The sequence below is a fragment of the Xanthomonas sp. genome (genome assembly GCF_017163755.1).
Taxonomy (GTDB): domain Bacteria; phylum Pseudomonadota; class Gammaproteobacteria; order Xanthomonadales; family Xanthomonadaceae; genus Xanthomonas_A.
The window spans coordinates 1-51,115 of the sequence record NZ_JAFIWC010000035.1; the positions used below are offsets into that span (position 1 = coordinate 1).

Genomic DNA, 51,115 nt, shown 5'->3' on the forward strand with positions numbered 1-51,115 from the left:
CTCGGGACTCGGGACTCGGGACTCGGGACTCGGGACTCGGGACTCGGGACTCGGGACTCGGGACGGCAGGATGCTGCGCCGGTGTAAATCGCTGTCAAGCGATTTGATGAAAAATGTGCCGATTTTTTTGAGAAAAAAGCAGCTTTTTAGACAGCCTCAGCCAAGCCGCTTTTCTGTAGGAGGGGCTTTAGCCCGACGCCTTACCGGTAACGCGTCGGGGCTAAAGCCCCTCCTACAAATAAAGCGTAAAGCTGCGAACTTGCGAAAATCCCGAGTCCCGAGTCCCGAGTCCCGGCCTCAGTACCGTTTCACCCCCGCCACCGTGCAGCGCTCGATCTGCGCGTGCGCGGACGCCGCGTTCTCCTTCTCGCCGCGGGCCAGGCGCGATTGCTCGATCGTGGCCCAGTGCCGGCGGCACAGCGGGCCGGTCTGCGAGCCCAGGTCGATGGCCCGCTTGGCGAAGGCCTCGGCCTGTGCGTCGTCCTTCAACAGCAAGGCCAGCTCGGCGCGCTCCTGCAGCAGCGCCGGGTCTTCCGGCACCAGTTGCAGCGCCTGGTCCAGCGCGGCCACCGCGCCGCCCAGGTCGCCGGCGGCGCGCTTGCGCTTGGCGCTCTCGCGCAGGTCCTCGACCTGCGGATCGCGCAGCGGCTGCACGCTCAGTTCGGTGTCGTCGGCGCCGCCGCTGGCCTCGATCAGCGCCAGCCGCTGTGCCGGCGTGGTGGTGTCCACCGGCGCGGCCGGCGGGGGCGGCGGCGCACTGACGCAGGCGGACAGCAGCAGGCTGAGGACGATGGCGGTGGGGGCGTATCGGGTCATGGCAGGCATCCGTGGATCATTGCGCCGGGGGCGTGGAGGCGGCGTCGGCGGGGGCCGCTTCCTTCTTGTCCAGGCCGAACCAGCTGCGCCAGCCGCCGCTCTCGCCGCTGCCCTCCGACTCCTCGGGCAGCGCCGGCGGCGGCGCGCACGGCGCGTAGGCGGGCGCGAAGCCGGCGACGAACGGGAACTGGCGCGCGCCGGGGCAGCTGGCATCGGTGCTGTTGGTGCCGGCCGGATCCACCCACTGCCAGTCGATGCCCTTGCCCTGCACCCTCAGCGGCGAACTCGGCAGGCGCGAGAAGATCCCCGACCACACCCGCATCGCGCCGGTGGCGCCGTACAGGCCGGTCTGCTTGTTCTGGTCGTTGCCGATCCAGACCACCGCCAGGTGGTCGCCGGTATAGCCGGCGTACCAGCTGTCCAGGCCATCGTTGCTGGTGCCGGTCTTGCCGGCCGGGGACAGCCTGCCCAGGCCGTCGCCCATCAGCTGCCGCGCGGTGCCGTTGCTGACCACCTGCTGCAACGCGATCCCGACCAGGTTGGCGGCGATCGAGTCGCCCTGCTGCGCCGGCGCCGGCGATTTGTCGTAGCGCTTGAGCAGCTTGCCCTGCGGATCGAGCACGCCGCGCACCGCGTGCAGCGGCTGGATCTCGCCGCCGGAAGCCAGGAACTGGTACAGCTGTGTCATCGCGTAAGGGCTCTGGTCGGTCGCGCCCAGGATCAGCGAGGGATTGACCTCGGCCTCGAGCCCGGCCAGCACCTTGACCAGCTGCGCCACCCGCTCCGGCCCGACCTGCATGCCGACCCGCACCGTGGCCTGGTTGTAGGAATGCGCCAGCGCATCGACCAGGCGCACCGTGCCGTGGCTGCGGTTGTCCGAATTGCCAGGGGTCCAGCGCTTGCCGCGGCTGAGCTGCACCGTCACCGGCGAATCGTCGACCCAGCTGGCCAGCGAATAGCGGTCCGGCTGCGCCAGCGCCAGCAGGTACACGAACGGCTTGAGCAGCGAGCCGACCTGGCGTTGCGCCTCGATCGCGCGGTTGAAGCCGGGTTGCGACACGTCGCGGCTGCCGACCACCGCCAGCACGTCGCCGTTGTGGGTATCGGTCAGCACCAGTCCGGCCTGCAGCGGCGGTCGCTTCTTGTTGGTTTCCAGCGACTTGATGGTGCGTGTCACCGCGCCCTCGGCATAGGCCTGCGCCGACGGCGACATGCCGGTCAGCACGCTCAGCCCGGCACCCTGCAGCGCGCTTTCCGGATAGTCGCGCGCCAGCTGGCGGCGCACCAGGTCCACGTAGGCCGGGAAGCGGTTGGCGGCGACCAGGCCGGGATTCTTGGATACGCCCAGCGGCGCGGCCAGCGCGGTCCGGTACGCGGCCTCGTCGATCAGCTCGCTCTGGCGCAGCTTGCCGAGCACGAAGTTGCGCCGGTCCAGCGCACGTTCCGGATAGCGCCGCGGGTCGTAGTACGACGGGCCCTTGACCAGGCCGATCAGCAGCGCGACCTGCTCGGGCGCCAGCGAATCCAGGTCGCGGCCGAACCAGAACTCCGCGCCGGAGGCCACGCCGTGGATCGCCTGGCCACCGCGCTGGCCCAGGTACACCTGGTTGAGATACGCCTCCAGGATGGTGCGCTTGTCGTAGCGCGCCTCCATGATCAATGCGTACAGGATCTCGTTGAACTTGCGGGTGAGGGTCTGCTCCTTGCCGATGCCGAGCAGGCCGCTGCGCGCCAGCTGCTGGGTCAGCGTGCTGGCGCCCTGCCGGCTCTTGCCGCCGGAACGCAGCATCACCCAGGCCGCGCGCACCATGCCGCTGAGGTCGATGCCGTGGTGGTAGTTGAAGTCGCGGTCCTCCACCGCCTGCAGGCCGGTGACCAGCAGCTCGGGCACTTCGTCGACCCGGACCAGCCGCCGCTCTTCCTGCTTCTGGCCGTACAGGGTGGCGATGCGCGCCGGATCCAGCCGCGCCGCGTTCAACGCCTTGCGCGTCTGCGCGTCGCGCAGCGACGCCACGCGGCCGCCGGACAGGCTCACTTCCACCCGCCTGGGCGCGACCCGCCCGTCGACATCGACGTAGCCGCGGCTGGCGATCACGAAGCGTCCGCCGTCCTGCTGGTAGGTGCCCGGGCGCATGCCGCCGGTGTCCTCGCGGTAGCTGGCCGCATCCAGTTCGGTCTTGAGCGTCTGCGCGTCCATCGCAGTGTCCCGCGCCAGCGCCAGCGGCCGCGCGTAGACCCGGGTGGGGATCTGCCAGCGCAGCTCGCCGAAGCGCTGCGTCACCTGCTTGTTCAGATAGACCGTGTACGGGATCAGGAAGCCCAGGCCCAGCGCAACCGCCGCCAGGCCCCAGGTGAGCAGACGACGACGCCAGGGCGAGACATCGCCGTCGAGGTCGTCATGGTCCTGATCGTCGGTGTCGTGGTGATCGTAGCGTCGTGGCACGGGGATGCGAGAATGTAAATTCCGGCGAGTCTAGCGCAGCCCAGCAGGCAGCGCGGCGCGCCGGCCCCCTCGCTTAAGCTGGAGTTGCAACGGATGTCGATGTCCTGGGCCGACGCGCGCTACGCCCTGAACCGCCTGGCCGGCCTGGTCCGGCGCGGGCTGGCGAGCCTGCGCACGCGCGGCTGGCGCAGCACCTGGCAGCGCCTGCGCGTGCACACCCGGACCCTGCCGCCGCCGCGGCGCGCGCTGTACCAGGTCGCGCCGGCGCCGTTCGCGCCGTTCGCGGTGCCGTGCAGCCAAGCGCCGCTGGCGAGCATCGTCATCCCGGTCTACAACCACAGCGCGCATACCCTGGCCTGCCTGCGCGCACTGGCCGCGCATCCGCCCGCCGCCGCGTGCGAGATCCTGGTGATCGACGACGGCAGCAGCGACGAGACGTCCGAGTGGATGCCGCGGATCGGCGGCCTGCGCTACCACCTGCGTCCGCGCAACGGCGGCTTCATCGCCAGCTGCAACGACGGCGCGGCGCTGGCGCGCGGCCGGTACCTGGTGTTCCTCAACAACGACACCGTGCCGCAGCCGGGCTGGCTCGACGCGCTGCTGGACACCTTCGCCCAGCTGCCGCAGGCCGGCCTGGTCGCCGCGCAGCTGCTGTACCCGGACGGGCGCCTGCAGGAAGCCGGCGGCGTGGTCTTCGCCGACGGCGGCGCATGGAGCTACGGCCGCTTCGAATCGCCCGACGACCCGCGCTATGCCTATCTGCGCGACATCGACTACGGCTCCGGCGCGGCGCTGGCGATCGCGCGCGAGCGCTTCCTGGCGCTGGGCGGTTTCGATACCCGTTACGCACCGGCGTACTACGAGGACACCGACCTGGCCTTCGCCGTGCGCGCCGGCGGCCTGCGCACGCTGGTGCAACCGTCGAGCCAGGTGGTGCACGACGAAGGCACCAGCAACGGCACCGATACCGGCAGCGGGATCAAGGCCTACCAGGTGCGCAACCGCGGCGTGTTCGCGCAAAAGTGGGCCCAGGTGCTGCCGCGGCAGCTCGTTCCCGGCACCGTGCCGGATCCGGCGCGGCTGCATCGGCACCAGCGCCAGGTGCTGATCATCGACGAAGCGCTGCCGCAGCCGGACCGCGATTCGGCGTCGCTGCGCCAGCTCAACCTGATCCGCCTGCTGCTGGACGAAGGCGCGCACGTCGTGTTCGTGCCCAGCGGCCGCGAGCACGCCAGCCGCCACAGCGAGGCCCTGCAGCGCCTCGGCGTGGAGGTGTGGTACGCGCCATACCTGAAAAGCCTGGCGCAGTGGTTGCGCGAGCACGGCGCGCGCTTCCATGCGGTGCTGCTGGTGCGTCACCACGTGGCCAGCGAATGCCTGCCGCTGCTTGCCGAGTTCGCCCCGCAGGCGCGGCGCCTGTTCGACACGGTGGACCTGCACTACCTGCGCGAGCGCCGCGGCGCCGAGCTGGCCGGCGATGCGCGCCTGCTGCGCGAGGCCGAGCGCACCCGCGCGCGCGAGCATGCGGTGATGGCGCAGGTCGACGTCACCGTGCTGGTCAGCGCGGCCGAACGCGAACAGCTGCAGCGCGAGGCGCCGCAGATCCGCACCGCGCTGGTCTCCAACCTGCACGAGCTGGCCGGTCCCGGGCTGCCGTGGGCGCAGCGCCGCGACCTGGTCTTCGTCGGCGGCTTCCGCCATCCGCCCAATGTCGACGCGATGCGCTGGTTCCTGCAGGACGTGTTCCCGATGCTGAGCCAGCGCCTGCCCGGCATCCGCCTGCACTGCATCGGCGCGCACGCGCCCGAGGACCTGCTGCGGCTCGGCGCGGCGCTGCCGGGCGTGGAGCTGCACGGGCACGTGCCCGACATCGCGCCGTACATGGACGGCGCGCGCCTGGCCATCGCGCCGTTGCGCTTCGGCGCCGGGGTCAAGGGCAAGGTGAACCTGAGCATGGCCCACGGGCAGCCGGTGGTGGCCACCTCGTGCGCGGTGGAAGGCATGCATCTGCGCGATGGCCACGACGTGCTGGTCGCCGACGACGCGGCCCAGTTCGCCGCCGCCGTAGTACGCGCCTACCAGGACGAAGCGCTGTGGAACACGCTGGCGCACAACGGCCTGCGCAACATCGCCACGCACTTTTCGCTGGATGCGGCGCGCGCCATGGTGCGCGAGGTATTCCTGAAATGATCGGCGGGCGATCTACTGCGTAAGCGGAAGGCACCGGCCGCCGCTAGGGCAGCTCGTTGCGACCGATTCGCCAGACCGGCCTGAGCGCCACCCGGCCCTTGGGCATGGCCCGACCGCTTCCCGCTTCTCGTTTTCCGATTCCCGTTTCACCATTCCCACCTTCGCGACCCGCCCAGCCCGGCTCAGCGCTCCGGCGGCAGGCTGCGCAGGCGCTCGGCGAACGCGGCCAGTTCCGGCGTGGCCGGGTCGATCGCGCGCGCGCGGCGCAGCGCCTGGCGGGCGAAGCCGGCATCGCCGGCGCTGAGCCGCTCGTCGCCGACCGCCACCCAGCGCTGCGCCAGCCGGCGCCGTGCGGTCGCCACGCCGTCCGCGCCCGGCGCCAGCGCACGCCACGCGTCGTAGCAGGCGCCCGCGGCCAGCACCCGGTTGCCGCGCAACTCGTCCTCGAAACAATCGCCCAGCGCGGCCAGCACGCGCCGTTCGGCAGCGCGCACGCGCGCATCGCGCGGCGCCAGCGCCTGCGCGGCGAGCAGCTGGTCGTAGGCGCTGGCACCGGGCGGCGTCAGCCACTGCCCGCGCGCCTCGGCCTGCGCGATCGCGTCCAGCAGCCGGCGCAGGCGCCGTCCGCGCTCGGCCGGCGACATCGGCGACTGCAGCGACGCCTGCGCCTGGCGCGCGCGCGCCAGCGCCTGTTCGGCATCGGCCAGGGTGCGCGGCTCGGCGCCCAGCGCGCGCGCCCTGTGCAGCGCGCGTTCGGCGTCGGCGAAACCGAAGTCGGCGGCGTAGCGCGCAGCCTGCATCGCGTAGGCAGCCGCCGTGCGCGCCTGGCCGGACTGCGCGGCGGCATCGCCCGGCACCGCCGCCAGCACCTGCGCGAAACCGCGCGCGGCCGCGTCCAGGCGTTGCCGGCGCAAGGCCTGTTCGGCGCGCTGCTGCACTGCTTCCAGGGCGCGGTTCAAATCCGCCTGCGCCGCAGGCAGTTCGACATGGCCGGGATCGTAGCCGCGGACGCTGGCGACCAGCGTCGCCGCGCTCGCGATCTCGCCTTGCGCCAGCGCCGCGCGCGCGCGCTGCAGCACTTCCGACAGGGCGTCCTCGCGGCCCTCCAGCGCCTCGGTGCGCTCCGGCGCGAAACCCAGCACCTGCCGGTACAGCGGCAGCGCGGCATCGTCCGCGCCGTCCAGGCGGCCTTCGCGGCGGGCCTGCGCCGCGTCGCGCAGCAACTGGTCGATGCCGGCATGGGCGGCCTGGCGCCGGCGCAACTCGTTCTCCAGCGCTTCGGCATCGGCGCGCGGCACCTGCAGTTCGCGCGCCAACGCCAGCGCCGCGCGTGCCTGCGGGTAGCGTCCGGCGGCCAGCGCCGCGCGCGCCTGGCCGAGCGCGGCGCGGCCGGTCGCGGCCAGGCCGCTGCGCGCCTGGCTGCGGTCGCTGTCCAGCGCCAGCGCCGCCTCGAAGCGTTGCCGGGCGCCGCTGCCGTCGGCGGCGCTGAGCCGTCCGCTGCGCAGCGCCGCGTAGCCCTGGTCGAGCAACTGCTGGATGCGCGTGTCCGGCCACAGCTTGTCGGCCAGCGGCTGGCGGAACACCACCAGGGTCATCGCCGCCGCCAGCAGCAGCGCCAGCACCCGGCGCCAGACACGCCGGTCGCGCCACAGCGGTACGCGCCGTGGCGCGCGCCGGGGTCTGTCGCGGGTCGGATCGGGCGGCTGGCTCACCCGCGCAGCTTAACGTGCGTCCATGGCACGGCGCCGACGCCGCCACTCCCGGCGCATGCGCAACGCACGCACGCCGCCACGGCTCAGCCCAGCCGCCGCGCCTCGTCGACGCCGGGCAGCGCATCGAGCTTGCCGAGCAGCGTGGACAGCTGGCCGTAGTCGCTGACCTTCAGCCGCAGCCGCAGCTGTGCGCGGCCGCTGTCGCGCACGTTGTCGCTGTTGATCTCCAGCACGTGCGCATCCTCCTGCGCGATCAGGTTGCTGATGTCCTTCAGCAGCCAGCGCCGGTCGACCGCGCGCACCAGCACGTCCACTTCGTAGCCGCCGCCGGCTTGGCCCCACTCCACCGGCAGCACGCGTTGCGGATTGCTCGCGGCCAGGCGCGCGAACGCCGGGCAATCGAGCCGGTGCACGGTGACGCCGCGGGTCCGGGTCAGGTAGCCGGCGATCGGCTCGCCGGCGACCGGCTGGCAGCAGCGCGCGAGCTGCACCAGCAGGTTGCCGACGCCCTGCACGGTGAACTTGGACTTGGCCAGGCCGCTGCGCCGTGCCGTCGGCCGCGGCACCGCCGGCGCGGCGGGCTGGGCCAGCGCGCGCTCGGCCTCGTGCAGCGCGCGCCCGACCTGGCTGGGGCCCACGTCGCCCAGCGCCACCTGGATGTACAGCTCGTCGATGCCGTCGGCATGGAACTTCTTCGCCGCCGGCAGCAGGTCGGCGTGCTGCAGGCCCAGGCGCTTGAGTTCGCGGTCGAGCAGGTCCTTGCCGGCCTGCACGTTGCGCGCGCGGTCGAGCTTGTGGAACCAGGCCCGCACCTTGTCGCGCGAGCGGCCGCTGGCCAGGTAGCCGTTGGCCGGCAGCAGCCAGTCGCGGCGCGGCTCGGCCTCCTTGCCGGTGAGGATCTCGACGCGGTCGCCGCTGCGCAGCTTGTGGGTCAGCGGCACGATGCGGCCGTTGATCTTGGCCCCGCGGCAACGGTGCCCGACCATGGTGTGGACGTGGTAGGCGAAGTCCAGCGGGGTGGCGCCCTGCGGCAGGTCGAGCACCTCGCCGCGCGGGGTCAGCGCATAGACCCGGTCCTCGGCCAGCTCCGCATCCAGCGCACCGGCCAGCTCGCCCTGGGCGCCGTCCTGCGAGTGCTCGAGCAGCTGCCGCATCCAGGTGATCTTGCGGTCGAACGCCTTCTCCGCGCCCTTGCTGCCTTCCTTGTAGCGCCAGTGCGCGGCCACGCCGAGCTCGGCCTGGGCGTGCATGTCGTGGGTGCGGATCTGCACTTCGATCGTGCGCCCTTCCGGGCCGACCACCGCGGTATGCAGCGAACGGTAGTCGTTGGCCTTGGGCCGCGCGATGTAGTCGTCGAACTCGCTGGGCACCGGCGCCCACAGCGCGTGCACCACGCCCAGCGCGGCGTAGCAGGCGGCCACGTCGTCGACCATCACCCGCACCGCGCGCAGGTCGTACAGCTGGTCGAACGCCAGCCGCTTCTTCTGCATCTTGCGCCAGATGCTGTAGATGTGTTTCGGCCGGCCGCTGATCTCCGCGCGCAGGCCCTGCTCGGCCAGCGCCTTGGACAAGGCCTTCTTCACCGCCTCGAGGTAGCGCTCGCGCGCCACCCGGCTCTCGTCGACCTCGCGCGCGATGCGCCGGTAGGTGTCCGGTTCCAGGTGGCGGAACGCCAGGTCCTCCAGCTCCCACTTCAGCTGCCAGATGCCCAGGCGGTTGGCCAGCGGCGCGTGGATGTCGCGGGTCAGCTGCGCCAGGGCGCGGCGCTGCTCCTCGGGCAGCTTGTCGGCCACGCGCATCTTGGCCAGCTGCCGGGCCAGCAGGACCGGCACCACGCGCAGGTCCTGCACGATCGACAGCAGCAGCCGGCGCAGGCCCTCGCTGTTGCGCCCGGCCTCGCGCCCGGCGTGCAGCGCCCAGACCTGATCGGCCGCGTCCTGGCCGTCGAGCAGGCCGCTCACCGCCTGCGCGCGCGCCGCCGGCGCGATCGGCAGCTGCGCCAGCTGCGCGCGCAGGCCCGGCAGGTCGAACAGCAGCGCGGCGACCAGCGCGGCCTCGTCGGCCGACAGCAGCGCCAGCGCGTCCAGGGTGTCGGCCAGCACCGGCCACGGCTCGCGGCTGTGGCGGTCGGTCTGCGGCGCCTGCCAGGCCTGCAGCAGCGCTTCGCGCAGCGCAGGCGGCAGCATCGCCGCAGACGGACGCTGCAGCAGCGTCTCCAGGGCGGTGAGCGGGGAGTGGTCCAAGGCTTAAGACATCTGCGAAATCGATGCGCCTACACTAACGCGCTTGCGCGCCCGCCCACAATTGCGGCGGCCGCCGCACGCACCCGGGGCTCAGTGTGACCGCCTTCCACGTTGTGGCCGCTTCACCCAAATTTCACAACCTGGGCCAGGCACGCGCCTATTCTCGAGACGACGCTTGCCTCGCCGCAGTCGACGAACGCAGGTGTCGTCCCGTTGGCCACTCAATCAAGAGGTAGTGCGATGAAGACGTGGAAGAAGCCGATGATCCGGGAAATCTGCGTAGGCGCGGAAATCAACTGTTACGCCTCCGGCGAGCTCTGATGGTGCGATAGCCCCCTTCCTCAGCGGACCGATGCGCGACCGGCAGGCGCCATAGACGGAGACCGGATGCACATCATCGTATTGGGATCGGCGGCCGGCGGAGGGCACCCGCAGTGGAATTGCCATACCCCCGCGAGCCTGCGGGCCTGGCAGCAACAACCGGGTGCCCGACGTCGTACCCAGGCCAGCATTGCGGTCAGCGCCGACCGCCAGCGCTGGCTGTTGGTCAACGCCTCGCCGGACTTCCGCCAGCAACTGCTGGCCACGCCGGCACTGTGGCCGCAACAGGGCCTGCGCCATTCGCCGATCGAGGCGGTGCTGCTGACCAGCGGCGAGATCGACCATATCGCCGGCCTGCTTTCCATGCGCGAGAGCCAGCGCTTCGCGCTGCACGCCAGCGGCCGCGTGCTCGACCTGCTGGCGCAGAACCCGGTGTTCGACGCGCTCAATCCCGAGTTCGTGCAGCGCCATGCCTTCGCCCTGGACACGCCGCTGGCGCTGCTCGGGCTGCAGGTCACGCCGTTCCCGGTGCCCGGCAAGGTGCCGCTGTTCATGGAAAGCCGCCAGCACGGCGACCTTGCCGGATCCAGCGAAGAGACGCTGGGGCTGACCATCGACGACGGCCGCCACCGCTTCCACTACGTGCCCGGCTGCGCGGCGATGACCGACGCGCTGCGCGCGCGCCTGCGTGGCGCCGAGCTGGTGTTCTTCGACGGCACCCTGTGGCAGGACGACGAACTGGTCCGGCTCGGCGTCAGCGCCAAGACCGGACAGCGCATGGGCCACCTGAGCATCGACGGCGAGGGCGGCACGCTGCGCGCGTTCGCCGACCTGGACGTGGCGCGCAAGGTGTTCATCCACATCAACACCACCAACCCGATCCTGCACGCCGGCTCGCCCGAACATGCCGCGGTGGCCGCGCAGGGCTGGGACGTCGGCTACGACGGCATGGAGATCACGCTGTGACCGCACTGCTCACGCCCGACCAGCTGGAAGCGGAACTGCGCGCGATCGGCGCGCGCCTGTACCACGACCAGCATCCGTTCCATGCGCTGCTGCACGGCGGCCGGCTCGACCGCGGCCAGGTGCAGGCGTGGGCGCTGAACCGCTACGAGTACCAGCGCTGCATCCCGCTGAAGGACGCGGCGATCCTGGCGCGGATGGACGACCCGGCGCTGCGCCGGATCTGGCGCCAGCGCATCGTCGACCACGACGGCAGCGCCGAGGGCGAAGGCGGCATCGCGCGCTGGCTGCACCTGACCGACGCGCTGGGCCTGGACCGCGAACTGGTGCAGTCCGGGCGCGCGCTGCTGCCCGGCACCCGCTTCGCGGTGCAGGCCTACCTGCACTTCGTGCGCGAGAAGAGCCTGCTGGAGGCGATCGCCTCGTCGCTGACCGAACTGTTCGCGCCAGGCATCATCGGCCGCCGCGTGGCCGGCATGCTGCAGCACTACGACTTCGTCTCGCGCGAGGCGCTGGCCTATTTCGAACACCGCCTGCACGAGGCGCCGCGCGATTCGGACTTCGCGCTGGACTACGTCCGGCGCCACGCCGACACCGTGGAAACGCAGGAACAGGTGAAGGCCGCGCTGCGCTTCAAGTGCGGCGTGCTGTGGTCGCAGCTGGACGCGCTGCATTTCGCCTACGTCGAACCCGGCGTCGCCTGGCCGGAAGCCTTCGTCCCGGCGCCAGCGCCGGCGCAGGCCGTGGCATGAGCGCGCTCGCGCCGGACAGCTGCCCGCGGCTGGCGCCGGGCGTGCGCCTGCAGCACGACCGCACCCGGGAGCAATGGGTGCTGCTGGCGCCCGAACGCGTGGTGGAACTGGACGAGATCGCGCATGCGATCGTCTCGCGCTGCGACGGACAGCGGCCGCTGACGGCGATCGCCCACGAGCTGGCCGGCGAATTCGATGCCGATCCGGACGAAGTGCAGCGCGACGTTCTCGAACTGGCCGCACAGCTGTTCGACAAGCGGCTGCTGCGCGCATGAACGCGGTGACCGCCATGGACGCCACGCGCGCGATCGCCCCGCCGCCGCTGTCGATCCTGCTCGAGCTGACCCATCGCTGCCCGCTGGCATGCCCGTACTGCTCCAACCCGATCGCGCTGGCCGGGCTGCGCGAGGAGATGGACACCGCCGGCTGGCGCAGCGCGCTGGATCAGGCCGCGGCGATGGGCGTGCTGCAGGCGCACTTCTCCGGCGGCGAACCGATGCTGCGCAAGGACCTGCCCGAGCTGGTCGCGCACGCGCGCGGGCTGGGGCTGTACAGCAACCTGATCACCTCCGGCGTGGCCGGCGGCGCGCCGATGCTGGCGCAACTCGCCGACGCCGGGCTGGAGCACGTGCAGCTGAGCGTGCAGGACGCCGACGCGGCCGGCGCCGACCGCATCGCCGGCTACCGCGACAGCCTGGCCAAGAAGCGCGCGTTCGCCGCCGCGGTCACCGCGCTCGGCCTGCCGCTGACGATCAACGCGGTGATCCACCGCCACAACGCCGAAGGCGTGCCGGCGATGATCGAGCTGGCGCTGGAACTGGGCGCCGAGCGCCTGGAAGTGGCGCACACCCAGTACTACGGCTGGGGCCTGCGCAACCGCGCCGCGCTGATGCCCAGCCGCGAGCAGATCGACGCCACCGTGGTCGCGGTCGCCGACGCGCGCGCGCGCCTGCAGCAGCGGCTGAGCATCGACTTCGTCACCCCCGACTACTACGCGCACCGGCCCAAGGCGTGCATGGGCGGCTGGGGCCAGCGCTTCGTCAACATCTCCCCGCGCGGCGACGTGCTGCCCTGCCACGCCGCCGAAACCCTGCCGGACATGGTGTTCGAGAACCTGCGCGAGCGTCCGCTGGCGGCGATCTGGCAGGACGGCGACGCCTTCACCCGCTTCCGCGGCACGGCGTGGATGCCGGAGGTCTGCCAGGGCTGTCCCAAGCGCGAGATCGACTGGGGCGGCTGCCGCTGCCAGGCGCTGGCGCTGAGCGGCGATGCCGCCACCCTGGATCCGGTCTGCGAACGCGCCGACGCCCATGCGTCGGTGCAGGCGCTGGCGCGCGGCGAGGCGGCCGCGCCCGCGCCGGAGTTCGTCTACCGGCGCCCGCTGCGCGAAACCGCCCCCCGCGAAGGCGGCTGAAGCGGACGCGTCCGCCGCGGCGCCGGCGGCGCGGCCTTCGCCTTGCCGGCCATGCGCCGCACGCGTGGCGAGCGACTACACTACGCCGCATCCCAACGCCGGACTTCCAACATGCTCCTTGCGCGCCTCACTCCTGTGGTCCTGTGCGCGGCCTTCGCCATGGCCGCCGTCCCCGCCGCCGCCCAGCGCGCCGTGTCCGGCGACCTGCAGACGCAGATGTCCGCGCAGGAGTTCAAGGCCGCCGGGCTGGACAAGCTGTCGCCGCAGGAACTGTCGGCGCTGAACGACTGGCTGCAGGGCAAGGTGGCCAAGGACACCGCCACGGCCCTGGAAAAGGCGAAAGAGGAAGGCCGCCAGGAAGTGATCGTCAAGAACCGCGGCTTCTTCGATTTCGGCAGCAAGGAACCGATCGAGAGCACGCTGGTCGGTCAATTCAGCGGGTTCGGCAAGGGCCGGCGCTTCGTGCTGGCCAACGGCCAGGAATGGGAGCAGATCGAACCGGCCAGCCTGGCCGGCGTGCGCCTGGACGCGCCCAAGATCAAGATCCGGCCGGGCCTGATGGGCGTGTGGTACCTGCAGGTCGCCAACTACAACACCCAGGCCAAGGTGCGCCGGGTCAAGTAGTTCCGGCATTGGCGATGAGCGGGACTCGGGACTCGGGACTCGGGACGGCAGGATGATGTCCCGGGGAAATAGCTGTAAAGCGATGTGATGAAAAAATTGCCATTATTTTTTCAAGAAAAGCGGCGCTTTTCCCGCAGCTGCGGCACGACTGCTTTCTGTAGGAGGGGCTTCAGCCCCGACGCCTTACCGGTAAAGCGTCGGGGCTGAAGCCCCTCCCACAGAAAAGCAAAGATGCGGCGAACTTGCGAAAATCCCGAGTCCCGAGTCCCGAGTCCCCGAGTCCCCGAGTCCCGACCGGGTCCCGGGTCCCGGGTCCCCAAACAATCACCGCAACCCAGCCACCCGCTGCGCCAGCTTCTTCGCCGAGATCCCGGCCTTGGCGCCGAGTTCCTGCGCGAACAAGGACACGCGCAATTCCTCCAGGTCCCAGCGCAGCGCCTGCCATTGCGGATCGCCGCTGCGTCCGGCCGCGGCGGCGGCGGCCAATGCGTCGACGAACGGCTTGAGCTCCAGCATCCGCGCCTGGTCGCGCGCCGGATCGCGCTTGGCGCGTTCGGCGCGCAGGATCATCGCTCGCAGGTAGCGCGGGAACTGCGCCAGCGCCGTGGCCGGCGTCTCGCGCAGGAAGCCCGGATGCACCAGCGCGGCCAGCTGCGCGCGCAGGTCGTCGAGGTTGCCGCTGGCCCAGCCCATCAGCGGCGATTCCAGCTGCGGCTTCAGTTCCGCCGCCGCGCCCATGATCGCCTCGGCCAGCTTCAGCCGCTCCATCGCCTCGCCGAACAGCTGCTTGCCGGCCGCATCGCGGCGCTGGGCGAAGCTGCCCGGGTCGCGGATCGCGTCCAGGCCGTGTTCGAGCAGCGCGTTCATCGCCGCATCCACCAGGTCGCCGCGCAGGCGTTCCTGCGACTCGATCGCCGCGTACAGCAGCCCGGTCTTCGGCGAGACCGGCAACTGCTTGCGCGCCTGCTTGGCCTTGTCCGCCAGCGCGATCTCCAGCAGCCGGCGCACGCCGCGCGGATGCGCCGCTTCGGCCTGCGCGCGGTCGGCGAAGATGCGCAGCGCCGCGGTTTCGCCCTCGTCGACCAGCGCCGGATAGGCCGGCACCCCGGCCTCGCCGGGCACCTGCAGCGGGATCGGCGCGGACGGGAACTCGCGCAGGCCCTCGGCGGCCATCTCGCGCCCGGCGCGCGCGGCGAACGCCTGCCCGGCGCGCTCGCCGAAGCGCGCGCGCAGCGCGTCCAGGTCGCGCGATTCGGCCAGCACCTTGCCGGCGTCGTCGCGCAGGCGCAGGTTCATGCGCAGGTGCGGCTCCAGCGCCGCTTCGTCGAAGTCCAGCGCCGCCACCGCCGCGCCGGTGGCGCGCTGCAGGAAGCGCGCCAGTTCGCCGCGGATGTCGTCGGCGCCGGGCTGCGGGAACGCCTCGTAGAACGCGCGCGCGAAATCCGGCGCCGGCACGTAGTTGCGCCGCTGCGCCTTGGGCAGGCTGCGGATCAGCGCCGCCGCCTTGTCGGCGACGAAGCCCGGCGCCAGCCACGACAGCCGCGCCGGGTCCAGCGCGTTGAGCAGGTGCACCGGCACCTCCAGGGTCACGCCGTCGTCGGCCGCGCCGGGCTCGAACTTGTAGTGCAGCGCCAGCCGCGCATCGCCCAGCGCGAAGTACTTCGGATAGCGGTCGGCCTCGCTGCCCTCGCCCGGCAGCAGGTCGGTCAGCGTCCAGTGCAGCGTGCGCCGCTGCGCGGGCGGCAGCGTCTTCCACCACGCGTCCAGGCCGCTGGCCGAATGGATCTCGCCCGGAATCCGGTCCAGGTACCAGCGCGCCTGCCAGTCCTCGTCGGCAACGATGCCGGCGCGGCGCAGCTTGGCTTCTTCCTCGTGCGCCTGCGCCAGCACCTTCTGGTTGTCGGCGACGAAGCTGGCGCGGGTGTTGATCTCCCCCGGCACCAGCCCCTGGCGCACGAACAGCTCGTGCGCGCCGGGCGGATCGATGCGCCCGTAGTGCACCGGCTTCTTCGGCGCCAGCACCAGCCCGAACAGGCTGATCTGCTCGGACGCCAGCACCTGCCCCTGCGCGCGCGACCAGTGCGGATCGAAGTGCTTGCGCGCCAACAGGTGCGGCAACTCGGCGATGACCCAGTCCGGTTCGATCGCGGCATTGATCATGCCCCACACCTTCTGCGTGTCCAGCAGCGTGGCCGGCAGCACCCACGGCGGCGGCTTCTTGGCCAGCGCCGAGCCCGGGAACAGCAGGAAGCGGCGCTGCCGCGGCGCCAGGAAATCGCCCTTGTCGCTGCGATGGCCGACCTGGGTCGGCAGGCCGGCGAGCAGCGCGCGGTGCAACGCCTGGTAGGCGGCGCTGCGTTCGCGCTCGCTCGCGCGCGGCGCGTCGGCATCGGTGGCCGGGGGCGCGGGCCTGGGTTCGGCCGGCGCGGGCGCGGCCGCCGCCTCGCTGCGGCCTTCGCGCGCCAGCCGCGCAGCGCGGTGCAGCTGGCCGCGGGTGGCGCGCGCGCTGGTCTCGGCATCGCGGGCCGGGGGCGGCGACGCGGCGCCGGCCAGCAACGGCGTCAGCGACGCCGCCGCCGGTTCCTCGGTCCAGCCCAGTTCCTCGCACAGCAGGTGCAACTGGCGGTGCAGTTCGCGCCACTCGCGCATGCGCAGGAAGCCGAGGAAATGCCGCCCGCACCAGTCGCGCAGCCTGGACTGGGTCAGCTCCTCGTGCGCCTGCCGGTAGCCGTCCCACAGGCGCAGGATGCCGACGAACTCCGAGCGCGCATCGGCGAACTTGGCGTGCGCGTTGTCGGCCGCCTCGCGCGCTTCCGGCGGGCGTTCGCGCGGGTCCTGGATGCCCAGGAACGCGGCGATCACCAGCATCGGCCGCAGGCAGCCGTGCTGCTGCGCGGCCACCAGCATCCGCGCCAGCTTCACGTCCACCGGCAGCCGCGCCATCTTGCGGCCGATCTCGGTGAGCGTGCGCATGCCGTGGCGGTCGGCGTCGCTGACCGCGCCCAATTCCACCAGCTGCTGCCAGCCGTCGGCGACCGCGCGCTCGTCCGGCGGCTCCAGGAACGGGAAGTCCTCGATCCGGCCCAGGCCCAGCTGCAGCATGCGCAGGATCACCCCGGCCAAGCTGGAGCGGCGGATCTCCGGATCGGTGAATTCCGGCCGCGCCTGGAAATCGGCCTCGGCGTACAGCCGGTAGCAGATGCCCTCGGCGATGCGCCCGCAGCGGCCCTTGCGCTGGTTGGCGCTGGCCTGCGAGATCGGCTCGATGTGCAGCCGGTCCAGCTTCTGGCGCGGGCTGTAGCGCTTGATCCGCGCATAGCCCGGGTCGATCACGTAGCGGATCCGCGGCACCGTCAGCGAGGTCTCGGCCACGTTGGTGGCCAGCACCAGCCGCCGCCGCGGGCCGGGCTTGAACACCCGGTCCTGGTCGCTGGTGGACAGTCGCGCGTACAGCGGCAGCACCTCGGTCTCGCGGTACTTGCGCCGTTCCAGCGCCTGGTGCGCGTCGCGGATCTCGCGCTCGCCGGGCAGGAACAGCAGCACGTCGCCGCGCGGGTCAAGCCGGGTGATCTCGTCCACCGCGGCCACGATCGCGTCGTTGACGGTGCGCTCGCCGGCGCGGTCCTCGCCCTCGCCATCCGCACCGCCGCCCTCGCCTTCCAGCGGCCGGTAACGCACTTCCACCGGAAAGGTGCGGCCCTCCACGCTGATTACCGGCGCGCCGTCAAAATGCTCGGCGAAACGCGCGGTGTCGATCGTCGCCGAGGTCACGATCACCTTCAGCTCCGGGCGCTTGCGCAGCAGCTGCTTGAGGTAGCCGAGCAGGAAATCGATGTTGAGGCTGCGCTCGTGCGCCTCGTCGACGATGATCGTGTCGTAGCTGGAGAGCCAGCGGTCGCTGGCGATCTCGGCCAGCAGGATGCCGTCGGTCATGAACTTGATCCGGGTGTCGTCGCCGACCCGGTCGTTGAAGCGCACCTGGAACCCCACCGCGCCGCCGACCGGCGTGCGCAGTTCCTCGGCCACGCGCGTGGCCACCGCGCGCGCGGCGATCCGCCGCGGCTGGGTGCAGCCGATCATGCCGGCCACGCCGCGTCCGGCCGCCAGGCACAGCTTGGGCAACTGGGTGGTCTTGCCCGAACCGGTCTCGCCGGCGATCACCACCACCTGGTGGGCGCGGATCAGCGCGACGATCTGCTCGGCTTCACGCGCGATCGGCAGCTGTTCGTCCAAGGTGATCGGCGGCTGCGACGCGGCGCGCGCCTGGAACCGCGACAGCGACGCGCCCAGCGCCTGCTCGAAGGCGGCCTCCAGTGCGGCATTGCCGGGCGCGGCCTGCCAGCGCGACCATAGGCCGAACAGGCGGCCGCGGTCGCGGGTCATCGCGCCGTCGATCGCGCCGCGGCGCTCGCGCAGCCGGGTGGCCAGTTGCTTTTCGATAGTGCTCATCAATCAGGTGCCGTTGAACTTTGAATTACATCGCATGCTTTAGTCTGTCTATTGTGACGCCATATCGTTCATAACCCTCAGGAGCACGCCCCATGGCCAAGAACAAGACCCCCGTCAAGACCAAGACCCCGACCCAGCCGCTCGCGGCGCTTGCGCCGTCGGCCCCGAACATCGATATCGGGATCAGCGGCGGCGACCGCAAGAAGATCGCCGACGGCCTGTCGCAGTTCATGGCCGACGCGTTCACCCTGTACCTGAAGACCCACAACTTCCACTGGAACGTGACCGGGTCGATGTTCAACTCGCTGCACCTGATGTTCGAGACCCAGTACACCGAGCAGTGGGGCGCGCTGGACGACGTCGCCGAGCGCATCCGCGCGCTGGGCTTCAACGCGCCGGGCTCGTACAAGGAGTTCGCCGCGCTGACCTCGATCCCCGAAGAGCCGGGCCTGACCGACAGCGCCGACTGGCGCGAGATGGTGCGCCAGCTGGTGGTCGGCAACGAGGCCGTGTGCCGCACCGCGCGCAAGGTGCTCAAGGTCGCCGACGACGCCGGCGACGACCCTTCGGTGGACATGCTGACCCAGCGCCTGCAGACCCACGAGAAGTATGCGTGGATGTTGCGGTCGCTGCTGCAGTAAGCCCTGGGGCTTCGCCCCTGGCGGGCTTACCCAAGGTTTCGCCGATGGCGAAACCTTGGGCCCCTGCTCACTCGCCTCCCACAACCCCGCGCCTGTCGGCGCGCCCCCTTGACTCAAGGGGGCTTGCACGCTGAAAGCTCCACGCAAGAGGCCTGCTGCCTCGCCTACATCCTGCATACTGACGTCCCAGGGTGGCCCCCCACCTACATGGACGTTCGATGACCGCCCCGTCTCCGTATCCCTCGCTGCGTCGCCCGCTGCTGGCCATCGTGCTGGGGTGCGCCGTCGGCGCCATGGCTGGCCTGGCCGCCGGCTTTCACGGGTGGTGGCTGCTGGGCGACTCGGGCGTTCCCAGCAATGGCGGGCATGGCCTGGTCGCGCTGCTGCTCGCCGTGCTGACCGCGATCAACTACAGCGTCGGCTTTCTGGTGCCCGCGCTGAACTGGTTCGCCGGAGTGTGGACCGCCTGCGTCGCCCTGGCCCTGGCGGTGGACAGCTGCCAGCCGCAGCAGCGCAGCGTGCCGAAGCTGACCGCGCTGGCCTTGCTGCTGCTGGCGAGCGGCCTGGGCATGCTGGCGGTGGCATGGTGGGCGCACGGACACGACCCAGACCACCCGGCGCAGCTGGTAGCGCTGATCGCGCCGGCGCTGGCGTGTTCGGCAGCGCTGCTCGTCGCGCTGCCGGCGCTGCTGCTCGGCCACTTCGTCGGCAGGCGCCGCGCGCGTCGGGCAATGCCTACGCCTGCCGCATCGCTTGCCTGACGCCGCGGCGCTCGGCGGCGGCGCTCGGCCGCACTTGACCTACGCGGTATCCTAGGCCGATGCAATCACCCGCTCATACCGTGCTCGGCCGCGTGTTCGGCTACGACCGATTCCGCGGCCCGCAGCAGGACATCGTCGAACACGTCGCCGCCGGCCAGGACGCTCTGGTGCTGATGCCCACCGGCGGCGGCAAGTCGCTGTGCTACCAGATTCCCTCGCTGCTGCGTGACGGCACCGGCATCGTCATCTCGCCGCTGATCGCGCTGATGCAGGACCAGGTCGAGGCGCTGCGCCAGCTCGGCGTGCGCGCCGAATACCTCAATTCCACGCTGGACGGCGAAACCGCCCAGCGTGTGGAGCGCGAGCTGCTGGCCGGCGAGCTGGATCTGCTCTACGTGGCCCCCGAGCGCCTGCTGACCCCGCGCTTCCTGTCGCTGATCGAGCGCAGCCGCATCGCCCTGTTCGCGATCGACGAGGCGCACTGCGTGTCGCAATGGGGCCACGATTTCCGCCCCGAATACCGGCAGCTCACGGTGCTGCACGAACGCTGGCCGCAGACCCCGCGCATCGCCCTGACCGCCACCGCCGATCCGCCGACCCAGCGCGAGATCGCCGAGCGCCTGGACCTGACCCAGGCGCGCCACTTCGTCAGCTCCTTCGACCGCCCCAACATCCGCTACACCGTGGTGCAGAAGGACAACAGCCGCCGCCAGCTGCTGGATTTCCTGCGCGCGCACCGCGGCAGCGCCGGCATCGTCTATTGCATGTCGCGGCGCAAGGTCGAGGAGACCGCCGAGTTCCTGGCCAAGGAGGGGCTCAGCGCCCTGCCCTACCACGCCGGCCTGCCGGCCGAGGTGCGCGCGGCCAACCAGCGCCGCTTCCTGCGCGAGGACGGCATCGTGATGTGCGCCACCATCGCCTTCGGCATGGGCATCGACAAGCCGGACGTGCGCTTCGTCGCGCACACCGACCTGCCCAAGTCGCTGGAAGGCTACTACCAGGAAACCGGCCGCGCCGGCCGCGACGGCGAGCCCGCCGAGGCCTGGCTGTGCTACGGCCTGGGCGACGTGGTGCTGCTCAAGCAGATGATCGAGCAGGGCGAGGCCGGCGAGGACCGCAAGCGCGTGGAGCGGCGCAAGCTCGACCAGCTGCTCGGCTACTGCGAATCGATGCAGTGCCGGCGCCAGGTGCTGCTGGCCGGCTTCGGCGAGACCTACCCCCAGCCCTGCGGCAACTGCGACAACTGCCTGCAGCCGGCCGCCGCGTGGGACGCCACCGTGGCCGTGCAGAAGGCGCTGAGCTGCGTCTACCGCAGCGGCCAGCGCTTCGGCGTCGGCCACCTGATCGACATCCTGCGCGGCAGCGACGGCGAGAAGATCAAGCAGTTCGGCCACGACCGGCTCAGCACCTACGGCATCGGCAAGGACCTGGACGCGCGCGCCTGGCGCGGCGTGTTCCGGCAGCTGGTCGCCACCGGCCTGCTGGAAGTGGACAGCGACGCCTACGGCGGCCTGCGCCTGACCGACGCCAGCCGCGAGGTGCTCAAGGGCCAGCGCCAGATCATGATGCGCCGCGAGGCGCCCAGCCGCGGCCGCGAGCGCGGCGACCGCAGCGGCAGCCCGCGCACCGGCCTGCCGGTGCAGCCGCAGGACCTGGGCCTGTTCAACGCCCTGCGCGACCTGCGCGCCGGCCTGGCCAAGGAGCAGAACGTGCCCGCGTTCGTGATCTTCCACGACAGCACCCTGCGCAACATCGCCGAGCAGCGCCCGACCAGCCTGGACGAGCTGGCGCATGTCGGCGGCATCGGCGGCACCAAGCTGTCGCGCTACGGCCAGCAGCTGATCGACATCGTCCGCGCGCAGGGCTAGCCAGCTCGGCGGCGCGGCGCCGGCCGCAACGCGCGAGCGGACGGGCGCCGGGGCGGACCGCGCGCGCATGCCGGCGCCAGCGTTTCGTGTCGGCACTGGCACAAAAATCCCCGGCCGCCGACAGGCCGGGTTCAACGTGGTATTGATAGCTTCGGTCCACGATGGCGGGAACCTCCGCTTCCACTGTCGCGCCCATACCCTCCTGGCGTACGTCCGATGAAACGATCCTCACTAGTGCTAGCCTGCCTCCTGCTCAGCGGCCCGGCGCTCGCCCAGACCGGTGCCGACAGCGACGCGACCAAGCGCGCGCTGGACCTGAGCGTGCCGCAGGAACCGATCAAGTACGCGTCGGACCCGGTCTACAACGCCGATCCGCCCGGCGCCTACTACGGCGACACCAGCGGCACCTCGGCCTCGGCGCAGAAGGCGCAGGCCGCCCAGGCCCAGGCCGAGTACGCGCAGGCGCAGGCCGACCGCTGCAAGGGCGAAGTGCACGGCAGCGTCTCCACCGGCATCGGCTATTCCAAGCGCGGCGGCAACAGCAACTACCAGGCCGCCGACCTCAACCTGTGCAAGACCTACTACAACGACGACGGCAAGCCGCGCCAGATCGGCATCAGCATCAGCGTCGGCCAGGGCGAAGGCCCCGGCTTCGGCTACGGCCCGGGCTGGGGCGGCGGCTACCCGTACGGCGGCTGGTAGTAGCCAGCAGGCCGGTCGTCGCGCCGCCGGCGCGCTTGCATCGCCGGTAGCGGCGGGGCTACTACCGCTACGCTTTTTTTGCCTGGCGGCGAAACGCGCCACGCCACCACCACCACCGAATGCATCCACGGCCCGCCCCGACGCGCAGGCTGGCGGCAGCCGCGGCCTGTGCCCAGCGCGTGGACGCCAGCCGGAGGCGGCCGGCGCAGCAGCGCGACCAAGCGGCCGCCATCGCACTGCGGCCACCGCCGCACCGCGCCAGCGCCAGCGGCGATCCGGCATCGTGTCCGCCCCAGTAGACTACGCGTCGGCAGCAACACCGGCACCTTTTGGCGCATCGTCGGCTGGCGAAAAAACCGCCAAAGCGATCTACAGCGCCAGGCCCGGAATGGGGGCCGCGATGGAGCGCAACGTCGAGCGCCTGCCGATCGCGGGTGATCGCTATCCCTTCAGGACGAGCGACACGTCCGGATATCGGGCGCACATGAAGTCGACGAACGCCCGCACCTTCGGGGCCGCCAGGCGCCTGGACGTGTGCAGGACCCATAGCGCAGGTTCCACTCCGGATATCGTGCCCCACTGCACCAGCTCGCCGCGGGCGAGCTGATTCCATGCGATGGACTGCGGAATGAGCGCGGCGCCGCCGCCGGCGATGGCGGCGTCGCGGATCATCAGGAAGGACGAGAACCTCAGCCTCGGGATGGGCTCCAGGATCAGGCGCCCGTCGTCGAGATTCCAGGTGGTCGGCTGGAAGCTCGACATCACGATGCCGGGCACCGGCCTGGCCGCGCCGGGCGCCGGCAGGGGCACGTCGGGCGCGGCGACCACGACCAGCCGGTCCTTGGCGAAGCAGCGGCCGACCAGGCTGCTGTCCGGGCTGGGATTGATCCGGATCGCGGCGTCGAACTGTTCCTCGACCAGGTCGACCACGCGGTCTTCCGCCACCACCTCCAGCGTGACCTCGGGATAGGCGGCGCAGAACTCGGCGCCGATGCGCCCCATCGCCAGCTGCGAGAACAGGACGGGCGATGCGACGCGCAGGCGCCCGCGAGGCGCCGATACGCCCTCCCGCGCCGCCGCCATCGCTTCGGACACCTCGCCCAGCGGCCCTTCGGTCCGCGCCATCAGCAGCTGCCCGGCTTCGGTGAGCTTCAGGCCGCGGGCGCTGCGCTCGACCAGCCGCACGCCCAGTTGCTCTTCGAGGTCGGAAATGCGCCGCGACAAGGTCGCCTTCGATCTGCCGCTGGCACGGCTCGCCTTTCCCAGGCCCTCGTTCGCGGCGACAAGCGTGAAATCGATCAGGGCGTTCAGGTCCATGGTGTTCCGTTTTTGAAACCGCCTATCTACATCTTGGCGTCTTAGTTTTAGTAATGCAACGGCATATCTTCTGGTCACCACCACCCGACACGAGGAACTACAAATGACCACTACCCAACGCGCTGTACTGATCCGAAGCTACGGCGGCGCCGATGCCGCGCAGGTGGCCGACGTCGCAAAGCCCACCGCAGGGCCGGGCCAGGTCCTGGTCCGGGTCCGCGCCGCCGGCGTGAACGGCCTCGATTGGAAGGTCCGCGAAGGCTATGTGCGCGACGCCTTCCCGCTGCAACTGCCGGCCGTGCTGGGCCTCGAACTGGCGGGCGTGGTCGAGGCCGTCGGCCCAGGCGCCTCCCGCTTCCGTGTCGGCGATCGCGTCATGGGCTCGATGGGCGGGCTCGGCGCCTACGCCGAGTCCGTGGCGGTCAACGAAGCGAACCTGTCCCGCACGCCGGAAGGCCTGGACGACGTCCGCGCCGCCGCCATCCCGGTGGCGGCCGTGGCGGCCTGGCAGAGCCTGCACCATGCCGGACCGCTCCGTCCGGGCCAGCGGATCCTCATCCACGGCGCGGCGGGCGGACTGGGCGGGTATGCCGTGCAGTACGCCAAGCGCGCGGCGGCCGAGGTGTTCGCGACGGCGGCCACCGAGCACCTGGACTACGTGCGCAGCCTCGGCGCCGACCATGTCATCGACTACCGGTCGCAACGCTTCGAGGACTTCGCCCGGGACATCGACCTGGTGCTCGACTACGTCGGCGGCGAGGTGCTCGATCGCTCGTGGCAAGTGCTGGCGCCCGACGGCGCCATCGTCGGCACGACATCGCCGGACATCCTGGCCCGCACGCCGGCCGGCCGCCGCGGCCTGTGGTTCATGAACAAGCCCGACGCGGCACTGATGGAAACGCTGGCCGCGGACATCGCCAGCGGCACGCTGCAATCCAAGGTCAGCGAGGTGGTCGGTTTCGCCGACCTCCCGCTGGCGATCGAACGCAATCGCACCGACTCGCGGGCCGGCAAGGTCGTGGCGGACTTTTCGCGCTAACCCACCCTTTTACCCACTGCAGGAGATTCACCATGAGCATTCTCGTCACCGGTGCCACCGGCACCATCGGTTCCCTCATCACCCAGCGCCTCGCCGATGCAGGCGCCGACGTCAGGGCGCTGGTCCGCCAGCCGGGCAAGCGGAGCTTCCCGGCAGGCGTCACCGAAGTCGTCGCCGACCTCACCGACGTAGCGTCCATCCGCGCGGCGCTGTCGTCGGTGCGCACCCTGTTCCTGCTCAACGCCGTCACCCCCGACGAGGTGACGCAGGCCCTGATCGCGCTGAACCTGGCCCAGGAAGCCGGCATCGAGCGCATCGTCTACCTGTCGGTGATCCATGCCGAAAAATTCACCAACGTGCCGCACTTCACCGGCAAGCATACGGTCGAGCGCATGATCGAAAGCCTCGCCATTCCCGCCACCGTTCTGCGCCCGGCGTACTTCATGCAGAACGAGGGCATGGTCCAGCAGGCGATCCAGGACTACGGGGTGTACCCGATGCCGATCGGCTCGGCCGGTGTGGCGATGGTGGACGCGCGCGACATCGCCGACGTCGCCGTCGCGGAACTGCTGCGACGCGACCGCGCGCCTGCCGCGCTCGCGCCGGTGACGCTGGACCTGGTCGGCCCGCAGGCGCTGACCGGCGCCTCTGCGGCCAAGGCCTGGAGTTCGGCGCTCGGTCGCGAGATCGCCTACGCCGGCGACGACGTGGCGGCCTTCGAAGCGCAGATGGCGGCGTTCGGCCCCGGCTGGATGGCCTACGACATGCGCCTGATGATGGCCGGCATCCAGAAGTTCGGCATGCACGGCGCCGAAGGATCGGTGGAGCGGCTGCAGGCCATCCTGGGGCGCCCGCTGCGCACCTACGAGGACTTCGTCCGCGAGACCGCCGGCCGGGCCTGAGCGGCGCGCGGTGCGCGGCAGGCGCTCTCGCGCCGCCGCGCAAGGCGGGATCCAGCAGACGGTGCCGCGCAAGACGGCACTCGGTGCACCCATTCGAGACGGCCATGCGAGCGAGCGATCACCTCGCGGTCAACGCCTGGAACCACGAGCGAACCGCACGCACCGATGGAGTCTCGCGCCGCGCGCACGACGTCACGCGACTTTCCCGAAGCCATGAAAAAGGCGCTCGCCGCGAGGCAAGCGCCTGATTATTTGGTGGGCCGTGATGGATTCGAACCATCGACCAAAAGATTAAAAGTCTTCTGCTCTACCAACTGAGCTAACGGCCCAAAACAAGGCCCCGGCCTTGCGCCGGGGTGCGTATTCTACCCCAGGCCCGGGACAACGCGAAATCAGGCGTAGTGGGTCGGATCGGGCGCGCCGGCATCGGCGAAGCCGGCGGCGCGCAGGCGGCACGCGTCGCAATGGCCGCAGGCGCGGCCGGCGGCGTCGGCGCGATAGCACGACACGGTCAGGCCGAAGTCCACGCCCAGGCGCAGGCCCTCGCGGACGATATCGGCCTTGCTCATCTTCTGCAGCGGCGCATGCACGCGCAGGCCCGCGCCTTCCACGCCGGCCTTGGTCGCCAGGTTGGCCAGCTTCTCGAACGCATCGATGAACTCCGGGCGGCAGTCCGGATAGCCGGAGTAGTCCACGGCGTTGACGCCGCAGAAGATGTCGGCCGCGCCCAGCACCTCGGCCCAGCCCAGCGCCACCGACAGCATGATGGTGTTGCGCGCGGGCACGTAGGTGACCGGGATGCCCTCGCCGCCGGCGTCGGGCACCTCGATGTCGTCGGTCAGCGCCGAGCCGCCGATGCTGCGCAGGTCGACGTTCACCGTCTTGTGCGCCACCGCGCCCAGCGCCCGCGCGACTCGGTCGGCGGCCTCCAGTTCGGACGTGTGCCGCTGCCCGTAGCGCACGCTCAGCGCATGCACCGCGAAGCCCTGTTCGCGGGCGATGGCGACGACGACGGCGGAATCCATGCCGCCGGACAGTAGGACTACGGCGTTTTTCATCTGAGTGCCGGGAATGGGAAATGGGGAGACAGTAATCGGCAGAGCGTAACAGCCGACGCTTCGCGAACGGCAAAGGGAGCAGGAAAGAGAAGGTTATGAGCAGGCGCTGCGCTGGCAGTCCGGCGCTGTTCCGATTCCCGTTTCTCCATTCCCGACTTCCAAGTCGCACACGAGTGCGACTTCACCGCCCCGGCTCGTCGTTCCACAGCAGCTTGTGCAACTGCATCTGGAAGCGCACCGGCAGGCGGTCGGCGACGATCCAGTCGGCCAGTTCGCGCGGGGTCAGTTCGCTCTTGCTCGGCGAGAACCACACCGTGCAGCGCTCGTGCAACGCATGCTCGGCGACGATGCCGCGCGCCCACTCGTAGTCGGCGCGGCCGCACAGCACGAACTTGATCTGATCGCGCGCGGTCAGCAGCGGCAGGTTGTCCCAGCGGTTGCGGTGCGCTTCCTGCGAGGCCGGGGTCTTGATGTCGACCACGCGCGACACGCGCGGATCCACCTCGGCGATATCCAGCGCGCCGGAGGTCTCCAGCGACACGTCGTAGCCGGCATCGCACAGTTGCTGCAACAGGCGCAGGCAGCGCTTCTGCGCCAGCGGCTCGCCGCCGGTCACGCACACGTGGCGCACGCCGTGGCGCGCCACTTCGGCCACGATCGCGTCGATGTCCCACCACTGCCCGCCATGGAACGCGTAGGCGGTGTCGCAGTAGCTGCAGCGCAGCGGGCAGCCGGTCAGGCGCACGAACACGGTCGGCCAGCCCGCGCTTTCGGCCTCGCCCTGCAGCGACAGGAAGATCTCCGTCAGCTTCAGGCGCGGCAATGGGCTTTGGATGATCTCGCTGGGAACGGCGGCCATGGCGGGAAGTATGCGCCCCGCGACGATGGCGGCAGCGAGGGAGGAATCAGCGCAGTTGCTGGCCGATGCGGATCGACTGCAGCCGATCCTGCGCGGTGCGCGCCGCATCCGAACCCGGATACTGGCTGCTCACCTGCTGCAGGGTCTGCTCGGCGTCCTGGGTGCGGCCTTCGCCGTACTGCGACAGGCCCAGCTTCAGCAGCGCGCCGGCCGCCTTGTCGTGGGTCGGATAGCGGGCGAGCAGGTCGCGGAACTGCGCCTCGGCCAGCTGGAAATTCTTGGTGGCGTAGTAGCTCTCGCCCAGCCAGTACAGCGCATTGGGCGTGTACACGCCGTTGGGGTAGAGCTCGAGAAAGCTCTGGAACAGGTTCGCCGAATCGGCGTAGTTGCCGGCCTTCAGCGCGTCGAACGCGACGTTGTAGCTGGTGCGCTCGTCGTTGGTGGCGGCCAGGGTGCCGGCGTCGCCGTGCACCGATGGCGGCCGCTCGGAGGCGGCAGCCGCGGCGGGCCTGGCAGCGGGTGCTGCGGCAGGCGCATTGGCCGGTGCGGCGCCAGTGGCCGGCGGCAACGGCGGCATCGCGCCACCCTCGATCCGGTTCAGGCGACCGTCCAGGTCAAGGTATTGGTCCTTCGAACGCTGCTTGAGCTGTTCGTTTTCGTTCTGCAACTGCTCGATCGTGGCCTGCAACGACTGCATCTGCGTCCGCAGCTGGTTGAGCTGGTTCAGCACGTCGGTGTTGGCCTGGGTGTTCATCGCCTGCTGCTCGAGCGCGGTCACGCGGTCGGCCAGGCTGGCGCGCTGCGCATGAGCCGGCGCGGCGGCCACCAGGGCCGCCGCGACGATCATCGATGTGAGGACACCGATACGCATCTATTACTGAGCCGTGTAGACGATCTCGACGCGGCGGTTCTGCGACCAGCAGGACTCGCCCGACTCGGTGCACACCGGGCGCTCTTCGCCGTAGCTTACGACGGTCAGCTGCGCAGCCGAGCCGCCGTTGGCCTGCAGCGCCGAGGACACGGCGTTGGCACGACGCTCGCCCAGGCCCATGTTGTACTCGCGCGAACCGCGCTCGTCGGCATTGCCCTGCAGGGTGATGCGCGAGGACGGACGGTCACGCAGGTACTTGGCGTGGCACGCCATGATGGCCTGGAATTCCGGCTTCAGCGAGTCCTGGTCCAGATCGAAGTAGACCACGCGCTGGCGCAGGCAGGCATCGGTGTCCAGGTCGCCCGGGCCGTACAGGCCGGAGGTCGACGGGCCGGTCGGAGCGGTGGTACCGGAGGTACCGGTGGTGTCGGTCTGGGGCTGTTCCTTGACCTTCTTGGAGCAGCCGGCCAGAGCTGCGACGGACAACAGCGAAACAAGTAGAACGCGGGTGGTCTTGTTCATGGCGATACCTTTGTGGCTCCTGAGCCGATGAGGGGTTCAACAGCCGAATATTAACATCAAACTTACATTGTCAACGGGCAGTCCGGTACGGCGACCACGACGGCTCGCGCACGTCGCCATCGGCCAGGACCAGGCGCTGGCGCACGCGGGCATCGGCCGAAACCGCGTACAGGACGCCGCGGCCACCCTCGCGCGCGGCGTACAGGACCATGCTGGCATTGGGCGCGAAGCTCGGCGACTCGTCCAGCGAACCCGTAGACAAAGTGCTCCAGCGCGGCGAACCCAGGCTGCGGTCCATCATCGCGATCTTGTACGTATTGCCGCTGCCCTGGGCCACGGCGATCTTGTTGCCGTCGAAGGACACGCTGGCGGTGGCGTTGTAGTTGCCCTGGAAGGTCACCCGGCTGGCGCTGCCGCCGCCGGCGGCGACCTGGTAGATCTGCGGGCGGCCGCCGCGGTCGGACGTGAAGTAGATGGTGCTGCCATCCGGCGACCAGGTCGGCTCGGTGTCGATGCCGAAATGGTTGGTCAGCTGGGTCAGCTGCTTGCTGCCCAGGTCCATCACGTAGATCTCCGGATTGCCGCTGCGCGACAGCGCCAGCGCCAGGCGACGGCCGTCCGGCGAGAACGCGGGCGCGCCGTTGATGCCGCGGAAGCTGGAGACCAGCTGGCGCGCGCCGGTGGCGATGTCCTGGATGTAGATCGACGAATTGCCGCGCTCGAAGCTCACGTAGGCCAGCTTGCGCCCGTCGGGGCTCCAGTTCGGCGACAGCAACGGCTCGGCCGAGCGGACGATGGTCTGCGGGTTGTAGCCGTCGGAGTCGGCGACCATCAGCGCGTAGCGCATCGCCCCGCCCTTGCCGCTGGCGGTGACGTAGGCGATGCGGGTCCAGAACGCGCCGCGCACGCCGGTGATCTTCTCGTAGATCGCATCGGCCATCTGGTGCGCGACGTCGCGCATCGCGCTGCCGCGCGCGGTCATCGCCAGACCGAGCATGCGCTCGCCCTTGGCCACGTCGAACAGCTCGTACTCGACCCGGTAGGCGCCTTCGCCGGCGTCCATCACCCGTCCGACCACCAGGTAGTCCTGCTTCAGCGCGCGCCAGGTCGGGTACTGCACCTCGCTGCCGCGGGTCGGGCGCTCGACGATCTGCGCCTCGGGCAGGTTGCGGAACTGGCCGGAACGGTCCAGGTCGGCGCGGACCACGGCGGAGACGTCGGTGGACGGTGCCGCCGCCGCGCCCTGGTAGGGCATCGGCACGACGGTGATCGGGGTCGCCGACGCGTTGCCGCCGACGATGTCGATTTCCAGGCCCTTGTCCTGTGCGGACGCGGCCAGGGGGAGCAACAGGGCGGTAAGGACGGCAAGCCAGCGCGGCAGTTTCTTCATGGGTCGCTCAGCGGTACTCAGGGAGGCGCACAGAGATAGCAATGCGCGGGTGAACGTATTCGCAATCATGAACCATTGGCGTGTGAAGCCGATGGCAGGACGCGGATTATGGCGTATATGGCCGGGACCCGGGTTCGGGACTCGGGCCTCGAAAGCCGTGCCGGGTCTGCCGGGACGAATGCGGCCTGCTTCCGAGTCCCCAGTCCCGAGTCCCGAGTCCCGGCGCCTCAACGATCCTGCGCAGTGAAGTTGAAGGTCAGCTCGCGCACGAACACCGGCTCGAAGCCGCGGTAGGGCAACGGCTGCGCGCGCAGCACCGCGGCCTCGATCGAGCGCCGCCCGGCCTCGTCGTAGGGGCAGTCGGGACTGACCTTGGCCTCCATCACCGTGCCGCCGGGGATCTGCTTGATCGAGATCTTGCACTTCTGCCCCAGCGGCACCGAGTCCGGCCGCACCCATTGGCTGAGCACCGCCTGCTGGATCGCCGCGGCGTACTTGGCCGACAGGTCGGTGTTGGTGCCGCCCTGCCCCGGCGCGGCCTGCGGCGTGGCCGCGGCGGTGGCCGAGGCCTGCTTGGCGCGCGCATCGGCCAGCTGGCGCAGCTTCTGCTCGGCCAGCTTGGCCTCGCGGTCGGCCTGCTCACGCTGGCGGCGGATCTCGGCGATCTTCTTCTGCCGTTCCTCTTCCTGCTGCGCGGCCAGGCGCTGTTTCTGCTCGGCTTCCTGCTGCCGCTTCTGTTCGGTCAGGTCGACCTGCTCCTGGCGGCGCTTGGCCTCCTGCTCCTGCTTCTCCTTCTCCTGGGAGATGGCGGTGCGGGTCGCGCGGTCCTGGTCCACCTTGTCCGGCACCGGGATGAAATCCTGCGCCTGCTGCTGCCGCGGCGTCGGGGCGTCCTGCGGCGTGGGCACCGGCACCGGTTGCGGCGGCGGCACCGTGTCTTCCTCGGCGACGTCCTTGACCGGCTCGGGCAGCGGCACCGGCTCGGGCTTGGGCGCATCCTTGACCGCGCGCTGCGCCGAGGCCACGTCCGCCGGCGACACCACCAGCGAGGCCTCGACCATCGGCGAGCCGGCGGCCGGCTCCACCTCGCGCACCGGCGACCACCACCAGGCGAAGAAGAACAGCAACGCGATCAGCACGTGCACGCCCACCGCCAGGGCGATGCCGTACATCAGGCCATCGTTGTCCTCGCCCGGGCGCAGCGAACGGGAGTCGGCTTCAGCGTGCATTGCCACCGGGCTGACTCATCAAGCCGACCTTGGGGACGCCCGCCTGCTGCAGCATGACCATCGTGTCCATGACCAGCTGGTAGTTGGAGCTGCCGGGCGCGGCGACGAACACCGGCACGTCCTTGTTCTGGCCGACGAAGGCCTTGAGCTTGGCCTGCAGCTCGGGCGCGCCGATCTGCTCCGGCTTGCCGTCCTGCAGGGTCAGCGTGTAGCGGCCCTCGGCGTCGACGGTGACGATGACCGGGTCCTTCTTGCTTTCCACTGAGCGCGCGGTGGAATCGGGCAGGTCCACGTCCACGCTCAGGCTGAGCAGCGGCGCGGTGACCATGAAGATGATCAGCAGCACCAGCATCACGTCGATGTACGGCACGACGTTGATCTCGGACTTGAGCTTGCGGCGCTTGCGGCGGGAAAAGGCGGAGGTCATGCGGGAATCCTGGGATCGTGGGCGAGGCGCGCGGCGCTCAGTCGCCGCTGGCCTGTCGCTGCAGGATGGAGCTGAACTCTTCGGAGAAGGTCTCGAAGCGCACGGCCAGGCGCTCGACCCGGGTGGTGAAGCGGTTGTACGCCCACACCGCGGGAATCGCGACGAACAGGCCGATCGCGGTGGCGAACAGCGCTTCGGAGATGCCCGGCGCGACCGCGGCGATGCCGGCCTGCTGGCCGCTGTTGATCATGTCGTGCATGGTCACCATGATGCCGAACACGGTGCCGACCAGGCCGACGTAGGGCGCGGTGGAACCGATGTTGGCCAGCAGCTCCAGGTTGCGCTCGAGCCGGTCCACTTCGCGCGCGAAGGTGGCGCGCATCGCCCGCTGCGCGCCTTCCAGCTGGATGCGCGCGTCGAGCTTGCGCTTGTCGCGCAGGCGGGTGAACTCGCGGAAGCCCGCTTCGAAGATCGCCTCCAGCCCGCCGACCACGCGGTTGCGGTCGGCCGCGCCGGCATACAGCTTGGTCAGGTCGGTGCCGGACCAGAAGCGGTTCTCGAAGTCGTCCGCCTCGCGGTTGGCCTGCTTGAACACGCGCGCCTTGCGGAAAATGATCACCCAGCTGATCAGCGAGCCGAGCAGCAGCAACAGCACGATCACCTTGACCGGCAGGCTGGCCTTGAGCAGCAGGTCCAGGTAGTTGATGCCGCCGTGGGCGGTGCTGGCGACGGCCTGGGCGGCGGTCTGGGTCACGTCCTGCGGCAGCGCCTCCACCACCGTGTCCTGCAGGGCCAGAAGCAATGCGATCATCCGTTGTTCCTCAGTAATTCGGCTTCAGAGATTTCGAGAACTTTCAATTCGTCGTACAGCGCATCGTCCATGCCGCGCGGGCGGAAGCTGCCGGCGCCCAGCGCCGCGACCTTCACCTGCGCGCTCAGCAGCAGCTCGCCCTCGCGCAGCACCGACTGCGAGAACAGCAGGCTGGCGCGCTTGCACTGCGACAGCGCCGCGGTGACCTGCAGCGTATCGTCAAGCCGCGCCGGGCGCAGGAAATCCAGGCGCATCGACCGCACCGCGAACACCAGATCGTGTTGCAGCCGCAGCCGTTCCTGTCCGTAGCCCAGCGCCCGCAGCCATTCCGTGCGCGCCCGCTCCATGAAGGCGACGTAGCGCGCGTGGTAGACCACGCCACCGGCGTCGGTATCTTCCCAGTAGACGCGTGTCGGCCAACTGAATAGATGCCGGGACTCGGGACTCGGGACTGGGGACTCGGCGGTCATGAAGCCGGCCTGGCCGAAGAGAAAACCCGGTGCACCATAGCGATGCCGCGATTCAAAACAGCTCTCCCGAGTCCCGAGTCCCCAGTCCCGAGTCCCGCCGCGGCTGCAAGCCCAAGTGCAGATACGCCTTGTTGGTGACCATGCGACCACGTGCGGTGCGGATCAGGAAGCCCTGCTGGATCAGGTACGGCTCGACCACGTCCTCCAGCGTGCCGCGCTCCTCCGACAGCGAGGCGGACAGCGATTCGACCCCGACCGGGCCGCCGTCGAAGAAGTCGATGATGGTGCGCAGCATGCGCCGGTCGAGTTCGTCGAACCCTTCCGGGTCCACCTTGAGCATCTGCATCGCCGCCTGCGCGACCTCGGTGTCGATATGCCCGGCCGCGCGCACCTGGGCGAAGTCGCGCACCCGCCGCAGCAACCGGTTGGCGATGCGCGGGGTGCCGCGCGCGCGGCGCGCGATCTCCTCGCAGCCGTCCGCCGAGCAGGCGATGCCGAGGATGCCGGCGGAGCGGCGCACGATGCGCGCCAGTTCCTCGGGGCTGTAGAACTCCAGCCGCTGGACGATGCCGAACCGGTCGCGCAGCGGCGCGGTCAGCAACCCGGCGCGGGTGGTGGCGCCGATCAGCGTGAACGGCGGCAGGTCGATCTTGATCGAGCGCGCCGCCGGGCCGTCGCCGATCATGATGTCGATCTGGAAGTCTTCCATCGCCGGGTACAGCACTTCCTCGACCACCGGCGACAGGCGGTGGATCTCGTCGATGAACAGCACGTCGTGCGGCTGCAGGTTGGTCAGCAGCGCGGCCAGGTCGCCGGCCTTCTCGATCACCGGCCCGGAGGTCACCCGCAGGTTCACCCCCAGCTCGTTGGCGATGACGTGGCTGAGCGTGGTCTTGCCCAGGCCGGGCGGACCGAAGATCAGCACGTGGTCCATCGCCTCGCCGCGCGCCCTGGCCGCCTCGATGTAGATCGACAGCTGATCGCGCACCGGCTGCTGGCCGAGGTAGTCGTCCAGCCGCTTGGGGCGGATGCTCGCCTCGACCGCGTCGTCTTCGCGGGTGGCGCCGGTGGCGATGAGGCGGTCCATCAACGGGACTCGGGACTCGGGACTCGGGACTCGGCAAATCCTCCCGCCAACGGGCAGATCATCGGCAAGCGGGCGGCAGTGCTGGCAGGGATCGGCATCCCGCTATTGTAGGCAACTGACAGGCCGACTGGCGCTTTTCCGGGTCCCGAGTCCCGCAACCCGAGTCCCGGCCCCACTCAGATCTCCACCTGCGCGCCCAGCTCCACCAGCCGGTTGCCGGGGATGCGGAAGAAGCCGGTGGCCGGGGCGGCGTTGCGGTGCATCACCGCGAACACCTTGTCGCGCCAGATCGGCATGCCGCGGTTGGCGCTGGCGACGATGGTCTCGCGGCTGGCGAAATAGGTGGTGTCCATCGGGTCGAAGTAGATCCCGCCCTGGTCGCAGGAGCGCATCAGCGCCAGCGGCACGTCCGGGGTCTCCATGAAGCCGAAGCGCACGAACACCCGGTAGAACTCGTCGCCGATGGCGTCCATCTTCAGCCGCTGCTTGGCCACCGCGTACGGCACCGGCAGGGTCTCCACGGTCAGGAACACATTGCGCTCGTGCAGCACCTTGTTGTGCTTGAGGTTGTGCATCAGCGCGTGCGGCACCACGGTGGAGTCGGCGGTCAGGAACACCGCCGTGCCCGGCACCCGCACCGGCGGCGCCAGCATCAGCCCGGGCAGGAAGCTGTCGATCTGGATGCCGTCCTTGCGGATCTCCTCGCGCAGCAGCTCGCGGCCGCGGCGCCAGGTGCGCATCAGGGTGAACAGCACCACGCCCAGCGCCACCGGGAACCAGGCGCCCTGCAGCAGCTTGGCGCCGTTGGCGACCAGGAACGCGGCATCGATGACGAAGAACACCACGCACAGCGGCAGCACCCAGTTGCGCCAGCGCGGCCACAGCGCGCGCGCCACCAGCGCCAGCAGCAGGGTGTCGATCAGCATCGTCGCCGACACCGAGATGCCGTAGGCCACCGCCAGGTTGGTGGAACTGCGGAAGATCAGCACCAGCGCGATCACCATCACCATCAGCAGCCAGTTGATGCCGGGGATGTAGATCTGGCCGATGGTGTCGTGCGAGGTGTGCTTGATCAGCATGCGCGGGATGTAGCCCAGTTGCATCGCCTGGCGCGCGATCGAGAACGCGCCGGTGATCACCGCCTGCGAGGCGATCACCGCCGCCAGCGTGGCCAGCACGATCATCGGGTACAGCGCCCATTCCGGCACCGCCTCGAAGAACGGGTTCTTCACCGCCGCCGGATGGTTGAGCACCAGCGCGCCCTGCCCCAGGTAGTTCAGCACCAGGCACGGCAGCACGAAGAAGTACCAGGCATGGCGGATCGGGCGCGCGCCGAAGTGGCCCATGTCCGCGTACAGCGCCTCGCCGCCGGTCACCGCCAGCACCACCGCGCCGAGGATCCACACCCCGTGCCAGCCGTGCTCGATGAAGAAGCGGATCGCCCACCAGGGATTGAACGCCTTCAGCACCTCCGGCGCGTCGATCACGTTCCAGATGCCGATCGCCGCCAGCGACAGGAACCACAGGCAGGTGATCGGGCCGAACACCTTGCCGACCTTCTCGGTGCCGAAGCGCTGGCCCAGGAACAGCACCACCAGCACCATCACCGTGATCGGCACGATGAACGCGTGCATGCCCGGCGCGGCCACCTCCAGGCCCTCGACCGCGCCGAGCACCGAGATCGCCGGGGTGATCACCCCGTCGCCGAAGAACAGCGAGGCGCCGAAGATGCCGAGGATGCCGACCACGTAGGCCGAGCGCGAGCCGTTGCGCATGGTGCGCTGGGTCAGCGCCATCAGCGCCATGATGCCGCCCTCGCCCTCGTTGTCGGCGCGCATGATGATGGTGACGTACTTCAGCGTCACCACGATCATCAGCGACCAGAACGCCAGCGACAGCACGCCGAGCACGGTGTCGTGGTCGCTGGTCAGGCCGTAGTGCGGCGAGAACGCCTCCTTCAGCGTGTACAGCGGGCTGGTGCCGATGTCGCCGAACACCACGCCGATGGCGCCGACGATCAGCGCGAAGCCGGCCTTGCCGCGCGAAGCGTCGTGCGCGTGGCCGGAGCCGGGGGAAGGGGGGCAGGTCGAGGACATGAGGGAATCAGCTTATCGCCGCAGGGCGTGAAGAGAGGGGGACAGCGTCAACGCAACGCGGCCTGCAGGGCCTTGCGGATCACCGTGGCCACGTCGCCGCCGGCGGCGCCGGCATCGCGCGCCATCTTCGCCGCTTCGGCCGGCTTGTAGCCCAGCTGCTGCAGCGCCACGGTGGCCTCGGACACCGCGTCGTTGCCGAGCTGGCCGGTGATCGGCGCGCCACCGCTGAAGTCGGCCGCGCGGTCGCGCAGCTCCACCACCATGCGTTCGGCGGTCTTCTTGCCGATGCCGGGGATGCGGGTCAGCGCGGTGACGTCGCCGGTCTGGATCTGCCGCGCAAACTCGTCGACGCTGACCCCGGACAGCACCGCCAGCGAGATCTTGGCGCCGACCCCGCTGACCCGCTGCAGGTCGCGGAACAGCCGGCGCTCGCCCTCGCGCAGGAAGCCGTACAGCGACACGCTGTCCTCCTTCTGCGCGTAGTGGGTGAACAGGATCACGTCGCGACCCACGTCCGGCAGGTCGTAGAAGGTGCTCATCGGCGCTTCCAGCTCGTAGCCGACCCCGCCCACGTCGATCACCAGCCACGGCGGCTGCTTGTAGGCGAGGATGCCGCGCAGACGGCCGATCATTGGAGCGCTCCTTCGGGACTCGGGACTCGGGACTCGGGACTCGAGGGGTTTGCTGCGCGGTGGGGATGGAGGGACACGGCCCGGCACGCCGGCGATCTCACAGAACGCGGCAATCCGCCGTTCCGAGTCCCGAGTCCCGAGTCCCGAGTCCCGACATATTTCGTCATTTCCTGCTCCAAGCCTGTTGCGTACTGACGCCCAGGCGCTGCGCGGTGGCGCGCACGTGGGCATGGGTGATGGCCACCGCCAGCGCGTCGGCGGCGTCGGACTGCAGTTTTCCGGTCAGGCTCAGCATCAGTCCGACCATGTGCTGTACCTGCTGCTTTTCCGCCGCGCCCTTGCCGACGATGGCCAGCTTGATCTCGGTGGCCGCGTATTCGTGCACCGGCAGGTCGCGCAGCACCACCGCGCAGATCGCCGCGCCGCGCGCATGGCCCAGCTTCAGCGCCGCGTCGGCGCTCTTGCCCATGAACACCCGCTCGATCGCCACTTCCTGCGGCTGGTATTGCTCGATCAGCGCACCCAGCCCGTGCAGCAGGCGCTTGAGCCGCTGCGAGAAGTCGCCTTCGCCGAGCAGCACCAGCGGCGCATGGTAGACATGCGTGGTACGGCCGCTGCCGTCGATGTCGATGATGCCCACGCCGGTGCGCTGCGAGCCCGGGTCGATGCCGAGGATGCGCACTTTGGCGGGACTCGGGGCTCTGCCGGGACTCGGGACTCGGGACTCGGGACTCGAAGAGCTGGCTACGCGACTGGTTCGGGCGGGTACGGCCCCGGGCAACGGCGATCCGTCAGGCCCCGTCGACTCGCTGTTCCGGGTCCCGGGTCCCGGGTCCCGAGTCCCGGCAGCGTCCCGAGTCCCGGCCGTCGCCACGTCAGCCGCCACTCAACGCGGACTGTTCGGCATTGGAATAGACCGCCTGCACATCGTCCAGGTCTTCCAGCATGTCCAGCAGCTTGCGCACCTGCGCGGCGGTATCGCCTTCCACGGCGATGTCGTTGTCGGCGCGGAAGCTGATCTCGGCATGGTCGGGGGTCAGGCCGGCCGCCTGCATCGCGTCCTTGACCGCCTGGAACGCGTCAGGCGAGGTCATCACGTCGATCGCGCCGTCCTCCGGGTAGACCACCACGTCGTCGGCGCCGGCCTCGATCGCCGCCTCGGTGATCTTCTCCTCGTCGGCGCCGGAGGCGAAGCTGAGCACGCCCAGGCGCTTGAACATGAACGCCACCGAGCCCTCGGTGCCCATGTTGCCGCCACACTTGCTGAAGGCGTGGCGCACGTCGGCCACGGTGCGCACGCGGTTGTCGGTCAGGCAGTCGACGATCACCGCCACCCCGCCCGGCGCATAGCCTTCGTAGCGGATCTCCTCGTACTCGACCCCTTCCAGCTCGCCGGTGGCCTTCTTGATCGCGCGCTCGATCACGTCCTTGGACATGTTCGACGCCAGCCCCTTGTCCATCGCCACGCGCAGGCGCGGGTTGTTGGACGGGTCGCCGCCGCCGGCGCGCGCGGCGACGCCGATCTCGCGGATGATCTTGGTGAAAATCTTGCCGCGCTTCGCATCGGATGCGTTCTTGCGGGCTTCGATCGAGGGGCCTCTACCCATGGGGCGTTCCGGACATCAATAAGGACAAGCGGCGGATTTTACTCGATTGCGCCGCCGCGCCCGCATCCGCCGGCCCGATCACGCGGCGAAGCGGCCGGCGCGCAGGAACGTGGCGGTCTGCCTGGCGGCCTGCGCCGAGAACAGCAGGCCGCTGTGGGTGGTGCGCACCAGGCAGTGGTCGCGCAGCCCCGGCAGGCGGGTCTCGGCCAGGGCCACGGTGCCGTCCGATTCCGGGCCTAGCGCGGCGACGCGGTTGCCCAGCCCGACCGCGACGCTGCCGGCGACCACACCCACGTCGGCCGGCCCGTCCCAGCGGCCGAGGCCTTGCTGCAGCAACGTCGCGCAGCGGCCCAGGGTCGCGGCCAGGCCGTGGCGCACCAGCGCCTGCGCCACCGCGCTGCCGGCCAGCGGCGAGCCCAGGCAGACCACCCGCGGCACCGGCAGGCAGGGCGCATCGCGCAAGGCCTGCAGCGCGATCAAGCCGCCCAGGCTGTGTCCGACCAGCGCCACCGGGCCGGCCTCGGCCAGTTGCTCGATCCGCTGCCGCAGCCGCGGTATCGCCGCCTCGACGCCGCCGAAGGCGCTGGAGTAGCCGAACGTGGCGGCGGCGAAGCCGGCCGCGCGCAGCCGCCAGGCCAGCGGGCCGATCCAGGCGCGCCCGTTCCAGATCCCGTGCAGCACCAGCACCTGCCGCGCAGGGCCGGCAGCGGCCACCGGCCCCGCCGTCGCCGCACCGGCCGGCTCAGCCACAGCTGACCTTGCCGATGACATTGTCGGCACCGATGAACACGTTGAGCCGGTCCTCGCGCAGGTCGCGCGTGGTCGGCTGGCCCGGCGCGATCGGCCGCACCAGGCCGGCGCCGCTCTCCTTCCATACCCTGGCCAGGGTCGCCTCGTCGGCGACCTTGCCTACCGCCCAGGCCACCGGCCCGGCCTGGCAGCGGCCGTCGCCCTGCACCTGCGGCCCGCCGCTGGCCGGCTGCAGCGCGGCGCGCGGCGCGCAGGCGGCCAGCAGCAACGGCAGCAGCGCGAAGGTGAGACGCAACGAATGGCGCATGGCGATCTCCTGGCGGACGTGTCGTGCCGAGTCTAGGCGGTGTCGCCCATAGGGTTCGTGCAGGCGACCGGTGGCGGCCGAGGAACCCGGTAATCCGGGCCAGGAACGGAGCAACTGCGCGCGGAGGCTGGAAAGCGCTACCGGCACAGCGTCAGAAGGGCTCTTCCCGGCCCCCCGATCCCGAATCCCCACTCCCGGCCGCCCCCACCGGCATGCACCGGGCCAGGAAATCGGCCACCGCGCGCACCGCCGGGGCGCGGCGCAGGTCGCGGTGCACCACCAGCCACACGTCGCGCTGCAGGGCCGCGGCGCCGGCGTCGAGCCGGGCCAGGCCGGGATCGCCGGCGGCGGCGAAGTCGCCGAGCAACGCCACGCCGGCGCCGGCGCGCGCGGCGGCCTGCTGCACGTCGGCGCTGCTGCAGCGCAGGACCTGCGGCCGGGTGCCGGCGAAACCGCGCAGCCACTGCTGCTGCAGGCGCGGCGCGTCGTCCAGCGCGTCGTCGTAGCCGATGAACTCGAACCGCTCCGGCGGCGTCCGCGCCAGGTACTGCGGCGACGCATAGAAGGAGAACGTCAGCTGGCCGAGGCGGCGCACCACCAGGTCCGGCTCCTCGGGCCGGCTCAGCCGCACCGCCAGGTCGACCTCGCTGCGCAGCGAGGCGAAGCGCTTCTCGGCGATCACCCGCAGCGCGATGCCGGGATGGCGGCGGCGCAGTTCGCCCAGCCGCGGCCCGATCAGCGTGGCCGCGGTCACCGGCGGCGCGCTCAGCGCGACCTCGCCCTGCACGCCTTCCTGCCCGGCACGCGCCGCGCGCGCCACCGCGTCGGCGCCGTCCTGCATCTGCCGGCCAAGCGCGGCGATGCGCGCGCCATCGGCGGTCAGCGCGTAGCGGCGCTCGCGCCGGTCGACCAGCTTCAGCCCCAGCGCCGCCTCCAGCGCGGCGATGCGCCGCGCCACCGTGGCGTGCTCCACCTCCAGCCGGCGCGCCGCAGCGGTCAGCGACCCGGCCTGCGCGAACGCGGCGAAGTGGCGCAGGTCGTCCCAGTCGAGCATGTGAATTTTTTCCCGATACAGGTGAGCGCCTCGGGAATATCACGCAAGCGGCAAGGCGCGCAAGCTTCGCCCCTGTCGTTCGCCCAGGTGCCGCCGATGTCCCGCTCCCTCTCCCTGACCTATGCCGGCGTGATCGCTGCGACCTTCTTCTGGGGCAGCAATTTCAACGTCGGCGCGCACGTGATCCGCCACATGCCGCCGATCAGCATCGCGGTGGAGCGCTTCGCGCTGGCCAGCGCGGTGCTGCTGATCGCGCTCGGGCTGGCCGGCAAGTTGCGGCTGGCGACCCTGCGGCGCAACGCCTGGCCGCTGGCGGCGGTGGGCGTGCTCGGTGTCACCGGCTTCAACCTGGCGATCTTCTATGGGCTGCGCTCGACCTCCCCGGTCAACGCCTCGCTGATCATGGCCACCACGCCGCTGTGGACCATGCTGCTGGCCGCCTGCTGGGAAGGCGAGCGCATCGGCGCGGCGCGCGCGGCCGGCCTGCTGTGCGGACTGGCGGGCGTGGCGCTGGTGATCGGCCGCGGCGACCTGGGCGCGCTGCTGCACCTGCAGCTGGCGCGCGGCGACCTGCTGATGCTCGGCGGCTCGCTGGCGTGGTCGCTGTCCACGCTGCTGTCGCGGCGCTGGGTGCACGGCGCCACCGCGCTGGAGACCACCGCGTACTCGATGCTGTTCGGCACCCTGGCGCTGCTCGCGCTGGGCCTGGCGCTGGAGCACCCGTTCGGGGCGATGGCCGCGGCGCCGGCCAGCGCGCACCTGGGCATCGTCTACCTGTCGCTGTGCGGGGCGGTGCTGGCCTACCTGTTCTGGTTCGACGCCGTGCACAGGATCGGCGCCACCCGCACCGCCAGCTTCTTCAACCTGGTGCCGGTATCGACGCTGCTGGTGGCGCTGGCGCTGGGCACGCGGCCGAACCTGTGGCAACTGCTCGGCGTCGGCGCGGTGATCGCCGGCGTGGTGCTGGCCTCGCGGCAGGCGCCGGCGCCGCGCGCAGTGCCGGTGCCGCAGGCGTTGCCCTGTCGCGGTTGAAGCCTTGCGTACACGACGCGGCTACTCAGGTGCAGCGTCGGCGCCTGGCGAAACCTCTCCCCCTGCGCCCGCGGAACCGCGGGCTGCACCGCGATCACCAGCCCTGGGCAGGCGCATGCGATCGGATAGCAGGCGGCGATGCTGCGCTCGACCGCAGCGTGCTAGCGCGCCGCCACCCGCACGCGCGCGCCCTCGGCCAGCAGCGCGTTGGGCGCCAGCACCACCTTGTCGCCGGCGGCCACCCCGGACAGCACCTCGATCTCCAATCCCAGGTTGCGGCCCAGTACCACCTCCACGTAGCGCAGCCGCTGGTCCTCGCTGACCTTGGCCACCTTCGCCGCCGCGCCGTCCTGCACCACCGCCGCCAGCGGCAGCACCGCCGCCGGCGCCGCGCGCGGCACCTGCAGGCGCACCTGCCCGACCATGCCGGCGGGCAGGCGGTTGTCGGGGTTGGGCAGGCGCAGTTCCACGCGCATGCCGCCGGCCTCCTCGGAAATGCGCTGCGCGGTGCGCACCACCTCGGCATCGAAGCGCTCGCCGGGCAGCTCCGGGAACGCCACCTGCGCGCGCAGGCCCGGGCGCACCTGCAGCGCCGCGCTCTGCGGCACGTCCACGGCGATGCGCAGCGGATCCAGCGCATCGATCCGGAACATCGGCACCGTGGCCGAGGCGGTATCGCCGACCACGCGGTCGCCGCGCTCGATGTTGCGCGCGCTGACCACCCCGTCGAACGGCGCGCGCACGCTGCCGAAGCCCTGCCGTTCGCGCGCGCTGGACAGCTGCGCGCGCGCCGCATCCAGCGCCGCCTGCGCCGCGTCGCGCGCGCCCAGCCGGCTGCTGTAGTCCTCGCGCGAGATCAACTGGCTGCGCAGCATCGCCGCGGCGCGGTCGTAGTTGCCGCGCGCCAGGGCCAGGTCGGCTTCGGCCTGCGCCATCTGCGCCTGCGCCTGGCGCACCGCCTGGTCGATCTCCGGCGCGGCGATGGTGGCCAGGACCTGGCCGGCGCGGACGCGGTCGCCCAGATCGACCAGGCGCGCGCTCACCAGCCCGGTGGCGCGCGCGTAGACCTGCGCGGACTGCCCGGCCTGGGCACGTGCCGGCAGCGTCAGCACGTAGTCGGCGGCGGCCGCGCGCGCCTGCACCAGCGCCACTTCGGGCGCCGCGGCGGGCGCGGGGACCGCGCGTCCCTTGTCGCAGCCGGCAAGCGCAACGCAGGCCACGGCCAGCGCCGCAACGGCGCCGGCCAGGTGCGGGAACGGACGCGGCGCGATCTGGATGGCATTCATCGTGAGACTCCTTCGCCGGCGGCGAGGCCATCGGCGGTTGCGGTTGCGGCCGCGGCGTGGCGGCGGTTGTGGCGGCGGCCGAGCACGGCCAGGATCGAAGGCACCAGCAGCAGCGTGGCCGGCGTGCCGAACAGCAGGCCGCCGATCACCGCGCGGCCCAGCGGCGCGTTCTGCTCGCCGCCCTCGCCCAGCCCCAGCGCCATCGGCACGATGCCGAGCACCATCGCGCTGGCGGTCATCAGCACCGGCCGCAGGCGCACCGCCGCGGCCTCGTAGGCGGCCTGCTCCGGATCGTGGCCCTGGGCGATCAGATTGCGCGCGAAGCTGGTCACCAGCACGCTGTTGGCGGTGGACACGCCGATGACCATCATCACGCCCATCAGCGCCGGCACGCTGAGCGGGGTGCCGGTGACGAACAGCGCCACCGCCGCGCCGGCGATCGCCAGGGGCAGGCCGGACATCGCCACCAGCGGCTGCAGCCACGACTGGAAGTTGACCACCAGCACCAGGAACACCAGCACCGCCGCCATCATCAGGCCCGAGCCGAGCTCGCCGTAGGCGTTCTGCATCTCGCCCGCCTGGCCGACGATCTCGATGCGGTTGCCCGGCTTGAGCCGGGTCTGCATCTGCACGGTGATGTCGGTCAGCGCCGCGTACACCGAACCGAGGTCGCGGCCCTGCACGTTGGCGATGACGCTCACGGTCGGCGCCATCATCACCCGTCCGACGCTGGCCGGCACCGCGCGCGGGGTCACCGTGGCGATATTGCGCAACAGCACGTTGCCGTTGGCGCCGATGCGCAGCGGCGTATTGAGCAGCGCGTCGATGCCGTCCAGGTCCTGCGGCAGCACCTGCAACTGCACCGTATAGGAGGTGGCGGTGGCCTGCTCCACCCAGTACACCGGGGTCACCGTGCCCGACGAGCCCAGCACCGCCAGTACCGCGCGGCTGGCGTCCTGGGCGCTGATGCCGAGCTGGGCGGCGCGGCTGCGGTCGATCGCGATGCGGTACTCGGGCAGGTCGAGCACCTGCCGCACCATCACGTCGGTCGCGCCGGGCACCTGCTGCAGCCGCGGCACCAGCTCGCGCGCCAGCGCCAGGTTGCCGGCGGCGTCGCGGCCGTTGAAGCGCACTTCCAGCGCGCCCACCGCCGAGCCGGCCAGGGTGCGGCCGGTGGCGTCGGGCGGACGCTCGAACAGGCGCACCTCCGGATAGCGCTGCGCGATGCGCGCACGGATCGCCTTCAGGTAGTCGGCGGTCGGCGCGTGCGGGGTGCGCAGCTGCAGCATCAGTTCGGCCTCGAACGCACCGACCACGGCGCTGTCCACCCAGGCCAGGTTGACCGCGTCGGGAATGCCGATCTGCTCGTAGACGGTCTGCAGCTCGGCCGGCGGAATGATCTGGCGGATCTCGCGCTGGATCTGCGCCAGCCGCTGCGCGGTCTGCTCCAGCCGGGTGCCCGACGGCAGCCGCACCTGCAGCCGCAGCTGCCCGGCATCGACCTGCGGGAAATACTCGCGCCCGAGCATCGCCGCCGCGCCCAGGCCCAGGGCCAGCAGCGCCAGCGCGGCCAGCGCCAGCACCCCGCCGTGGTGGCCGAGCCGGTACAGCAGCGCGTGGTGGCGCTCGCGCAAGCGCTCCAGCGCGTGCTCCATGCGGTGATGCAGGCCGAGCAGCGCGCGCTCGGCGGCCCAGCGCGGCTGCTGGCGGCTGCGGATGTCGGCCGGCAGCAGCAGGTAGCACAGCACCGGGATCAACGTGCGCGACAGCAGGAACGAGGCCAGCATCGCGAAGATCACCGCCAGCGCCAGCGGCGTGAACACCCACGCCGACAGCCCGGTCATCAGCAGGATCGGGGTGAGCACGATGCAGATCGACACGGTGGAGACGAACTCGGGGAACACCACTTCGGCGGCGCTGTCCAGGATCGCGCTGCGCACGTCCTTGCCCAGGGCGATGTGGCGGTTGGTGTTCTCCACGTCCACCACCGCGTTGTCGACCAGGATGCCGATCGCCAGCGCCAGCCCGCCCAGGGTCATCACGTTGAAGGTGTAGCCCAGCAGGTACAGCGCGGTCACCGAGGCCAGCAGCGCCAGCGGGATCGCCGACAGCACGATCAGGCTCGAGCGCCACGAGCCGACGAACACCAGCACCACCGCCGCCACCAGCAAGCCGACCAGCAGCGCCTCGTGGCGGATCGAGCCGATCGCGTTGTCGACGAACACCGACTGGTCGAAGATCGGCTCGATGCGCGTGCCCGGCGGCGCCGAGGCGGCGATTTCCGGCAGCCGCTCGCGCACCTGGCGCACGATCTCCACCGCCGACGCGCCGCCCATCTTGATCAGCGCCACCGAGACCGCGTCGGCGCCGTCCATGCGCGCGATGTTGGTCTGCAGCGCGCCACCGTCGCGCACGCTGGCCACGTCGCGCACGTAGATCACGTTGCCGCCGCGGCTGGCGATCGGCAGGTCGAGGAAGCCGGCGGCGCTCTCCGGGCTGGTCTCCAGCGAGATCTGCAGCTCGCGCGCGCCTTCGCGGATGTTGCCCGACGGCAGCGTCGGGCTGCCGCGCTCCAGCGCCCCGGTCACGTCCTGCGGGGTCAGGCCGTAGGTCTGCAGCGCCTGCGGGTCCAGGTCCACCATGATCTGCCGCGCCGCGCCGCCGTACGGCAGGCTCATGCGGATGCCCGGGATCGACTGGATCTGCGAGCGCAGCTGCAGGCGCGCGTAGTCGTACAGCTGCGCCTCGCTCATCGTCTCCGACGACAGCACCAGCTGCAGCACCGGGGTGCTGGAGACGTTGTTGCGCACCACCAGCGGCGGCGAGGTGCCCGGCGGCATGCGCCGCAGGATGGTCTGCGACACCGCGGTCATCTGCGCCAGCGCGCGCTCCAGGTTGACCCCGGGCTGGAAGTCGGCGCGCACGATGCCGATGCCGTTGAGGCTTTCCGAGCGCACCTCCTTCAGATCGTCGACGTTGTTGAGCACCGAGATCTCGGAGAACGAGGTCAGCTTGGCCGCCATCTCCGCCGCCGGCAGGCCGGCATAGGTCCAGATCAGGTTGACCGAAGGAATGCCGACCTCGGGCAGGATGTCGGTGGGCATGCGCCGCGCCGATTGCAGGCCGAACAGCAGGATCAGGAGGGCGAGCACGCCGATGGTGTAGCGGCGCGACAAGGCGTACTGGACGATCCACATGCGGACGGGCTCCGTGGGGGCGGGGGCGGCGGTCGCTGAGCGGATAGTGTGCGAAGCGCGAACATCGCCACAAGACCCGCCGACGACGCGGAGGCCTGCGGATGGCGGCTGCAGGCTCGGTGAAAATACGCTGTCCGCGCTAGCCCGTTGCTGCCGAAAGATTGCCCGATCCTGCACAACCGCCCAGCATCGCGCCGGCTCGCGCTACATTCGCGCAGGTCCGCCTTTTTCGCCAATCCCCCATGATGCCCCCTTCCTCCACCAACCCAAGCGTACCGCCCGCGGTGGCCGCGGCGCTGGCCGAACTGGCCGCGCGGATTGCCCGATCGACCGCCTCCGGCGACGGCGTCCACGCCACCGCGCTGGCCCCGCTGCAACTGGTGCGGATCAGCGCGCCGACCCCGTGCATGCCCACCCTCTACGAGCCGCGCCTGTGCGTGGTGGTCCAGGGCAGCAAGACCGCCACCCTCGGCGCGCACCACTATCGCTACGACCCGCTGCACTACCTGGTGGTGTCGATGACCCTGCCGATGCTCGGCCAGGTGATCGAGGCCAGCCCCGACCAGCCCTACCTGTGCCTGCGCCTGGACATCGACCCGACCTGCATCGCCGGGCTGCTGCTGGACAGCGCGGACAGCGGCGGCGTCGCCGGCGAAGCGGCGTACGCGGCGCAGGTCACCGCGCCGCTGCTCGACGCGGTGCTGCGGCTGATGCGCCTGCTCGACACCCCCGACGACCTGCCGGTGCTGGCGCCGCTGGCGATCCGCGAGATCCTCTACCGCGTGCTGCAGGGCGACCTGGGCGGGCACCTGCGCGCGCTGGCGCTCAACGACGGCCAGCCGCAGCGCATCGCCCAGGCGGTGGCGCTGCTGCGCGAGCGCTACCTCGACCCGCTGCGCATCGAAACCCTGGCGCGCAACGTGCACATGAGCGTGTCGGCGCTGCACCACGGGTTCAAGGCCGCCACCGCGATGTCGCCGCTGCAGTACCAGAAGCAGCTGCGGCTGCACGAGGCGCGGCGGCTGATGCTGCTGGAGGGGCTGGCGGCGGCCGCGGCCGCGCACCGGGTCGGCTACGAGAGCCCGTCGCAGTTCAGCCGCGAATACAAGCGCCTGTTCGGCGCCTCGCCGCGCGCCGAAGTGGCGCAGGTCCGCGGCGAGCCGGCACTGACGCTCAGCGCGGCAGGCGCCGCAGGATGAACTCCAGGTCGCGGGTCTGCCCGACCGGGAACTCGTAGGTGCCGACCTTCTCGAAGCCGTAGCGCGCATAGAACCGCTGCGCGCCGAAATTCTCCGACCACACGCCGATCCACAGCGTTCGCGGGCCTTCGCGCTCCAGCCAGGCCAGCGCGGTCTCGAACAGGCGGCTGCCCCAGCCGCTGTTCTGGTGCGAACGCAGCAGGTACAGCCGCTTCAGTTCGCCGTCCCCCGGCTTCGCCTCGGCGTGCGGCAGGCCGCACGGGCCGGCCGCGGCGTGGCCGACCGCCACGCCGTCGTCCTCCAGCAGCCAGACCGCATAGTCCGGGTGCTGCAGGATCGTGCGCTGCCGCGCCGCGGTGTAGGTCTCCTCGAGGAAGCCGTGCAGGTCCTGCGGCGAATACAGGTGCCCGAAGGTCTCGGTGAACGTGGCCGCGGCCAGCGCCGCGAGCGTGGCGGCGTCGTCCGCGGCGGCCTGGCGGATCGCCAGCGCCATCGCTCAGCCTTGCTCCGGCTTGGCGCGCACCTGCACGTGCACTTCGGCCAGCTGCTCGTTGCCGATCGGCGATGGCGCGCCGGTCATCAGGTCCTGCGCGCCGGTGGTCTTGGGGAACGGGATGACGTCGCGGATCGACTCGGTCCCGGCCATCAGCGCGGCGATGCGGTCGATGCCGAAGGCGATGCCGCCGTGCGGCGGCGCGCCGTAGTTCAGCGCATCGAGCAGGAACCCGAACTTGATCCGCGCCTCTTCTGCGCCGATGCCGAGCAGCTCGAACACCGCCGCCTGCATGTCGGTGCGGTGGATACGGATCGAGCCGCCGCCGATCTCGTTGCCGTTGAGCACCATGTCGTAGCCGCGCGACACCGCGGTCCTGGCGTTGGCGCGCAGGTCCTCGATGTCCTCCACCGCCGGCGCGGTGAAGGGGTGATGCAGGGCGACGTAGCGCCGCGCTTCCTCGTCGTACTCGAACATCGGGAAGTCGGTGACCCACAGCGGGCGCCAGCCGTCGGCGACCAGGCCGAAGTCCTTGCCGGCCTTCAGCCGCAGCGCGCCCATGAAGTCGGACACCTTGCCGTAGGCGCCGGCGCCGAAGAACACGATGTCGCCGTTGCCGGCGCCGACGTGCGCGATGAGCGCGGCGAAGGCCGCTTCGCTGAAGAACTTGGCGATCGGCGAGGTGACCTCGCCGTTGTCGCCGATCTTGATGTAGGCCAGGCCCTTGGCGCCGTACTTGGCCGCGTGCGCGGCGTACTCGTCGATCTGCTTGCGCGACAGGCGCGCCCCGCCCGGGATGCGCAGCGCGGCCACGCGGCCGTCGGCATCGTTGGCGGCGGCGGCGAACACCGCGAACTCGCTGTCCTTGACCAGCCCGGCCACGTCGACCAGTTCCAGGTCGATGCGCAGGTCCGGCTTGTCCGATCCGTAGCGGCGCATGGCCTCGGCCCAGGTCATGCGCGGGAAGCTGGGGTCCAGCTCGACGTCGATCACTTCCTTGAAGATGGCGCGGATCATTTCCTCGACGAAGTCCTGCACGTCGCGCTCGCGCACGAAGGCGAACTCCATGTCCAGCTGGGTGAACTCCAGCTGGCGGTCGGCGCGCAGCGCCTCGTCGCGGAAGCAGCGCGCGATCTGGTAGTAGCGGTCGAAGCCGGCCACCATCAGGATCTGCTTGAACAGCTGCGGCGACTGCGGCAGCGCGTAGAACTCGCCCGGGTGCATGCGCGCCGGCACCAGGAAGTCGCGCGCGCCTTCCGGGGTGACGTTGGCCAGGATCGGGGTCTCGATGTCCTGGAAGCCCCTGGCGTCGAGGTGGCGGCGCAGCGCCTGCACCAGCTTGATGCGGGTGCGCTGCATGCGCTGCATTTCCGGGCGGCGCAGGTCCAGGTAGCGGTACTTCAGGCGGGTTTCCTCGCCCGGGTTCTCGTGCGCGTGGAACGGCAGCGGCGCGGCCTTGTTGAGGATGGTGATGCGGCTGGCGATCACCTCGACCTGGCCGCTGCGCAGCTTGTCGTTGACCGCATGCCGCGCGCGCACCACGCCTTCGACCTGCAGCACGTCCTCGTAGCCGAGTGAGGCGGCCACCGCGAACACCTCGGCGTTCTCCGGCTCCACCGTCACCTGCACGATGCCTTCGTGGTCGCGCAGGTCGATGAAGCACACGCCGCCGAGGTTGCGGGCGACATCGGTCCAGCCGGCCAGGGTGACGGTCCGGCCGATCAGGGTCTCGTCGACCAGGCCGCAGAAGTGGGTACGCATCGAAAACTCCAGGAAGGACATCCGCCGCAGAAGGCGCCGGCAAGCCGGATATTCTGCGGTGCGGCGGCGGCGCGGGCAAATCGCGCCGCGGCTCATCCGGCCTTAAGTCGCCGTACCGCTATATTCGGCGCACACAAACGTGTGCCGGAGGGGACCCATGTTGAAGCGACTGAGCGGATGGCTGGTGGTGGCGGGACTGGCCCTGGCCAGCGGACCGGTGGCGGCGCAGAGCACGCGCGCCTATGCCCCAGAGGACCTGCGGCAGCTGTCGGTGCCCGGGCGGGTGCGGGTCATCGAGCGCGAATACGCCGACCAGTCGCGCGGCCGGCAGATCCCCGACGACCAGTTGGAGTTCTACCTGGACCAGATCGACCGCGGCTGGGGGTTCGGCCGGGTCAAGCAGGACATCGCCACCTCGCTGCGCGGCAGCAGCGGACAATGGCGCCCGCAACCGGGCTCGAACTCGCAGACCATCGCCTGCTCCAGCAACGACCGCAAGCGCCGCCAGTGCGCCACGCCGTTCCGCGGCCGCGCGGTGCTGGTCGGCGCGCTGTCCGACTCGCCGTGCATCGAGGGCCAGACCTGGGGCTCGGGCCCCGGCGTGGTGTGGGTGGACCGCGGCTGCCGCGGCCGCTTCGCCGAAGGCCGCGGCGGCTGGGGTGGCGGCAACGGCGGCGGCGGCCCGGTCGGCGGCGCCGGCACGATCCGTTGCGAGAGCCAGGACCAGCGCCAGCGCGTGTGCAACACCGGCTGGCGCAACGCGGTGCTGGTGCGCCAGCTGTCGGACACGCGCTGCATCGAGGGCCGGACCTGGGGCCAGCGCGGCGGCAGCGTCTGGGTCGACGGCGGCTGCCGCGGCGAATTCGCCGAAGGGCGCGGCGGCGGCGGCAGCGGCGGTGGCGACTGGGGCCCCGGCCAAGGCCGCCCGCCGGTCGATGGCGGCTATACGGTGACCTGCAGCAGCGACGACAAGCGCCGGCGCAGCTGCGCCTGGGACCCCCGCCAGGGCCGGCCGGTGCTGATCCAGCAGCTGTCCAGCACGCGCTGCGTCGAGGGCCGCAGCTGGGGCTACGACGACCGTGCGCTGTGGGTCAGCGAGGGCTGCCGCGCACGCTTCGGCGCACGCTGAGCGGGTAGCGCGCAAACGCAAACGGCCCGGAGGCGACTCCGGGCCGTTCGTATTTGCGGGGCGCCGGTTCAGGTCGCGGCGGGCTTGGCGGCCGGCGCCGGCGTGGCAGCGGCAGTCGCCGCAGGCTTGGCCGCGGTATCGCTGGAGGCGGACGCCGCGGCCGGCTTGGCGTCGCCGCCGTTGCCGCCGCTGGACTCGGCCAGGTTGCGCTTCTTGTCGCCATCCTTCTTGAAATCGGTCTCGTACCAGCCGCTGCCGGACAGGCGGAACGACGGCGCGGTCAGCTGGCGCTTGACCGCGGACGCGCCGCACGACGGGCAGGCATCCGGATCGGGATCGGAGAGTTTCTGCAGGCGGTCGAAGCTGTGACCGCACTCGGCACATTGGAAAGCGTAGATCGGCATGGCGGCAAAAACGCGAGAGGAACAGAGGCCGCCAGTATGGGGCCCGGGCGCTGGCTTTCAAGCGGCGCTGTCGCATGGCCGCCAAGCCGACGAAAGCCCCTCTCCCACCGGGAGAGGGGTTGGGGTGAGGGTACGGCGCGAAAGCGTCTCGCTGAGCTGAGTGCACGAGGCTCCGCCCGTACCCTCATCCAGCCCTACGGGCCACCTTCTCCCAAAAGGGGGCCATGGTCCCGATGGGAGAAGGAACAGCCGCGGCGTGCCTTAGCCCCTCTCCCACCGGGAGAGGG

At 70.9% G+C, this 51,115-nt stretch carries 44 protein-coding genes and 1 tRNA gene; 16 read left to right on the forward strand and 29 right to left on the reverse strand.

The features are described from left to right. Window positions 1-297: 297 nt before the first annotated feature. The gene (locus JR065_RS18905; protein ID WP_206235981.1) at window positions 298-816 is read right to left on the reverse strand and encodes a tetratricopeptide repeat protein; all 519 of its coding nucleotides are present in this window, start codon (window positions 814-816) and stop codon (window positions 298-300) included. A 16-nt stretch (window positions 817-832) separates the two neighbouring features. After that, on the reverse strand, window positions 833-3,259 hold the full coding sequence (gene mrcB / locus JR065_RS18910; RefSeq protein WP_206235982.1) for a penicillin-binding protein 1B: 2,427 nt from the start codon (window positions 3,257-3,259) through the stop codon (window positions 833-835). A gap of 93 nt (window positions 3,260-3,352) precedes the next feature. Between mrcB and JR065_RS18915 the strand changes: the two genes are divergently transcribed. Next, a complete protein-coding gene (locus tag JR065_RS18915) occupies window positions 3,353-5,449 on the forward strand; it encodes a glycosyltransferase (protein WP_206235983.1) in 2,097 nt (698 codons plus the stop codon). 182 nt (window positions 5,450-5,631) lie between these two features. On the opposite strand, the gene JR065_RS18920 is transcribed toward JR065_RS18915, so the two are convergent. Together JR065_RS18920 and JR065_RS18925 are read right to left on the reverse strand one after the other, a co-directional pair. Then, complete coding sequence (locus tag JR065_RS18920) at window positions 5,632-7,044, reverse strand: hypothetical protein (protein WP_206236021.1); 1,413 nt, start codon at window positions 7,042-7,044, stop codon at window positions 5,632-5,634. Between the two features lie 200 nt (window positions 7,045-7,244). Continuing rightward, window positions 7,245-9,347, reverse strand: coding sequence for a RelA/SpoT family protein (locus tag JR065_RS18925; protein ID WP_241093764.1), 2,103 nt, complete (start codon window positions 9,345-9,347; stop codon window positions 7,245-7,247). 297 nt (window positions 9,348-9,644) lie between these two features. On the opposite strand from JR065_RS18925, the gene pqqA reads away from it, so the two are divergent. The 6 genes from pqqA (at window position 9,645) to JR065_RS18955 (ending at window position 13,478) form a co-directional block, all read left to right on the forward strand. After that, entirely contained in the window at window positions 9,645-9,725 is an 81-nt protein-coding gene (gene pqqA, locus JR065_RS18930; RefSeq protein ID WP_206236022.1) for a pyrroloquinoline quinone precursor peptide PqqA, read from the forward strand. Between the two features lie 66 nt (window positions 9,726-9,791). Beyond that, a complete protein-coding gene (gene pqqB / locus JR065_RS18935) occupies window positions 9,792-10,691 on the forward strand; it encodes a pyrroloquinoline quinone biosynthesis protein PqqB (RefSeq protein WP_206235985.1) in 900 nt (299 codons plus the stop codon). Continuing rightward, the gene (pqqC, locus tag JR065_RS18940) at window positions 10,688-11,440 is read left to right on the forward strand and encodes a pyrroloquinoline-quinone synthase PqqC (protein ID WP_206235986.1); all 753 of its coding nucleotides are present in this window, start codon (window positions 10,688-10,690) and stop codon (window positions 11,438-11,440) included. The genes pqqB and pqqC overlap by 4 nt, the downstream gene beginning before the upstream one ends. After that, a complete protein-coding gene (gene pqqD / locus JR065_RS18945) occupies window positions 11,437-11,715 on the forward strand; it encodes a pyrroloquinoline quinone biosynthesis peptide chaperone PqqD (RefSeq protein ID WP_206235987.1) in 279 nt (92 codons plus the stop codon). Before pqqC ends, pqqD begins: the two co-directional genes overlap by 4 nt. Next, the gene (pqqE, locus tag JR065_RS18950; RefSeq protein WP_241093761.1) at window positions 11,712-12,854 is read left to right on the forward strand and encodes a pyrroloquinoline quinone biosynthesis protein PqqE; all 1,143 of its coding nucleotides are present in this window, start codon (window positions 11,712-11,714) and stop codon (window positions 12,852-12,854) included. Before pqqD ends, pqqE begins: the two co-directional genes overlap by 4 nt. 111 nt (window positions 12,855-12,965) lie before the next feature. Further along, on the forward strand, window positions 12,966-13,478 hold the full coding sequence (locus JR065_RS18955; RefSeq protein WP_206235988.1) for a hypothetical protein: 513 nt from the start codon (window positions 12,966-12,968) through the stop codon (window positions 13,476-13,478). A 324-nt stretch (window positions 13,479-13,802) separates the two neighbouring features. On the opposite strand, the gene hrpA is transcribed toward JR065_RS18955, so the two are convergent. Then, window positions 13,803-17,927 carry an ATP-dependent RNA helicase HrpA gene (gene hrpA / locus JR065_RS18960; RefSeq protein WP_206235989.1) on the reverse strand — a complete coding sequence of 1,375 codons (4,125 nt, stop codon included), beginning with the start codon at window positions 17,925-17,927 and terminating at the stop codon, window positions 13,803-13,805. Window positions 17,928-18,019: 92 nt separating this feature from the next. On the opposite strand from hrpA, the gene JR065_RS18965 reads away from it, so the two are divergent. The 4 genes from JR065_RS18965 to JR065_RS18980 all read left to right on the forward strand — a co-directional run bounded on the left by JR065_RS18965 (window position 18,020) and on the right by JR065_RS18980 (window position 21,899). Continuing rightward, entirely contained in the window at window positions 18,020-18,568 is a 549-nt protein-coding gene (locus JR065_RS18965) for a Dps family protein (protein WP_206235990.1), read from the forward strand. Window positions 18,569-18,786: 218 nt separating this feature from the next. Further along, window positions 18,787-19,329 carry a hypothetical protein gene (locus JR065_RS18970; protein ID WP_206235991.1) on the forward strand — a complete coding sequence of 181 codons (543 nt, stop codon included), beginning with the start codon at window positions 18,787-18,789 and terminating at the stop codon, window positions 19,327-19,329. A gap of 59 nt (window positions 19,330-19,388) precedes the next feature. Then, window positions 19,389-21,197: a DNA helicase RecQ gene (recQ, locus tag JR065_RS18975; protein WP_206235992.1), complete on the forward strand. Its 1,809-nt coding sequence runs from the start codon at window positions 19,389-19,391 to the stop codon at window positions 21,195-21,197. Between the two features lie 216 nt (window positions 21,198-21,413). After that, entirely contained in the window at window positions 21,414-21,899 is a 486-nt protein-coding gene (locus tag JR065_RS18980) for a hypothetical protein (protein WP_206235993.1), read from the forward strand. A gap of 441 nt (window positions 21,900-22,340) precedes the next feature. Here the strand turns inward: JR065_RS18980 and JR065_RS18985 are convergent, their stop codons facing one another. Beyond that, window positions 22,341-23,216, reverse strand: coding sequence for a LysR family transcriptional regulator (locus JR065_RS18985; protein ID WP_206235994.1), 876 nt, complete (start codon window positions 23,214-23,216; stop codon window positions 22,341-22,343). A 103-nt stretch (window positions 23,217-23,319) separates the two neighbouring features. On the opposite strand from JR065_RS18985, the gene JR065_RS18990 reads away from it, so the two are divergent. Beyond that, window positions 23,320-24,255 (forward strand): NADP-dependent oxidoreductase, encoded by a 936-nt coding sequence (locus JR065_RS18990; RefSeq protein WP_206235995.1) that lies wholly within the window; start codon window positions 23,320-23,322, stop codon window positions 24,253-24,255. Window positions 24,256-24,287: 32 nt separating this feature from the next. Next, entirely contained in the window at window positions 24,288-25,157 is an 870-nt protein-coding gene (locus tag JR065_RS18995) for an SDR family oxidoreductase (RefSeq protein WP_206235996.1), read from the forward strand. Between the two features lie 253 nt (window positions 25,158-25,410). Here JR065_RS18995 and JR065_RS19000 read toward each other — a convergent pair. From JR065_RS19000 to JR065_RS19085, 18 genes are all read right to left on the reverse strand, one after another. After that, window positions 25,411-25,486 (reverse strand) — tRNA-Lys (locus JR065_RS19000). Between the two features lie 63 nt (window positions 25,487-25,549). Beyond that, window positions 25,550-26,215, reverse strand: a complete 666-nt coding sequence (gene queC, locus JR065_RS19005) for a 7-cyano-7-deazaguanine synthase QueC (protein WP_206235997.1) — start codon at window positions 26,213-26,215, stop codon at window positions 25,550-25,552. 181 nt (window positions 26,216-26,396) lie between these two features. After that, window positions 26,397-27,074, reverse strand: a complete 678-nt coding sequence (gene queE, locus JR065_RS19010; protein ID WP_206235998.1) for a 7-carboxy-7-deazaguanine synthase QueE — start codon at window positions 27,072-27,074, stop codon at window positions 26,397-26,399. A gap of 46 nt (window positions 27,075-27,120) precedes the next feature. After that, the gene (ybgF, locus tag JR065_RS19015; RefSeq protein ID WP_206235999.1) at window positions 27,121-27,945 is read right to left on the reverse strand and encodes a tol-pal system protein YbgF; all 825 of its coding nucleotides are present in this window, start codon (window positions 27,943-27,945) and stop codon (window positions 27,121-27,123) included. 3 nt (window positions 27,946-27,948) lie between these two features. Beyond that, window positions 27,949-28,467 carry a peptidoglycan-associated lipoprotein Pal gene (gene pal / locus JR065_RS19020; RefSeq protein WP_206236000.1) on the reverse strand — a complete coding sequence of 173 codons (519 nt, stop codon included), beginning with the start codon at window positions 28,465-28,467 and terminating at the stop codon, window positions 27,949-27,951. A gap of 70 nt (window positions 28,468-28,537) precedes the next feature. Next, the gene (gene tolB, locus JR065_RS19025) at window positions 28,538-29,857 is read right to left on the reverse strand and encodes a Tol-Pal system beta propeller repeat protein TolB (protein WP_206236001.1); all 1,320 of its coding nucleotides are present in this window, start codon (window positions 29,855-29,857) and stop codon (window positions 28,538-28,540) included. Window positions 29,858-30,084: 227 nt separating this feature from the next. Then, a complete protein-coding gene (gene tolA, locus JR065_RS19030) occupies window positions 30,085-31,086 on the reverse strand; it encodes a cell envelope integrity protein TolA (protein ID WP_206236002.1) in 1,002 nt (333 codons plus the stop codon). Next, entirely contained in the window at window positions 31,076-31,513 is a 438-nt protein-coding gene (gene tolR, locus JR065_RS19035; RefSeq protein ID WP_206236003.1) for a protein TolR, read from the reverse strand. The genes tolA and tolR overlap by 11 nt, the downstream gene beginning before the upstream one ends. Before the next feature lie 37 nt (window positions 31,514-31,550). Then, a complete protein-coding gene (gene tolQ / locus JR065_RS19040) occupies window positions 31,551-32,324 on the reverse strand; it encodes a protein TolQ (RefSeq protein WP_206236004.1) in 774 nt (257 codons plus the stop codon). Next, window positions 32,321-32,794, reverse strand: coding sequence for a tol-pal system-associated acyl-CoA thioesterase (gene ybgC, locus JR065_RS19045; protein ID WP_206236005.1), 474 nt, complete (start codon window positions 32,792-32,794; stop codon window positions 32,321-32,323). Before ybgC ends, tolQ begins: the two co-directional genes overlap by 4 nt. A 52-nt stretch (window positions 32,795-32,846) precedes the next feature. After that, on the reverse strand, window positions 32,847-33,881 hold the full coding sequence (gene ruvB, locus JR065_RS19050) for a Holliday junction branch migration DNA helicase RuvB (protein ID WP_206236006.1): 1,035 nt from the start codon (window positions 33,879-33,881) through the stop codon (window positions 32,847-32,849). Between the two features lie 176 nt (window positions 33,882-34,057). Continuing rightward, window positions 34,058-35,977 carry a potassium transporter Kup gene (locus JR065_RS19055; protein WP_206236007.1) on the reverse strand — a complete coding sequence of 640 codons (1,920 nt, stop codon included), beginning with the start codon at window positions 35,975-35,977 and terminating at the stop codon, window positions 34,058-34,060. Between the two features lie 47 nt (window positions 35,978-36,024). Next, on the reverse strand, window positions 36,025-36,609 hold the full coding sequence (ruvA, locus tag JR065_RS19060; RefSeq protein ID WP_206236008.1) for a Holliday junction branch migration protein RuvA: 585 nt from the start codon (window positions 36,607-36,609) through the stop codon (window positions 36,025-36,027). Window positions 36,610-36,772: 163 nt separating this feature from the next. Continuing rightward, complete coding sequence (gene ruvC, locus JR065_RS19065) at window positions 36,773-37,291, reverse strand: crossover junction endodeoxyribonuclease RuvC (RefSeq protein WP_206236009.1); 519 nt, start codon at window positions 37,289-37,291, stop codon at window positions 36,773-36,775. Window positions 37,292-37,484: 193 nt separating this feature from the next. Then, window positions 37,485-38,216: a YebC/PmpR family DNA-binding transcriptional regulator gene (locus tag JR065_RS19070; protein ID WP_206236010.1), complete on the reverse strand. Its 732-nt coding sequence runs from the start codon at window positions 38,214-38,216 to the stop codon at window positions 37,485-37,487. 78 nt (window positions 38,217-38,294) lie between these two features. After that, window positions 38,295-38,987, reverse strand: coding sequence for an esterase/lipase family protein (locus JR065_RS19075; protein WP_429001895.1), 693 nt, complete (start codon window positions 38,985-38,987; stop codon window positions 38,295-38,297). Continuing rightward, window positions 38,959-39,273, reverse strand: a complete 315-nt coding sequence (locus tag JR065_RS19080) for an I78 family peptidase inhibitor (protein WP_206236011.1) — start codon at window positions 39,271-39,273, stop codon at window positions 38,959-38,961. Before JR065_RS19080 ends, JR065_RS19075 begins: the two co-directional genes overlap by 29 nt. A gap of 151 nt (window positions 39,274-39,424) precedes the next feature. Then, on the reverse strand, window positions 39,425-40,327 hold the full coding sequence (locus JR065_RS19085; RefSeq protein ID WP_206236012.1) for a LysR family transcriptional regulator: 903 nt from the start codon (window positions 40,325-40,327) through the stop codon (window positions 39,425-39,427). Window positions 40,328-40,423: 96 nt separating this feature from the next. Between JR065_RS19085 and JR065_RS19090 the strand changes: the two genes are divergently transcribed. Continuing rightward, entirely contained in the window at window positions 40,424-41,359 is a 936-nt protein-coding gene (locus JR065_RS19090; RefSeq protein ID WP_206236013.1) for a DMT family transporter, read from the forward strand. A 161-nt stretch (window positions 41,360-41,520) separates the two neighbouring features. Here the strand turns inward: JR065_RS19090 and JR065_RS19095 are convergent, their stop codons facing one another. After that, window positions 41,521-42,645, reverse strand: coding sequence for an efflux RND transporter periplasmic adaptor subunit (locus JR065_RS19095; protein WP_206236014.1), 1,125 nt, complete (start codon window positions 42,643-42,645; stop codon window positions 41,521-41,523). Beyond that, the gene (locus JR065_RS19100) at window positions 42,642-45,842 is read right to left on the reverse strand and encodes an efflux RND transporter permease subunit (RefSeq protein ID WP_206236015.1); all 3,201 of its coding nucleotides are present in this window, start codon (window positions 45,840-45,842) and stop codon (window positions 42,642-42,644) included. Before JR065_RS19100 ends, JR065_RS19095 begins: the two co-directional genes overlap by 4 nt. 245 nt (window positions 45,843-46,087) lie before the next feature. Between JR065_RS19100 and JR065_RS19105 the strand changes: the two genes are divergently transcribed. Then, window positions 46,088-47,041 (forward strand): AraC family transcriptional regulator, encoded by a 954-nt coding sequence (locus JR065_RS19105; RefSeq protein ID WP_206236016.1) that lies wholly within the window; start codon window positions 46,088-46,090, stop codon window positions 47,039-47,041. Here the strand turns inward: JR065_RS19105 and JR065_RS19110 are convergent. Next, window positions 47,016-47,534, reverse strand: a complete 519-nt coding sequence (locus tag JR065_RS19110) for a GNAT family N-acetyltransferase (protein WP_206236017.1) — start codon at window positions 47,532-47,534, stop codon at window positions 47,016-47,018. The two genes, JR065_RS19105 and JR065_RS19110, sit on opposite strands and share 26 nt — an antisense overlap. Before the next feature lie 3 nt (window positions 47,535-47,537). Then, a complete protein-coding gene (gene aspS / locus JR065_RS19115) occupies window positions 47,538-49,295 on the reverse strand; it encodes an aspartate--tRNA ligase (RefSeq protein ID WP_206236019.1) in 1,758 nt (585 codons plus the stop codon). Window positions 49,296-49,452: 157 nt separating this feature from the next. On the opposite strand from aspS, the gene JR065_RS19120 reads away from it, so the two are divergent. Then, a complete protein-coding gene (locus JR065_RS19120; protein ID WP_241093763.1) occupies window positions 49,453-50,424 on the forward strand; it encodes a DUF3011 domain-containing protein in 972 nt (323 codons plus the stop codon). 68 nt (window positions 50,425-50,492) lie between these two features. On the opposite strand, the gene JR065_RS19125 is transcribed toward JR065_RS19120, so the two are convergent. Next, complete coding sequence (locus JR065_RS19125; protein ID WP_206236020.1) at window positions 50,493-50,828, reverse strand: FmdB family zinc ribbon protein; 336 nt, start codon at window positions 50,826-50,828, stop codon at window positions 50,493-50,495. Window positions 50,829-51,115 lie beyond the last annotated feature (287 nt).

Excerpts from the sequence above, each read along its gene's own strand:
- ruvB (WP_206236006.1), bottom strand. The coding sequence starts at position 33,881 with ATGGACCGCCTCATCGCCACCGGCGCCACCCGCGAAGACGACGCGGTC.
- ybgF (WP_206235999.1), bottom strand. The coding sequence starts at position 27,945 with ATGCGTATCGGTGTCCTCACATCGATGATCGTCGCGGCGGCCCTGGTG.
- pqqB (WP_206235985.1), top strand. The coding sequence starts at position 9,792 with ATGCACATCATCGTATTGGGATCGGCGGCCGGCGGAGGGCACCCGCAG.
- JR065_RS18970 (WP_206235991.1), top strand. The coding sequence starts at position 18,787 with ATGACCGCCCCGTCTCCGTATCCCTCGCTGCGTCGCCCGCTGCTGGCC.
- aspS (WP_206236019.1), bottom strand. The coding sequence starts at position 49,295 with ATGCGTACCCACTTCTGCGGCCTGGTCGACGAGACCCTGATCGGCCGG.
- JR065_RS18980 (WP_206235993.1), top strand. The coding sequence starts at position 21,414 with ATGAAACGATCCTCACTAGTGCTAGCCTGCCTCCTGCTCAGCGGCCCG.
- JR065_RS19105 (WP_206236016.1), top strand. The coding sequence starts at position 46,088 with ATGCCCCCTTCCTCCACCAACCCAAGCGTACCGCCCGCGGTGGCCGCG.
- JR065_RS19085 (WP_206236012.1), bottom strand. The coding sequence starts at position 40,327 with ATGCTCGACTGGGACGACCTGCGCCACTTCGCCGCGTTCGCGCAGGCC.
- JR065_RS18925 (WP_241093764.1), bottom strand. The coding sequence starts at position 9,347 with ATGCTGCCGCCTGCGCTGCGCGAAGCGCTGCTGCAGGCCTGGCAGGCG.
- tolR (WP_206236003.1), bottom strand. The coding sequence starts at position 31,513 with ATGACCTCCGCCTTTTCCCGCCGCAAGCGCCGCAAGCTCAAGTCCGAG.
- tolB (WP_206236001.1), bottom strand. The coding sequence starts at position 29,857 with ATGAAGAAACTGCCGCGCTGGCTTGCCGTCCTTACCGCCCTGTTGCTC.
- JR065_RS19095 (WP_206236014.1), bottom strand. The coding sequence starts at position 42,645 with ATGAATGCCATCCAGATCGCGCCGCGTCCGTTCCCGCACCTGGCCGGC.
- pqqD (WP_206235987.1), top strand. The coding sequence starts at position 11,437 with ATGAGCGCGCTCGCGCCGGACAGCTGCCCGCGGCTGGCGCCGGGCGTG.
- ybgC (WP_206236005.1), bottom strand. The coding sequence starts at position 32,794 with ATGACCGCCGAGTCCCCAGTCCCGAGTCCCGAGTCCCGGCATCTATTC.
- JR065_RS18965 (WP_206235990.1), top strand. The coding sequence starts at position 18,020 with ATGGCCAAGAACAAGACCCCCGTCAAGACCAAGACCCCGACCCAGCCG.
- pqqA (WP_206236022.1), top strand. The coding sequence starts at position 9,645 with ATGAAGACGTGGAAGAAGCCGATGATCCGGGAAATCTGCGTAGGCGCG.
- recQ (WP_206235992.1), top strand. The coding sequence starts at position 19,389 with ATGCAATCACCCGCTCATACCGTGCTCGGCCGCGTGTTCGGCTACGAC.
- JR065_RS19075 (WP_429001895.1), bottom strand. The coding sequence starts at position 38,987 with ATGTCATCGGCAAGGTCAGCTGTGGCTGAGCCGGCCGGTGCGGCGACG.
- tolQ (WP_206236004.1), bottom strand. The coding sequence starts at position 32,324 with ATGATCGCATTGCTTCTGGCCCTGCAGGACACGGTGGTGGAGGCGCTG.
- JR065_RS19080 (WP_206236011.1), bottom strand. The coding sequence starts at position 39,273 with ATGCGCCATTCGTTGCGTCTCACCTTCGCGCTGCTGCCGTTGCTGCTG.
- JR065_RS18995 (WP_206235996.1), top strand. The coding sequence starts at position 24,288 with ATGAGCATTCTCGTCACCGGTGCCACCGGCACCATCGGTTCCCTCATC.
- JR065_RS19055 (WP_206236007.1), bottom strand. The coding sequence starts at position 35,977 with ATGTCCTCGACCTGCCCCCCTTCCCCCGGCTCCGGCCACGCGCACGAC.
- JR065_RS18955 (WP_206235988.1), top strand. The coding sequence starts at position 12,966 with ATGCTCCTTGCGCGCCTCACTCCTGTGGTCCTGTGCGCGGCCTTCGCC.
- pal (WP_206236000.1), bottom strand. The coding sequence starts at position 28,467 with ATGAACAAGACCACCCGCGTTCTACTTGTTTCGCTGTTGTCCGTCGCA.
- queC (WP_206235997.1), bottom strand. The coding sequence starts at position 26,215 with ATGAAAAACGCCGTAGTCCTACTGTCCGGCGGCATGGATTCCGCCGTC.
- JR065_RS19090 (WP_206236013.1), top strand. The coding sequence starts at position 40,424 with ATGTCCCGCTCCCTCTCCCTGACCTATGCCGGCGTGATCGCTGCGACC.
- JR065_RS18920 (WP_206236021.1), bottom strand. The coding sequence starts at position 7,044 with ATGACCCTGGTGGTGTTCCGCCAGCCGCTGGCCGACAAGCTGTGGCCG.
- ruvA (WP_206236008.1), bottom strand. The coding sequence starts at position 36,609 with ATGATCGGCCGTCTGCGCGGCATCCTCGCCTACAAGCAGCCGCCGTGG.
- JR065_RS19110 (WP_206236017.1), bottom strand. The coding sequence starts at position 47,534 with ATGGCGCTGGCGATCCGCCAGGCCGCCGCGGACGACGCCGCCACGCTC.
- JR065_RS18915 (WP_206235983.1), top strand. The coding sequence starts at position 3,353 with ATGTCGATGTCCTGGGCCGACGCGCGCTACGCCCTGAACCGCCTGGCC.
- JR065_RS19100 (WP_206236015.1), bottom strand. The coding sequence starts at position 45,842 with ATGTGGATCGTCCAGTACGCCTTGTCGCGCCGCTACACCATCGGCGTG.
- pqqE (WP_241093761.1), top strand. The coding sequence starts at position 11,712 with ATGAACGCGGTGACCGCCATGGACGCCACGCGCGCGATCGCCCCGCCG.
- JR065_RS19125 (WP_206236020.1), bottom strand. The coding sequence starts at position 50,828 with ATGCCGATCTACGCTTTCCAATGTGCCGAGTGCGGTCACAGCTTCGAC.
- JR065_RS18990 (WP_206235995.1), top strand. The coding sequence starts at position 23,320 with ATGACCACTACCCAACGCGCTGTACTGATCCGAAGCTACGGCGGCGCC.
- JR065_RS19120 (WP_241093763.1), top strand. The coding sequence starts at position 49,453 with ATGTTGAAGCGACTGAGCGGATGGCTGGTGGTGGCGGGACTGGCCCTG.
- tolA (WP_206236002.1), bottom strand. The coding sequence starts at position 31,086 with ATGCACGCTGAAGCCGACTCCCGTTCGCTGCGCCCGGGCGAGGACAAC.
- hrpA (WP_206235989.1), bottom strand. The coding sequence starts at position 17,927 with ATGAGCACTATCGAAAAGCAACTGGCCACCCGGCTGCGCGAGCGCCGC.
- JR065_RS18905 (WP_206235981.1), bottom strand. The coding sequence starts at position 816 with ATGACCCGATACGCCCCCACCGCCATCGTCCTCAGCCTGCTGCTGTCC.
- JR065_RS18985 (WP_206235994.1), bottom strand. The coding sequence starts at position 23,216 with ATGGACCTGAACGCCCTGATCGATTTCACGCTTGTCGCCGCGAACGAG.
- JR065_RS19070 (WP_206236010.1), bottom strand. The coding sequence starts at position 38,216 with ATGGGTAGAGGCCCCTCGATCGAAGCCCGCAAGAACGCATCCGATGCG.
- queE (WP_206235998.1), bottom strand. The coding sequence starts at position 27,074 with ATGGCCGCCGTTCCCAGCGAGATCATCCAAAGCCCATTGCCGCGCCTG.